This is a genomic window from uncultured Formosa sp., from assembly GCF_947500765.1.
GTDB lineage: Bacteria > Bacteroidota > Bacteroidia > Flavobacteriales > Flavobacteriaceae > Formosa.
In genome coordinates, this window is sequence record NZ_CANMTH010000006.1 from 1 (window position 1) to 57,671 (window position 57,671).

The window sequence follows — 57,671 nt, forward strand, 5'->3', positions numbered from 1 at the left end:
CCTTATGTGGTTCTTCAACAGCATGCTGCATAAAAAAAACTAAATCTTTATTAGGATTTTATCTTGGAATACGTGTAAGGAACGTTGCGGTTTTGTGTGCGAGGATTTTCCGCAGGAAAATCAGAGTTAGCAAAAGAGCAACAACCTTTCGGTTTAACTAAAATAAGTAATGTTTTTTACACGGTGTTGTATGCAGTTTTATTTAGGAATAATATCAACCTTTGTTCCGTCACTGTAAATTATAGCAGAAACACTATAAACACTTCGTGCTCCGATTATTATATCTCCTTCGCTATTCATTTTCTGTCTAGTTTCAAAATCACAAATTATTTTAGTCCCATTTGAAAAACTTAAATTTTTTGAAGCAATCATTTTTTTAAAATTCTTATCTTTTAAAGTAAATGAAATATCTTTATCATTATAAATCGCTTTCCATTTAGATTTATTTTCTGTTAGCACGGGAGAAACGATTTCAATAGTAGTTTGTTCTTGATAATCATCTTCAATTGAGGCTTCGTCAATAATAAAATCTTCAAAATCTTGCCTAGAAACAATTTTTTCAGAAGAAATTGGTTGATATTGATAATTTAATCTTTGAGTGGAAACTTTTTGAATTTTACTTTCTTTTTTTATGTTTTTATAAAAGTTAGATTTAGATATTTTAACCTTATTTTTTTCTGAAATGTAGATTGAAACATCTTTTATTAATTGGCTGTTTTCATCATAAATATAGTTTTCATTGGTTTCAGCTAATTCGTTTTTCAATTTCTCAATTTCTAAAGTAATTTTTTCTTTTTTTAATTGTTCGAATTCTGCATCTGTTTTAATGTTTTCTGATACAACATCCGATATGACTGTTCCAGCAATATTCGCTAAGAAGACACCTATAACTACAGCTTTTTCTCTTGATTTATTTTTAACAAGAAATTTATAAATGGCTTTTATTCCACCTTCTTCAAGAGCTTGAGTTTCCGTTACTATCTGTACACCAAGAGTAGTTGAAATTTCATCAAAAATTTTTAAAATTTCATCTTCTGCTTTGTTTAGTATCAAAGCATTCATAGAATGACTGTTTTCTTCTAAATAATAATGAATTTGTAGTAATTCAGGGTTGCTAACATTCATATTTTTCTTATGGTTTTTTGAATTCTAAAAGTTTGGGTTAATAGTTTATTAAGGATAGATATTCTTTCAGTTATAAAACTAATTTCGATTTTTAGGTAATTGCATACAACTCCTTTTATCATAACTAAATGTTCCTATATCAAGTCTTAATAAAGGATTATCATGAATTACAACTAAATATATCCTTTTTATACCAATTACAAAAACAATAACAATAACAAATAAATCAATTTTTAAACGAAGTAAATTATTATATAACACCTCCCCTATTATATGTGTTATTTTACATTAGGTTATTTTTGATTTTAATCCTTTTTCATCTAAAACATAGATTTACAATAGAAGCTATAGTCTACCATTTAGGCAAATAATCTAACATCGCTAGAACCTGACAGGCGCCTACAAATACACTTGATATTATAAAAAACAGTAAAAGTCCATAACCACCCGGTACTTTATAAATAGATACCGTTTTAGAATGCCGCAATTTTTTGACAATAAAAAAAGGGGCTATAAAAAAACCAAAAATAACAACTAATCCTGCAAATCCTATAGCGGTAATAAATCCATTAGGGAAAAAGAAACTTATAATTCCTGGGGGGATAAACGTAATACAGGCAGATTTAAAACGTCCCTTTGCATGGTCTGTAAAAGAGAATTTATCTGCGATATAATCAAACAGCGCCAACCCTACTCCCATAAAAGAAGTGATAATCGCAAAATTAGAAAATAGATTAAGTACAAAACTAATCATGTAACTGCTTTCGTCTTTTCCAAAAGCATTAATTAAATGGCCAATATTTCCTCCTGCGGCGTTAATGGCTATAAATTCCTGTCGGGATATATTTCCGAAAGTCACAGTGAGAAATAAGACATAAACAAAAAAGGTTATTAATGATCCCCAAAGCAGACTCTTTTTTATTATTGTTGGATTTTTACCATAGAATTTATATAAACTGGGAACTACTGTTGCTAAGCCAAAAGACGTCATGAAATACGGAAGTGCAGCCCATAGATAGGGAAGATACGTAGACTTATTCTCTGTGATATTCAATAACTTAGTCATTTCAATTTGAATAGCAAAACCAGCCATTGAAATACTAAAAGAAAGGATCATTCCAAAAACTAAAATTGTAGAAATACGCCCAACCATAGCTGTACTTAACCAAACTATAAGCGCTAATAGACTCCCAAGGGCTATGCTCATTACACCTTGTAGCCACGGATTGGTTTTAAAAACATCCCACCCTAGACTTTCTATAACTATGTTACCAAAAGCACTAAAATAAGCATATAGCAATATATACATAAGAAATGCAATGGACAAACCAATTAAAATGCTCCAGTTTTTACCTAATATTTTTTTAGAAATAGTATCAAAACTTGCTCCTGGAGCAAAAAGGAAGTTCGCTTCCAATATATATAATGCCGATAAATAATTTAGAAACCATAAAAACAATAGGCACAATAAACTAAGTACAAACCACATACCTGACGAAACCACTGGTAAAGAAAATATTCCAGCACCTATAGTAGTTCCTGCTGTTATCATAATGCCGGTTAAGGCAGATTGGTTTTTCATTAAATTGATTTAATTTATTAGAATTGTAAATGCCTTAATAAGATGTAGTAAACACAGACTAGTTTTTATCATTACTTTTTTTGAATTCACGATCTTTATTTATATTAATTTCAATTTTTAAGTCACAGAAAAAAGAATCCTCAAATGTAATAAAATGTAAGATATTATATGCATTGTTTATGCTACTCAAATTAAGAAAAAGCCTTGATAGCATAATGAAAATTCGTTGATTTCATATCTTATATATGTAAATAAAAAAGTATGCACATGAGAAACTGTAACATTAATTTAGTATTGCGAACGTAAAGCAGAAGGAAATATCTAAGATGGTCTTCACTCAATCAAAGACCTTGGTTTAATACAAATAATGCATTGTTTAAGGTCTTTTACTGGGTATTAATCTTCTATAAATGAAACAGAATTTTGCATTATAAATAGAAAAAAACGCCTATTAAGACGGTTTTATATTGTTTTGTAGTATTTAATAAAGGCTTGTGCAACGATTACGAGTGTAGGCAACGTTTATTTTAAACTTTTTATTACCAAGGGAGTTTTCGTTTTTTAATTTCAGTTTGATATAATTTTTCAAGTTCTTCTATAAGACTGCGTGAAATAGAAATATCTGTACTTTGGACATTGCTTGTTAACTGTTCTATAGTTACACTACCAGGAATAACGGTAGAAACAACATTATAAGCCAAACAGAAAGCTATTGCTTTTTGAGCAAGGTTTTCTTCTGTTCCAAAAATAGACTTAACTTTGTTTACTAGTTTAGCTCTAGTTTCTATATCTTCTTTAGACCACCTACTTCTAATATCATTAAAACGACTTTCGCTATTATATTTACCGGTTAACCACCCAGAATCAAGCGGAATTTTCGCAATAATACCAACGTCTTCATTTTGTGCTTGTTCAAATCCGCGCAAAGTATCCTGATGAAAGATATTAAAAAACACCTCCATTACTTTTGAATGTGTTGTATCCATTAACAACTTCATGTCGTCATAGGTATCTAAAGACGCACCGTATGCTTTTATTTTTCCTTCTTCAATTAATTTATCAAGTATTTCGTAATGATCATTTTTATTTCCATTAAAATATTTAGAAGGTGGGTTGTGAATAATCAATGAGTCAATATACTCTACCTGAAGTCTTTTTAAACTTCCTTCTAAAGACTCTCTAATGTAATTAGCATTAAAGTTTAACGTACCTGTATGTGTGTGACCAAATTTTGTATTAATTACAATTTTACTTCGGTCAATATGTTTAAGCGCTTTGCCTAATCTTTCCTCACCAGATCCATGTCCATAATTAGGGGCTGTATCAAAAAAGTTGATTCCAAAATCCAACGATTTATGAACAAGTTTAATAGCTTCTGTTTCGGTCACACTTCTCCAACCAGAGTTTTGCCCTAATTGCCATGCTCCAAGTCCTATTTCAGAAATATGTATAGAGTTTTCTATGTATTTTTTATATTTCATAGAGTAGAAATTTCTTTTATTAGATTTCCAACATTTATTTTAATGTTACATTTTTTATATGCCTTGTTGCGCTTTCTTACTTTTATTTATCTTTTTTCGTTCCGCTTACTATATTTGAAATAATTCCTTTTTGGTTAGTAAATTCCGCTATTAGTACTCCTGCTATATGGATTCCAATAAATGCAACCAGGTAGTAAATACTTAACACGTGTATTTCTTCCATTGGTTTTTTAAATTCTTTTGGTCCTAGTACAATAATGAGTCCGGTAATAAGTGAGACAATGACACATAAATAAAATATAATATATGTCCATTTTTGAAATTTCTGTTTTGTGGACAGGGTTTTATCGAGAGGATTTTGAAATTTCATATGTCTAAACACGGGAAGTATCAAACGAATACAGAATAATCCCACTAAAACATAGCCAATGTAAATATGCCAAATCCACATGGGTTGTCTTATTTTTTTTGCTAAATCAATGAGTTGTTCCTGAGATAAAACCTGATTAGTTCCACTCAGGTAATCCTGTATAATAGCTGCCATATTATTTTTATTCATCCATGTTAATCGCAGAAAAATTGTAATTAACAATAAAAGAAATGAAACAGCGATTGTCCAATGAATTATTCGATAGACCTTAGAGTATTTTGTGTTATCCATAATATATATTTGTTACATAATAATTTTCTAGTATAAAGCACAACGTGTTTGCTTTAGTTTGTAAGAAATATGCAGAAAAAAAAGACTTTTCTAGAGAAATTATTTAATCTATTTAGACTAAGCAATCGGTTACCATAAACTAGTTTTCATACAGTTATAGACCTTAATTTTCTTTAATATCCTAACCAATATTTCTATGGATCGAGTAGTCAAAAAAACATCGATTCCATCTTTTTTAGTACAAATATCACTTTGCTAAAGGTGTTTTACTGACTATTAACCTGTAGACTTCCCGTTTTTGGGCAAACCTAAGGTATTACGTCATTCTGTTTAAAGAATGTATGTATTTGATTTAAAAATTTACTTTTTGGTTTATTCGAATTCAGAATATTATAAAATGGGTTATTTATTGATTTGTCTATTAGTTTTCCATTCCTAATCTTCATTAAGTGAGGAAATCGGTTATAATTTTTTAATTTGTAAAGAGCCTCCGAGACAAATTCAATATTATAATCCGATTCAACTGTTTTTCCATTCAGATAAACAATTTCAATTCCGTCAGTCAGATTCGGAATTATATTTTCCTCAATGTAATCTTTTGAGTTCTTTTTATTATTGTAACAGAAGAAATTTTTCCCATTATTCTCGGTCAAAAATTTAGCATATTTTTTCTCAAACCTTTTTCGGTTAAGATATTTAATCGGAATAAAAATTATTATTAGTGGAATTGCTAAAATGAATAGAGGCATTCCAATTATAAATATTAGCAATATGTCTCTTAATTTTATCAATATTTAAATATTATATAACGTTGTTGCATAAGCTTAGAAGCATGTTTAAGCATCTAATTTAGCAATTTTTCATACTTTGTTGGCAAACGTTTTTTCTTTTATTTGTCCGTTTATGATTCTCTTTAAGTCACATATTGACTTATCTTTCTGACTATTAAATCCGTAATTAATCAATCCGATTCCAAATGCAATCATTATTAAGGGGAAAACCAATAAAAAGGGATTTACTCCTTGATTTATAACTCCGAAAATTCCCATAATAAATGCAAATCCGACAAAAGTCAACCAGAATATCATAAATACAACTACAGAAGTATGGACTCTTAAATCCGCAACTAATTTAGTTCCGTTCATATTCGGTTGAATTTGCCCCTTTATTTGAGGTATAAAAGAATTCCGTCCAGTTATTATCTTTTGTATTTCAAATCTATTTTGCTCAAACTTTCCTTCAAATAATTCCTTGTTTTGAGAATTGTTAAATCCAATTCTCAACCGTTTTTTTGGTCGGATATTTTCTGCCAATATTTTTCTGACCTCTTGATTTGAAAAGGTAGTTAATATTTCTATTTTATCTGACGGAATTATTTTCATTTCGTATTTCTCAAATGCTGTACAACGGTTTTGTGTATAAGTTAGTTGCGTGGTTTAAAGTTATTGTTTTTCAGTTAAGAACAGGTGTTAGCTATTCCGAGTGGATTCGGACGTAGTCGAATCCGCCGTAATTGCGGTTATACATTGTTGTGCAACGTTTTTTATTCAATTTCGTTCAGTTTCTCGGTTGGACGAGTTTCTTTAGTTTCTAAATTGTAAATAGCGTAATCAAAGTCAGTATCGTCGTCTTTTTTATATAAAGTCAAAATCATTTCTTTACCTTGATTTAGCCATTGAAATTTTTTTACTTTTCGGTCGGTCACCTTTTTTAGATTCTTTCCATTTAAGTCAGATAGATAAACATAATGTTGGTCTGCACTATCAATAATTCCGTCCTCATTAGTGTCTTTAGTTGCAATGTAATATGCTATATTTTTTATTTGTTTTATTTCTTCATGGTTTTCTGTAAATCGGTTTAAAACTGACATTGAAGTTATAGAACCATTTTCAGGAAGCAATTTCCCTATTTCAGATTGTTGTTTGTTTAAAAACAGAACATTGATTGTGTTTTGTCTAACCATATTCGGCGAATTCTTTATGTCAATATCAATTTCTCCGTATTGCCTTTGATACTTTTTCTCAACAGTTACATAGTAAAATTCAGAGTTCGGAATTTGAATTGGTTCAGAATTTTGTATGCTAAATTTAGATGAGTTTTGATTTTCCATTTGTAGGTTGCATAAATCAATCGGCTCGTCTTTTTCTATCTTTTCGTAAACAATACTTCCAAAAATATAAAGAATAAAAATTGGAATTAAAATTCCGTTTATGATGATTAATATTCGAATAAACTTACTATTCATAGGGTTTTGGTCAAATGTTGCACAACGTTTATGTACCAGGAAAGTTGCGTGTTTGTGTGCGAGGATTTTCCGAAGGAAAATCAGAAGCTAGCAAACGAGCAACTCACTTTTGTTTAGCTAAAACTAGCAATTTTTTTTATACGGTGTTGTAGGTAGTTATTTTTCACGTTTTTTGTTTAATAAATTTAAGTAATTATCTCTTTCAAATGCATTATCATCTTGAATTACTATTTCTCCTTTTATTAGATAAAAATAAATAGAATCACAATCTTTTGATTTTGAAACTGAGTCATTGATTGCTATTTTATTATAAAGTTCATTTGAAACATTTACTTTGCGATTATTTTTTAAAATCACATATCTATTTGCTCTAGGATAATCGCCATCTTCTAGTTTTTTTATTACACGACCGTAATATTCTTCACTTCTTATCTTTTCATATTCCTTTTTGACCAATTCTAAATTATTATTTTGATAATAAACATATAGAATCGCAAATACTAATATTGGAAGACCAACAATAAATAGTACTTTTTTAATTTCTTTATTTTGTATCTCTAATTCTGTCATCTAAGTTGTGTCTAGTCCTGAAATATGGCTACAGGTTAAAATTGCTTTTAGGCAGATAATTGATATACCATAATCAGACGTTACAAATACGCAACGCCCTTTGATTAAGCACTAAACCGCAATTATTTTTATACGGTGTTATGCAACGGTTTTTATTTTTAAGCATATCCATTAATTCCTAATTCCGAATATGTTTTGTTTGTCAAATTCACTTTTAAATTGAAATAACAATTGCCGCCATCGTGCACCATCATTATGTCGCTTTTCCAATTATCATTTCCCCAATCACTACAGAAAAAATTTACCCAAACTTCTTTTTCTCCTTTTTCATTAATAACAGGAACATATTGTCGCTTCTTTCCTTTTAGTTTTAATTCAAAGCCCGTTTCATTCCATTTGTTTTTTGGATATTCTTCGTTATGCTTTTTTAAACTTATTTTTTGTTTTTCGTTATTGTCTTTAACTACGTTTTTTAAAATATTTTCAATCTCAATTAATTCCGATTGAGTGAGTTCAGTTGGCTTTACATTTTTAAAAATCCAATGCCAATCTTTATTAAAAGGAAGAATAACAAAATCCGATTCCGCTAATTTAAATTCCGTTTGAGTGTTTTCAGTTGATTCAATTTCAGTCGTGTTTTTTGTTCCGTTACAAGACGAAATTGAAATTAGAATTATTAATATTAGTGTTTTCACGATGTTGTTTTTAACTGTTGCACAACGTGTTTGTGTATGGTTAGTTGCGTGGTTAGGCAACTAAGTTAGCAAACATTTAGGAACCCGTGAAAATTCCGCAGGAATTTTCGCAAGTAGTGAAGAACCTAGCAATTAATTATACACGGTGTTGTAGCCAGTTTTATTTTATTAATTGTTTTAGTTCCTCAATCCATTTTGGTATAATGTGTTCTTCTGAAATTGACTCAATATATTTTTCAGAAAACTCAAATTTAAAATTTCCTTTCTTAAAAATTTTAGATAACGCTTGTTGTTTTCGAGGAGATAAGTCTAATGAATAATATACTGATTCTGTTGTTATATTATCGATGTTTATTGTTGATATAAACTTATCAATATCTTCGTCTCCAGTAAATTTATTTAATGCATCAAAGAATGTTTTTCCACAAAGAACATCTTCTATTTCTGTTTTTGGTGTTTTAGGAGTCTTATTGACGTCAACTAAGATTGTTTCATTTTTTGAATCATCATTTACTATTCTAAAACATTTCAAGTTTTTATGATTACTATTAAGAGTTTCAAATTCTACTAAACTTGCATCAGTATCCATTAATAATATTACTGTACCTTTTACGTCTTTTTTAAAGTCATTGTATGTAACTAATAAATTTTGATAAATTCTTTTAATTTGAGTTGCTCCTCCAACAGGAATTATTCTTAGTTTTTTATTCTCTATTTCGTTTTTAAAATAGTGTTCAAAGTATTTTTTTTCTGAAGAGCCTTCACATAGGAGCCAATTGAAAGGTTCATTACTTAATATACTTGTAATAATAGACTGAATAAAGTCATTGAGGCTTTTAAGTCTTATATCATATGGAAGTGTTCCTTTAGAACTTTCAAACTCTTGTTTTATTTCTTCTCTATAATTTGATACCGAAATTAAATCAAAGCAGTGTTTGTTTTTATTATCTTTTGTAATTACCGTAACATTACCATTAGATATTGTTGGGATAAACCCATACCAATGAGTACTAAATAAAAGTTGAGAACACATTTCACTTATATTAAAAAGTGAATTAAATTGTTCGTAGCACGCAGACATATGTAGTGAAGATTCCGGTTCGTCTATTGCTAGAATTATATTATTTGAATTTTCACGGTATTTGTTTAAAAAATGTTGTGTTAAATCAATTATAGCTTTTTGTTTTTCACCAGAGCTTAGTAAACTTACATCTAACCAATGTTTACCAGATAACTTGTGTAGTTTTCTAGTTCTAAAAAAATCTTCAATAATTAGGTTATATACGTTTGCTTTTCTAATCATTAATTGTCTATCTGAAGATGTTCTAAATGAATATTCTAAAAGAACATCTTCTAGCTCTTTTAAAAATTTATTTAAATTAGTATTAATCTTTGATATTTCAGAACGAGGTACGCATTTAGCTATAACATCAATTAATGTTTTCCCCATTAATGCTTGAATATGTTGATTTTCAAGATTTGTAAAAGTAGCTGGGTCGATATCATTTGGAATGTAAATATATTCGTAATAGGTTAATATATCTTCTAATAACCCTTTAAAAATTTTCTCCAACTGAACTTGTTCTATTTTTTTCCCTGAACCAATTTCTTCTTTTAAAATATCAGCTAAAGGTTTAACGTTAAAAAAGGATAAATCAACTCCTTTATTGTGATTTATTCCAATTGGAAGTACGTAATACTCGTCTTTTAAATTATCTCTTTTTAATATTTCGAACTGTTTGAAAAGTAATGTTAAATGTTCTCGATTTTGAGATATAATATCTTCTTCTTTTATTTCCCAAATAAAGTCACTGTATTGTTGAGCAATTTCAATATTTTCGGCTGTTATGATATCCGCATCTTTTTTAATTAAAAATATTGGAACAATATGTGGGTTCGTTGTTTCCTCACCACTTTTACGAACTGTTGTGTTAAAATTAAAATGACCGTTATTAAATAAACAATCAAGAGCTTCTAATACGGAGCTTTTTCCTATTCCATTATTTCCAACAATGCCATTAAAAGATTGACCATTTGAGAGAGGTATATAATTTGTTGCAGAATAAGTTTTAAAATATTTTATTGAAAGTCCTATTATCATTCTTGTTTTTTTTAAATTGGCTACAACGTATTATATCAAAACAAATATAAACGATAATCACTTATTTTTTCGGAATATCATCACTTTTATATTGTCTTTATAGCCATTGTTACAAGCCTTTGCTTAGGTGTTAACATGTTTATTTTACTAACACTAACAAGAATACACCTATCCCAAAGCCATAAATTTAACCCACCAAAAAACCACCAACCAAGGGAAAAATAGACACTTCAAAACACAAAAAATCTCCGAAACAGATTAGGATGCGATTCGAGTCTGATGCATACCTCCCTCGGAGAACGATCTTGCTTCGAAAAACACACCCGAAGCACTACCGAAGAAGACTCGAACGAGACTCGAACAAAACCCCTATCGAATTTGGACTGTTTTTCATGCATTTTTGACCGTGATTTGCATTAATTATCATGAAATTTATTAAAACAAAAGCTGCCAAGTTCGTATACGTAAACACCTATGGTTAAATTTTACTGTTTTGAAACTAAATTGCTAAGAAGTCAAGTATAATCGAAGGTTTAGAGCCGTAAATTACACTCCAAATGCTAAATGGTATATTTTGAGAGATAGGGTGGCGTTTTCCTTGATATCGGGAAGTATTGACAAGCTTAATTGCTTGTAGCGTGAGCCTTATAAAAAAGAGCATATTACTATTGTACATATAAAACTTTAATCTATAATCCCTTGTTAAAACACAATACTAAAAATAAAGTCTATCCGTTAACAACTAACTTTCATCCTAATATAGCGATAAAATCAAATATTTTAATTGGACTGAATCCCATTCCCATAATAAATAAGGTCTGAATTACTATCGTTTAGGTACAGCACCGGATAATCGGCATCGTGTGGGGTAACTTTCCATGCTTTCACTAAAGAGATGACTTCATAATCGATACCACCGGTAAATTGCTCGTAATACCCGAATTGAATATCGACACAATCTGTAATAATATCGTCTAGTTCTAAAGCGTTGGCAGCATCTTCAGCAACTTCATTTAAAAAGAAGTCTGTAACGTAATTTTCAGTTAACCGTTTTTCGGTATCCAGTTCCGTTTCTGTAATACGGTATCCGCTTAATTGATAAAACGCACCATCGGCATCAAAATGATAAATCAGATCTTGATTTAAAATTTGCAAGCCGTTTAAAAACTGATTGCAATACACATGATCATTAAGATACAAATCTGTACTAACGGCTGTGATTTGTAGGGCATCAGACGCGATAGTGTTGGCTGCGAATAGCGACTCGGCAAAAGCCTCTTCTTCTGCAGACACTACATCGTCTGTTGGAGAATTAACAATCTCGTAGGCACAGGCCTCGTAGTTCGTCAAATCATCATCAGAATTGCAACTTGCAACACTTAGCATAAGACCACAAATAAAAATAGAAAAACGAAATAGCTTGGTTGTCATAAAATATTGGTTTAAGGTTTTATTATAAGATGCAGATTTAAAAAAAGGTTGCGTACCTGCTAAGATAAAAAAACAACACTAAGTATAACCTCTGGAATAATAGACCTCTAAAAAAATCAGGGTTTAAGAGGTATCTGTAACACTTAAAACCCTGATTAAGGTATAATATTCTAATAATGTATAACGTGCTAATCGTTGTAAAAAACAGACATAGCTTAGGCTTCTTTCCGAAGGACTTCTAATGGCGAGCTTTTTAGTACCGTACGGATATTGCTTAAGCCTATAACTAATACCAATAGCGTAATGCCTGGTAGTAAGACTACAAACGGAATGATAGAGGGCACAAAGGGTTCTTTAAAGACTAGCAATGCCAAACATAAACTGCTTGCCAAGGCTAATAATAAACCAACCACACTTCCTAAAAGTCCTAAAAAGAGATATTCTAAAGCTGTAATTTTTAAGATTTGGATATTCTTAGCGCCTAGCGTTCGTAATAATACGTTTTCCTTAATACGCTGATATTTACTGGTGCGTATAGATCCTATTAACACAATAATCCCCGTAAACATGCTAAAAAACGCCATAAAACTAATCACCCAAGAGACCTTTTCTAAGATGCCTTCTACCACCGTAAATATTTGTCGTAAATCGATAATAGAGACATTCGGGAAACGGCTCACCAAATCTTGCTGTAAGGCAGCCGAACTGTTTTCGTCGGGCACCAACGTGGTTAACACATTAAACTGTGGCGCGTCTTCTAACACGCCAGCCGGAAAGACCACGGTAAAGTTTAGTTGCACTTGAGACCAATCGACCTGACGGATACTTCCCACCGTAGTTTCCATAAGCACGCCTTGTACATTAAAAACTACGGGATCGCCTACCTCTAAATTGGCATCGTTGGCGAGGTTATCGGAAATAGAAATCACCACCGGTTCACCAGTATCTAATCTCGGCGTCCACTCCCCTGCTATTAGGGTTTCCGAATCGATTAGGGTATCGCGATAGGTGGTTCTAAATTCGTGACTTAACACCCAACCGCGCACTTGGCGTGTGCTGTCTTGGCGGATGTCGTTTACCAATTGTCCGTTAATCCGTTGCATGCGCATCGTTACTAACGGGATGTCGCTAAGCACAGGTAAATTTTTAGATTGTATGCGTTGCGAAATGGCCGCGCGCTGGGCTGGTTGCACGTCTAAAATGATGATGTTAGCGCTATCGGACTGGGCGCCGACTTCGGTTTTTGCCAATAAAATGTCTTTGGTAAAATATAGGGTACTGATTAAAAATGTTCCCAATCCAATGGCAATCACTAACACGACGGTCTGATTGTTTGGTCGGAATAAATTCAGTACACTTTGTCTGGCTGTAAAACTCCAATGCTTTGGAAAATAGCGCTTGATTAAACGCGTGAATCCGATGGCAACACCTGCTAATAAAGCAAAAGTGATTACCGTGGCTCCTACAAATGAAAGCGCATAAAGAGCATCTTTTATCAGCCAAAACGAGAATAAAAACAGAAATACTAAAATGGCTGTAAATACAGAAAGACGTACCCATAATGGCTCTTGTGCCCCATCTTCACTCACCCGTAACACATCTAAAGGCGATACAAACCAGGTGCGTAATAAAGGTAAGAGTGCAAATAACACCGACATAAACAAGCCGAGTAAGATCCCGATTAAAATGGGTACTACCGAAATGGAAATCTCTAATGTAAAGGGTAAAAAGTCTTGTAATAAATACGGAAATACCAACTGTAGCCCCACACCTATTAACGCCCCTATAGCGCCACCAAGAATCCCGATACCTCCAATTTGAATGAGGAATATCAAAAAACTTTGCAGTCTAGAGGCGCCCATACATTTTAAAACGGCAATGGCTTTAAGCTTCTCTTTAATGTAAATATGTACCGAACTCGCAATCCCAATACAGCCTAGTAACAACGCTATAAAGGCCGCTAGATTTAAGAAATTCCCCACATTCTCGTAACGTTTACCTAAACGTTTAGAGGTTCCGGTATGCGTATCTAAATCGGCATTTTCTAAATCTAATAGTGGTTCTAAACGGTCTTCTAAACGTTTTAAATTAACCGTGTCCGATACTTTGTAGTAATACTGGTATTCTTTCCGACTTCCAAACTGTAACAGCTTGGTAGCGGCTACCAAATGCCGTGGCATAATCACTGGAGGTGCTACAGAACTGGAAATGCCCGAGTTCCCCGGCATAGATTTTAAAGCCCCTACTATAGGTAACGTCAGTTCCCCGATTTTAATAGAATCACCAGCTTTTACATTAAATTGTATCATGAGTGTGGCATCAACCAACACACCACCTGAGGTCTGATACGTGGTTGATGCAGAAGCAGGTTCGGCATCGATTTCACCGTAAAATGGAAAATCACCTGCAATCCCCTGAACTTTTACCAATTTGGTTCCGCCACTTTTAGGGAAGGCAATCATGGACACAAAATTCACTTCGGAAGCCTGCGGTTGTAACGAATCGATAATGGCTTGTGCTCGCGCTGTCGGTTCTTGTTTGGAATCGATTATAAAATCGGCACCCATTAAGGTTTTAGATTGGCTCTTTAAATTATCCTGTAAATTAGAACTGAATAATTGAATGGAAACCACCGCAGCAATTCCCAAAATAATCGAGGCCATAAATAATAGTAAACGGACTTTACTCGCTTTGGCATCCCGCCAAGCCATTTTAAAAAGCCATTGGAGTTGTATGTTTTTTGAGGTGTTAGAATCTATCAAAGTGCTGTAGTGGGTTGGTTCGTAATAATTTTTCCACCTTTAAGTTTTAAGATGTGTTGGGTGCGGTTGGCTAACTCTAAATCGTGGGTAATAATCACTAAAGTAGTGCCGTGTTCTGCATTCAGTTCAAAAAGCAATTGAATGACTTTTTCTCCAGTTTCTTCATCTAAATTCCCCGTAGGTTCATCGGCAAATAATATCGCTGGTTTATTAGCAAACGCACGTGCTAAAGCCACACGTTGCTGTTCGCCACCAGACAACTGCGACGGATAATGATGCACACGACTGCCCAAACCGACTTTCTCTAGCAAATCTAAACTTACCTGAGTGGCGTTTTTATCGCCTTGCAGTTCTAAAGGGACACTCACATTTTCCAAAGCCGTTAACGTAGGTAAAAGCTGAAAATTCTGAAATATAAACCCCACGTTTTTGTTTCGTAATTGTGCGCGTTCATCTTCATTCAACGTGGCTAAATCTTGTCCGCATAATTCCACTGTACCACCGTTAGCCTGATCTAAACCTGCACATAACCCAATAAGGTGGTTTTTCCGCTTCCAGAAGGTCCAACAATAGAAAATATTTGCCCTTGCTCGACATCAAACGAAATGTCGTGTAATACCGTTAATTGTTTGTTACCGCTGGTATAAGTTTTTTCTAACCCAGTTATCTTTAATATCTTTGACATCTAATCTTTAATTTAAATCACTATTTATGTGCGAGGCTCAAAATAAACAATTGCAATCAAATCACCCCGGGTTTAGGGTCTCTAAACTCTTAAAGTTTTGTTATTTTATTTTAGCCCTAGCCCTGTATTCTTGTGGTGATGGCAAAGCGGAAAAAGCCAAAGACCAAAAAACTGAAACTACTACCGTTACATCGACTGAAGCGGAACAACCAAAAGACAAAACCATTTTATGTTTTGGAGATAGTATTACTGCTGGTTACGGATTAGATAATACAGATGATGCCTATCCTGGGATTTTACAAGACACTATAAATGCATTAAACTTGGAGTATACCGTGATTAATTCGGGAGTTAGTGGCGAAACCAGTGCAGGCGGAAAAAGCAGAATTGATTGGGTAATTAAACAAACCCCAGACATATTTTTATTAGAATTAGGGGCGAATGATGGCTTACGCGGCGTACCCGTTACTGAAACACGAGCCAACCTACAACACATTATAGATGTGGTTCGTGCTAAAAGTCCAGATACAAAAATTATACTGGCGGGCATGCAAATGCCTCCAAACATGGGAACCGCATATACTACAGATTTTAAACAACTCTTTATAGATTTAGCTTCGGAAAACAATATTGCCTTTATTCCGTTTATTTTAGAACAAGTTGGAGGTAAACCAGAACTGAATCAAGGCGATGGTATTCATCCTAATATTGAAGGTCATAAGCTAGTTGCATATACCGTTTGGGATGTACTTGGTCCTATGGTGAAATCGTAATACACCTTACAAGCACATGTGTGCACTACAAATTATGTTTTCTATTAGTATCACCTAAGAGTGCACATTCACACTTATACCTGAATAAAATCGAGTAATTACGGTTTTACAGTACTTATCTTAGGTTAAATTGTTTTATTTTTAAGATGTAATTATAATACGTACTCTTAACGGGATAAACCTATGTTTATTTGGTATAAAAGGAGTTGTAATGAATTTTGTCTTACCCAGAAAAAAGGCTACATAATTTTAAACCTTATGTACAAAAATAACAAAGTAATTAGACGTCACAGTGAACCTTTTAAATTGAAAATTTTAGCCGAACTTACAACAGGAAAATAGCACCAATAGCCATACAAACCATACTGCTACAAAGCAAATAAACACGAGTAAAATAGCCATACAACAGTTACCAAAAAACAAGCCTTAAATTAGTATGTAAACAAAAGTGCACTAGTCGTATACATAAATCGTGTTTTACTAGTGCTCTTTTAATTTATTTAAGCTAAAACATTGTGTGTTTTACGGTTATCCATACTCTTCTTTTAGTATTAAGTAATATATTTAGACATAAAATTAACAATATCCAATTGTTTTATCGGGATAACCCTATGTTTATATTGGATAAAAGGAGTTGGCAACAATTCTACTCATTCCGCAAAAAAATTAATAACAAAAACATTACTCAAAGTTTTATGAAAAACATAATCTCAGCATTTTTAATATTAAATTCATTGTTTATTTACGGTCAAGAGTTTAAAATTATCACAGATACAATTAATATTCCTGATAATGGACGTTTGGTTGATGTTGCATTTTTCAAAAATGAATTATATGTGATGTTTGATACAAAACGCAGGAATACTAATGGTAGATTTAAATCTATGAAAGTATTTGACTTGAACGCCGAATTTGTGGAAAATGTGTTTTTACCTGAATATGCAGTATCGATGTTTTACTGTGATTTAAGAGTAAATAATAGCCAACTATATCTAAAACAAGAACATTCGTTTTCAGGAAAAACATTTTTATTAGAAAATTATGTAGCAGATTTCAACGAAATCAATAATACACGTATAAATATATTTGAGGATGAGAATTATATAATTTATCCAAATTGTAATGGCGAATGGGGAGCTTCAACAATATTTAAAAATAAAAAAACGAATTTAGCTTATGAATTTGCTTCAACTTGTAATTATAATATTATTGGAACTGATAGAGGATATTTAATAACAATCGGAAACGAAATAAAAATAATTGAAAACCCTGAAAAACTTTACAAATCAGATTTTAAATTTGATATAAGTTATTCAGAGAAAGAAAATCAAGGAGTAAAAACTTTATTTACATCTGATTTTAAAATTTATACAACTACAGAAGTTAATGGTAATCTTTATGTTTTATATGGCAATGAGACAAATTCCTATTTTGGTAAATTAAAAACCGATAGAATTGAAAAATTAATTGAATTTGATAAACCATACAAATTTTCTGATTGGTTTAAAGATGATAAAGGAAATCAAATCTTGAAAATGTATTCTTATGATAGTATAGATTATGGATTAATGGAAGGCTATAAAAATTTAGGATTTATATTAATAAATGGACAAAACTTAAGAATGTATCACAGAAAATAAACTGTTGCCAACACCGTATATAATTTATTGCTAGTTCTAGCCTGCTTACGAAAACCCTCGCGGATTTTCTATTCGGTTTTTATTTGCTAAATTACGTTCTTAACCACGCAACAAACCATATACAAACACGTTAGCAGCAATTTGAAAAAACAAGAAGAAAATGAGTATCACACCTAGAGGAATGAGTTTACAAGAAGCCTATCGAAATTATTCGGAAGGTAAATTTTTAGTAAACAGAAAGTATCAAAGAAAACTTGTTTGGACAGTTGATGAAAAAGAATATCTAATTGACAGTATTATTAATGACCTACCTATTCCACTAATTTTATTAGCCCAAACAGATGACGGAAAATTAGAAATTATAGATGGACTACAAAGATTAAACGCAATAATTTCATTTATCGAAAATCGATTTCCTATAAACGGAAAATATTTTGACACAAAACAATCTTCAAGGGCAAAACAATCTTCTGAAGAAGGCTTATTTACTGCCATAACAGATGAGAAAGATTTACTTGACCCAAAAATTTGTGCTAATTTCTTAGATTACCAACTAGCTATTACAATATATCCAACTGATAATGAATCGGAAATTACAGACATTTTTGGTAGGATTAATTCAGGTGGTAAACAGCTAAGTCCCCAAGAAAAAAGGCAAGCAGGTATGCTTGATGTATTAGCGGATACTGTAAGAAAAGTATCTTCTGAAATAAGAGGAGATTCTTCAAAAGATATTTTAAATCTAGCAGAAATGCCAGAGATTAGTATTGATTCAAATCGCGAAAAAATTGGTTATGGTCTTATCGCAGAAGAAATTTTTTGGTGTAAAAACGGAGTGATCTGGAAAAAACAATTAAGAGATAGTGAGGATGAAGAAATGATTTTGGATTTAATTGCTACCATTGTTAAAGATGAACCTCTTGCTAAAAGTAGGGATTTATTTAATAAAATCTACACAAGTAAATCGGATGTAAATATTGAATTCAATACATTATTGACAAAGTATGGAGTTGATAGGTTAATGCACGAAATTAAAGTAACATTTTCAATCATTGAAGATGTTTTTGAAGAGCAAGGAACAACCATTATAAATACTGTTAACGCTAAATCACGAAACCCAGTAAAAGAATCATTTTTCTCAATTTTTATGGCATTTTTTCATCTTATTGTTAAGGAAGAAAAATCACCTGCTGACAATGCACAAATTGTTTTAGCATTAAAAGATTTACAGAAGAAAATGACATCAACTGCTAACTATTCTGTTACAGCAGATAGAGAACAAAACATAAATCTTACAACTGGTTTAATTCAAAAACATTTCGTTAAAAAAGACCCACCTGTTTTGAGACACGGTTCAGGTCTTGCGTTAGATTTTGAAAATTCAATTAGACGTGCAAAAATTGAATCAAACCGATATGAATGTAAACAAGGTTTCTTTGATTTATCAGACAAAAGAAAACTAAATGAAAAATTATACGATGAGATAATTGAGACAATCTGTGGTATTGCTAATGTTGGGCCAGATGAAGATGGATTTTTATTTATTGGTGTTGCTGACAAAGAAGCTGATGCAGAGAGAGTGAAAACATTAGATAAAATTGAATTCAAAACAATCAACAAAAGATACATTGTCGGAATTGACAGAGAACTGAAATTATTGAAAGGAAACCTTGACAATTATATTAATAAATTAATGGGAAAAATATCAAAATCAGATTTAACTGAACCATTAAAAAGTCAAGTTTTAAGTCAACTTGATGTTATTGATTATAAAGGTATGACTATAATTAGATTAAGAATTCCAAAACAAAAGGAACTCTCATTTATAGGAAAATCAAGTTTTATCAGAGAGAACTCTAAAACTATAGAATTAGATGGACCTAAGCTAATTTCAATAAGTAAGTTATTTGATTAGAAAAACTGTTGCCAACAATGTATAAAAAACATAGGGCGTTTGTGCTAAATTCAAAGTCTGTGCGTATTTACAAAGTCCGCTAAATATAAAACTTGGCATTTTAAGAAAAAAAGATAAAAGCAAAATATTTATATTTAGCTAAGTAATAAACCGAAACGAAAGTGCCTATCACCTGCCCTACGTTTCTTATACTGAATATTGGTATAATTAATAACATTTTCAATATTATAACATGAGTAATATTACCTTAAAATTATTATTGTGTACTATTTTAATTATCAGTTCTGCATTTAAATCCTATACTCAGGAAGATTTAAACTCTATAAATAAGATTAAGTATACTATCTTAGATTCAGATTCTAAGAGTTTTAGACCATTTTTTGGGACTGACTCACGTGTGATCACGTTTAAACTAATTGAATTAAAAGATCTTAAAACAGATTCAACTATATATGGTGTTGAAGTAGATATAAATACCAATGAAATTATACAAGCTGGCAAATCAATCGCATTTGGAAATGTTAGTGGTTTGTGGGGAGTATCTAAAAGTATTACTTATAGTAACATTGAAAAAAGTGGATATATTTTTCTAGATAAAAATGATATGAGTAATATTTTAAATTTCCTTAATGAGATTATTACGTATTCATATCAACCACAAGAGAAATTCACTATTTACAAAATTTCAGTTAGAGACAAATTTCAAATTGGGATGTTATATGACCCAGAAACTAACAATAGTAATAAATGGGAGTTTGTTTTCGAAGCAAATGACGCTGTATATAAAATGAAATATGAGAAAGGACTTTCCTTGTTATTAAGTTTATCAAACTTTAATAAGTTTTTAAATGAAAATTAAAAACACTTACATTAAAAGTGACAACACCGGCTAAGCTTAATGTGGGTAATGTGCTTTCTCAAAGTTTTGTTTATATTTATTAAAACTGCACATAAATAATGAATTTGGAGTTTTTGATTGCCTAATCCCAAAGCTTTTTCTTTAAATGGAAAGATAGAAGGTTCTAATACTGAATATGTAATTTTAAGTTACCGTGACAGTTCCAACGTTTACGTTTCCGATACATTGCCACCCCATTCCAACATACATTTTAATTGATAAAAAAGGCATTATAGTTGTTCGTTATCGGGCTTCTGATGAGGAGAATAAAAGCTTAGATGATTTAGAAAAAAACTAAATACATTGTTAACTTCGAACTAATTAACAAATCGGAACTAATATCGTTTTCAAACAATCGTAAAAAATTATAACTCATTTGATTGGACAACTTTTATTGAATTGAAAACTTCACTGAATAAAAAATAACTATTAGCACCTCTACGCATATAATTAATTACCTTAAACACTGGTCTCTAAAATCCTTATGGATTTTATATTTGACTTATATTTATCACTTTAAGTCCTCAAAAATATTACTAAAACACTTATATATTGCCATTACCTATAAAAATATATTACTTCTATTACTATTAAATACCAGCACTAATAACAATGAAACTTAATGTGGGTTTTTATTCTTTTCTCAAAGTTTTATATACATTTTCGAGGTCACCAAATACTTTACGACAAAGCTTTTGATATAGAAAAGTAAAAAAACTCTTTTTTTACTCCAGTATGGCTATGAGTCTCTGTATATAACAGGATTTCTAGGTAGAATAGCCAATAGTGTGTTTCGTTTGCCTGGAGTAGCTGTGATAAAGAGCATACGTTCCAAATCATAGTTGCATAATTTTGAACACCTCTTTTTTAAAATAACAAAGTAATTTGTCTTTACAACCAACCTTCTTACATAACATATTTTCCTAGATATAACACTCATAAAATATGTTACTACACTAGCTAGTTTAATATAATCCCTTGTTTTAAGATAGTATTGGCAATGTTAGAGGATTAAAGCCTTATACTATGATAGAACATTAAAAACATCATAATCATGGGGATAATTAAAGATAGAAAGAAATTCAAAACAGTAAAAGAACAGACTAATCCCACAAATCCGACTGGCAATACCAACCAACTAAACAAAAAGGATAAGGTTAATGAACCCACCATTAAAAAACAACAAAGCAACAAATGAAAAACACTATAAAAAGTAATAAAACACAGATTTCTACCAAATTCATAAGTAAAAACATTGAAGAGATTAAAAACCACAGAAAAATAGCAGCGTATTTACAACTTGCTGCAAAAAACCATTTAAAAGCAGCTATACATTTTCAGGAAGGCAATCTTAAAAAAGCAGCACAAAGTACAAAAGTTGCGCATGCTAATTTTAATCTTGCCAACAAGGCACAAAGCAAATTTATGAATTACCATACCATAGCCGACTAATTCAGTAGATTATAAGTTAAAAGCAATTTTATTAAGACCTTAAATTATAAAAAATGGAATCTCAAGATGAACTCAATGAAAACATACGATTAATAACAATAAAGATTCAAAAGGAGAATCCAGAACTAATCAAGTACATTAATGAAATACCAAGAGGCATCCCCCTTAAAAAGGAAGAAAAATTAAATAAAGAAGCTTTAAAAGATTATCTAGATTCCCTAAATAATATATTAAAAACGTATGCTAAAGAGCATTAAAAAACTTTAAATATGACAATCCAAATAATTATTAACAAAACGATTAATCGCGTAAAAAACAGTTCTGATGTGTTTAATTATCAAACATTTAAAATCTTACAACGTTTAGAGACTTATATTACTAGAATAAAAAATGAACGTATACCTATAGGTGCAAAAAAAGATAATTTTTATGATGCCTCGGATATGAAAGCATGTAGAATTGAAGGCATGACACCTATTGCTATCCCTATTCGAGCAAATAAAACGCTATAAATACGCTGCAATAAGTGCTTTTAACACAATAAAAACCTTTGAAGCAAGTAGGCTTCGGAACCTTAAAAAGAATTAAAACTCAACAATATGAAAACAAATAACAATCTTGGTATCTGGATGGATCATTCAACAGCTAATTTGATTGATACAAATTCAAATAACGAATGTCGCAATATTGATTCAAAATTTACTTCAGAAACCAAGGAAGAAGCCTTATATAGGAGTGAAAGTCTTATGCACAACAAAAGACAACAAATGCATGAAAATTTTTATAACAAAATAGGCACTCAGATTTTAAAACATAAACATGTACTATTATTTGGTCCTACAAATGCCAAGGTAGAATTACATAATTCTTTAAACAAAGATTTACATTTTAAAGATATTAGAATTGATATTGAGTCTGCAGACAAAATGACTCAAAATGAAAAGGAGGCCTTTGTTCGAAATCATTTTGAGAAAAACAGAAAAGGATCTAATTAACATTAAAAGTTTATTTATAGCTAAAAGTTTCTGATTTACTAGTATTATAAGTTAATCTTAAACATAGCTTTAAACAGCATTTTCACAAAAACAATACAGAAAACAAAGTGTTTAAAAATTGCAGTGAATGACTAGACACAAAGTACGGTCGTTTTCTGCGCTCTTTGTTTTAAAATCATGAATAGTACATCTACAGTAAATTTAGAGTATTTCCTTTCAGTTATGACCGATTTTTAACTGAATTACAAAGTGATAATCATCATGTTTCCAATATCTTTTTTTACACCGCTCTATAAAACAAAAAAAAGATGCCAGATGGCACCCTTTTTTATGTTGTACAACTATATTTTTAAGACTTAAATACAGTACATATATAATTTAGATTTTATGTGTTATTTGAATTTATTTTTATCTGATAAAAATGATAAAAAAAATCCGGAGCATGGTAATTTTACACCTCTTGAAACGCTTAAACTTTAAGCTTCGGTTTCAGGAAATGATGATGCTTACTTTTCTCTTTGTATAAGGTCATAGTAGCCATTACACTCCAAATTAAATTGGCAACAAAAGACGGTAATGCATTGTAATAATAACAGTTAATGGCTATTATAATGGCTCCAAAAAGATTTAAGTACTTAGAGTAGTTTACGTACTTATTGTTTTCTATAAGGGTTAGTCCATATGCTAGAACTAGAAAGCCAGAACCTGACCACCCTAATACATCTATTAACAATTTCATTTCACTAAATTTGATTCTATTTTTGTTGTTATATTAAAGTGCAAATGTCTTGTAAGAGACCTTATTTTAAATGATACAAAAGCATCTAAAAATGGTAATTTTACGCCATTTTTAAAAAAACTATTTAAACCTATTTCTAAATTCTAAAGGTGTTACCTGTTGATGCTTTTTAAAATACTTCACAAAATTTGTAGGTTCCTCAAAACCAAGTGTGTATGCTATTTCCTTAACACTATCTGTAGTATGCGCTAACAAACGTTTTGCTTCTAAAATAATTCTTGAATCTATCATTTGTTTTGGCGTGATAGCCATTATTTTTAATGTTGCTGCATTTAAACGTTTTTCTGAGACGCTTAACTGCATACAATATTTACTAACCGATTTTAAAACGTGAAACTGTCGGTCTAATAAATCACGAAACCGAATAACAATCTCTAGGTCCGGTCCTTTATTTATTTTGGTAATTTGTTTGTGTTGTCGTGCGCGTTCAGAAATCAATAAAATATTCTGAAGATACCCTCTAAGAATATCTGATTGAAAGCTATCGGCATTCGTTTTTAATTCTGTTTTTATTAGCTGAAAGAAGCTATTAAAGACCTTTGTTAACCCAGTATTTAACTCAATATTAGAAAGCGCATGTAAATCGTTAAAAAGCATACAACTTCTTAAAAACTTAGTATCGGCCTCTGTTTTACAAAAGAAGTTATCGCTAAACAAAAGGATTTCGCCATCTATAGGTGTATCACTATCGTAGCACTGCACACTATTTTTATCGACAAACAAAATTGAATTTGGTTTAATCTCTATCGGATTAAAATCGACCATATGCTTAGGACTTCCTTTTTTAAACCATATAATTTGGTAAAATTCGGTTCTATGAGGTACTGTTAACTCATTAAAAGATTTGGCATATAAATTCCCTAGGTTTTCAACTTCAAATTCATGAAGGATTCCTGTTTTAAACCAATACTTTTTAATATCTGAGACCACGTATATCGGGATTATTTTGAAACCGCAAACATAGGTTTTTTTCGATTTTAAATGTTAGTTTATTTTCTAAAAACATTCAAAAAAATGAACGTGCTTTTTTAAAGCATACTCAACCTATTAAAAGCATCAATATTTAAATGATTTCAGTTAATACCCCGCAGATGTAATATGTAATTTTGAGTCTAACATAAAAAACAAAGACCATGTCGTTACTCACCATTATACTTAGTATCCTTTTACCACCTGTAGCTGTATTTTTAAAACACGGTATTGGTACCACATTACTAGTAAGCATTTTACTAACCCTTTTAGGATGGTTACCTGGTGTAATACATGCCTTTTATGTAAACAGTAAATAATATATATTATGAAAACAAACGATAAGAAAATGCCTTACAATCCAGAAATCACTGAAGCAGATAAACAAATATTAGGCGATAAATCAGGACATTTAAGACAAGATAACGGAGACGATGAGCTTTTAAAGAAGCGTGAGAACGCACCTGATTTTGCTGCCGAGAATTTAGATATTCCAGGCGCGAGTCCTGCAAGACCATTAACAAATGGAAAACCTCCTAAAGATGAAGAGAATAAACATTATAGTTTAGGTAGTGCAGATAATGAAAACCTAGAGTTAGATATAGATAATACTAAGGATGATTAATAATTTTTAAGACCTCTTTGAGTATTATTTTAAATCCCTTAAGCATAAACATATGTTTAAGGGATTTATTGTATTTAAATTTATTTTATCATGGGTTTTAAGAAATCTAATTCGTTAGTTTTTATAACAAATCCTATACGCACCATACTGGTAAACTTCTCGTAAGCAATAAGGCTTTCGGCATATCCGGCAAACCACTCTAACATGATGTATTGGTTTTTAGTTTTAAACGGATTATAATACAAACGCGATCTTACGGCACCTTTCCAATCTAAATTCAAGCCTTTTTTAACGGCTATTTCAAAATTAAGCTTGTCTGGTGTAATCTCGTGGGAATATGTAACCTGCCCCAAACCAACATACTCTAACAGGTCTGAATTATCGTCCTGATAGCCAAAAGGCGCCCACACCTCTACGCTTAATATACTTTTATGACTTAAATTTGTAGCATATTTCATGCTTAATCGGTTCCAACTTCTAGAATAAATGCTGTCTCGACCATTAGATTCGTGATTCAGCTTTATAGAAGCCACCCCCTTTACATGGTCTGTTTCATCGTAAATTACTTTTCTTAAGCCAATAGTAGGATTAAAATTTATTTCCTGAAACGGACTAGAAAACTCGTAAATGTTCCAAAAGGCTTTTTGGGTATAGGTTAAAAACATATACGAATCCCAGATTATAGGATCTCTAGAGATAAGTTGCTTAAAACTAATTTGGTATTTAATATCTGCTGTGCTAGACTTTATTGCCGTGTTAGTTGGCACCCCTGTAATAAGATAATTGTCTTCATGAATTGTAAAGGACGGATTTTCCTTAATACTAGTATTAACCTCCTCCCTAGTATAGGTTTGAGCATAAGTATTAAAGAGTATTAAAAAAAAACCGAAGACGAGATAGTATGTTTTCATAAATAAAAAGGACTAGATATTTAAGCGAATTAAATGCCCTTGCTTAAAATAAAAATAGACAGTACATATGTATAAACAGTCTGATTTATATAACACGGGTAATGTTTTGCAAAGGTGTGAAATATTATAAGGTTACCTTAATCTGTTTGGTTAAAGTTTTAATCGAATTGAAATCTGTCTATACACACAAAAGCAGCACCTAAATAACTCTAGGTACTGCTAATTTGTATTAAACTTAAAAAAAGGACTATTTTTTAAGCGATTTCATATCGATAACAAAGCGATACTTCACATCGTTTTTAGTCACACGTTCGTAAGCGTCATTAATATTTTGCATATCAATAAGCTCTATATCACTAGTAATATTATGTTCTCCACAGAAATCTAACATCTCTTGTGTTTCTTTGATACCACCAATTAGAGATCCTGCAACACGTTTACGTCCGCCAATAAGACTTCCGCCATGGAATGGTTTTAAGGGCTCTACAGCACCTACTAATACCATAGTGGCATCTATTTTAAGTAATGCTAAGTACGGATCCATTTCATGACCTACAGGAATGGTATTTAATATAAAGTCGAAACTTCCTTGATGCTTTTTCATATCGTCTGCATCTTTAGACACCAATACTTCATGCGCACCTAAGCGTTTAGCATCGTGTCCTTTTTCTGGAGACGTAGTAATCATAACTACATGCGCTCCTAATGCTGCTGCAAATTTAACACCCATATGCCCTAAACCACCAAGGCCAATAACACCAACTTTATCTCCTTTTTTCACGTTCCAGTGACTTAAAGGCGACCAAGTGGTAATACCAGCACATAATAATGGTGCAGTAGCTGCTTCGTCTAAATTTTCTGGTACACGAAGTACAAATTTTTCGTCGACTACAACAGCTGTTGAATACCCTCCATAGGTTTGTAAACCTTCAAGATGTTTATCAGGACTGTTATAGGTATATGTGGTTCCGTTTTCACAAAATTGTTCTAAATCTTGTGCGCAAGAGGCACAAGTATGGCAAGAATCTACCATACATCCAACACCAACTAAATCGCCTACTTTATAACGACTTACGCCAGAACCTATTTCTGTAACACGACCAATAATTTCGTGTCCAGGTACTACGGGATATGTCGATCCTTTCCAGTCGTTTCTTACGGTATGTATATCACTATGGCATACACCACAATACGTAATATCAATCTTTACATCGTCTGTTCCTACAGCTCTACGCTGTATATCTAATGGTTTTAAATCTGCTGTAGATGCTGTTGCACCATATGCTTTTACTGTTGTTGTAGACAAAATTTATATGTTTTTTAAGGTTACTTTTAATTCAATTTCTGTGTTCAATAGTTTTGAAATAGGACACACGGCTTTCGCTTCATGTGCTATTTGCTGAAACTCTTCTGCATCTATATTAGGTACATCGCCTACTAAATTTAAGATGATTTTAGTAATGGTACCATCTTCAAAATTAACAGATGCATCTACATCTAAAGTTGTTGCTGTGTAATCGGCTTCGTTTAACAAAAAACTTAATTGCATCGCAAAACATCCTGCATGAGCTGCACCAATTAGTTCTTCTGGATTGGTTCCTTTTTCACCATCTTCAAAACGGGTTTTAAAAGAATATTGCGTGTGATCTAGAACTTTACTTCCTGTGGTAAGCTGTCCTTGTCCATCTTTTCCACTTCCTTTCCATCCTGCATGTGCTTGTCTTGTAAATTTCATAGGTTTTATTTTAATTATTTATGTTTATTTTGACGCTTTAGGATAATCTGTAAATCCTTTTTCGCCTTGCGTATAGAAGGTCTCTTGATCCCATTCGGCTAACTCCAAATCGTTTTCAAATCGCGCTACTAAATCTGGATTCGAGATAAACAACTTACCATAAGCTACTAAATCGGCATCGCCATCTTCTAGTACTTTATTCCCTTTCTCTTGGTCGAAGGCGTTGTTTATCATTAACGTTCCTTTATATAATGGTCGGAAATGTTTAGCAATATTTATTACTGCAAACGGCACATCAGACACATCTGTAAACGGTTCTGATAAATGCACATAAGCTAAGTTGTAATCGTTTAATTTTTCAATGATATATTCGAATGTTGGAATGGTCTCTTCATCTATTGTAATACCAAACATGCCGTGTAAAGACGGATTAAAACGCACACCAACTTGCTCTTGAGGCATTACGGTTTTAATAGCATCTAATACCTCAAAGAAGAAACGGGTTCTGTTTTCTATACTTCCACCATATTCATCTGTTCTGGTGTTAGAACATGCGTTAAAAAATTGCTGAAATAAATACCCATTAGAGGAATGAATTTCGACACCATCAAATCCCGCTTTTACGGCATTTGCTGCGGCGTTTTTAAAATCGCTAACCGTTTGCTTAATATCTGCTATCGACATCGCTTTAGGCGTTACCGTATCTTTAAACCCTTCTGGAGTGAATGATTTTGCATGCGGATTTATAGCTGAAGCTGAAACAGGTAAGTCTCCATTATGAAAATCAGGATGTGAAATACGTCCCACATGCCATAACTGAATAAAAATAGTACCGCCTTGATCGTGTACACGTTTGGTTACTTTTTTCCATCCTTCAACTTGTGCTTCAGAGTAAATACCAGGCGTATGAATATATCCTACGGCTTGTTCAGAGACCTGAGACCCTTCGGTAATAATTAAACCAGCAGACGCACGTTGTTCGTAATACAAACCTTGTAATGCGTCTGTTGGGACTTTAGCTTCGTTATCGGCACGACTACGCGTCATAGGTGCCATAACGATTCTGTTTTTAAGATTTATATTTTTATGATATGGAGTTAAGAGCTGTTGTTTAGACATGTCTGTAATATTTTTAATTGTTAATACTAACAAAATTACAGGACAGCTTAACCAATCTCATTGATCTATATCAATTGTGATAAAATTAACTACTTTAAAGAGGTTCTTACCCGGCTTAAATTCTCTGGGGTTACGCCTAAATAATTGGCTATATCATAATTCGCGACTCTATGCTCTATACTTGGGTAGGATTTACAAAAATCGAGATAGCGCTCTTTGGTGTTTTTTTCTTGTGTAGATAAGATGCGTTTCTGCTGAGATATGAATGCTTTAGTGATTAATATTCTAAAATAACGCTCGAAAATGGGAGCATCTTCATAAAGCATTTGAAGCGCATCGTGATTAATAGATAACAATTGCGCATCTTCTACAGCTTCTATATATAAATTTGAAGTGCTTTGATTATAAAAGGCTTCAAAATCTCCAATCCACCAGTTTTCTACCGCAAATTGTAAAATGTGTTTACTACCTTTCGCATCCATATAATAGGCTTTTAAACAGCCCTTCACTACAAAATATTCGTGCTTTACATAGGTTGCTGGTTTTAATAAATACGCCCCTTTAGATACTGAGACTTCATTTAAAATAGAAAGAAATTTCTGTATATCAATCTCGGTTGGATTAACTAAGTGTTGTATGTGTTTTGTTATTGCTGTATGCATGATACAAAGATGCTAAATGATTTGGATTAAAGCAATAATTAAGTGTGTATAGGCTGTTAATTTTAATTGTGATTTTGAATAAAAACACATCATTAAAATTAACAACTATAACTTGAATTTCATTCCTATTTTAAACAACATAACCTCTTCAAGTATCCACACCTAACTACATGATAATAAGGAGATTTATAATATTATTTAATGCTTAATAACTTTTACAGATTGCTCTGCCCATTCTGGAAACACACTTGGATCGATATCGAATATAATGGTTCCCCAAAAGATAGTCATTAACACAATAATTATGGTTGCAAAAATATCTATAATAATTCCTGTTTTTATCATTTGTATCATTTTCAGTTTTCCTGTTCCAAATACAATCGCGTTGGGTGGCGTAGCTATAGGTAACATAAAGGCCATAGACGCTGCTAAGGTTACTGGAATCATAATTAATAATGGATTCACTTTTATTTCTGAAGCTAAACCAGACACTATAGGTAAAAGCATTTCGGTAGTTGCTGTATTCGAGGTAAATTCTGTAAGTGTAGACATTAGTAAGGTTAAAGTTCCGACTAGATTAATAGCAGACATGCCTTTGGTTGCGCCTAAAAGTCCGCCCACATAATTAGATAATCCAGAATCGATAAACCCTTTAGCTAAGGCAAAACCACCACCAAACAAAAACACGATGTGCCAAGGCAGTTTAACCATGATTTTCCAACTCACTAGAGCTTCTTTCTTTTTACTAGAAGGCACAATAAATAACAACATGGCGACAAAAATAGCAACTGTACCATCGTTTAAGAACTTAGGATTTTTAAAAACAGTACTCCATCCTGGAACGGTTACAAAGCCTAAATTAAGATTAGATCGGAATACCCACAACAGCGCTAAAGACAAAAACAACACAAATACCCGTTTTTGCTCGACACTTATAACACCTAATGCATCATATTTGTCTTTAAAAAACGATTTGTCTAATTTCTCTACAGTCCCTTTTGGGCGGTATGTAAAATATAGTAAAAACAGTGAGAATAAAAAGATCATGACTGTTATTGGAAACGCAAAGGTAATCCATTGTCCGAAAGAGATTTCTGGAGCACCAGGATAAATAATTTCAAAAATTCTTAAAAAAGATAAATTAGGAGGTGTTCCAACCAGCGTTGCAATTCCGCCTATAGAACACGCATGTGCAATTGATAGCAATAAACCTGCTGCAAACGAGCTTATTTTTCCTTCACCATACACTTCTTCTAAAGCTGAGGTTACCGAAAACGCAATGGGAAGCATCATCATAGCTGTTGCGGTGTTAGACATCCACATCGATAAAAATGATGAGGCCAACATAAACCCTAGCATAATTCTAAACGGACTCCCTCCTACTATAGAGAGTATTTTTAAAGCGATACGTTTATGAAGATCCCATTTTTCCATAGCCAAGGCCATAACAAAACCACCTATAAATAGAAAAATAACATAATTAATGTAGGCGTCTGAAATGTCTTTTCCATCTAAAACACCAAGAGTTGGGAATAAAATAATGGGGAGAAATGAGGTGATTCCGATAGGTAAAGCCTCTGTAACCCACCAAAATGCCATTAAAAATGCAATAGCGGCGGTATAGGTTACTTCTGGTTTCCCGGGTTGTAAATCGACAAAGAAAATAATGGTAAAAAAGACGATTAGTCCAGAGATAATTAATTTCATATTAATCTCTGTGTTCGTTTCAATGGCTGACATAAAGTCGTGGTTTTAGTTAATTCGTAGAAAAGATAAACTTTCCGTACCACACCCGCAATAATTAATGTTTTTTATTATTATTTTCTTAGACTTTCGGCTTAATAAATGCTTTTTTATAATTGAAAAAAGGTATTACTTTTGAATCTTATTTCGTTTTATTGTTTTGCGTTAGGGATTGAAATGGCATCCTTTTTAATTTCTTTTCGAAATAAAAAGATATAATGTAAAGCCCGACCTTTAGGTAACGCCCACATACTTTTTAAAAATTTAGTTGTACAATACATTTATTTTAATTTACTTTGTATTTCAAAGTTCTTTACAAATGAGCACAGAGAAGTATTTAAACGACATTTCGGAAATTAAAAATTTAATGAGTAAATCATCACGATTTATTTCTTTAAGTGGTATATCGGGTATTTTAGCAGGAATTTATGCTTTAATTGGCGCAGGCTATGCCTATTGGTTAGTCAACTCTTTTTCTTATGGTACATTGATGTTAGATGGAAAAGTATTTAGATTGGTTTTATTAGACTTACTAATTGTACTCGTTTTAAGTGTAGGCACTTCAGTTTTTTTAACCACCAAAAGAGCTAATAAAAATAAAGAATCTTACTGGAATGCAACGACTAAAAATTTATTAGCCAGTTTTTTAATCCCGCTTGTTGCAGGAGGTTTATACATCTTAATTATTTTAAGTCAAGGAAAGTACGGACGTACTGGTGCTTTAATGCTTATTTTTTATGGTGTAGCCTTATACAATGCGTCTAAACATACCTTGGGGTATATAAAATATTTAGGCTTAATAGAAATTTGCTTGGGCTTAATTAGCGCGCTCTTTCCTGGTTTAGGGTTTTGGTTTTGGGTGATTGGTTTTGGATTTATGCATATTATTTACGGTGTTTTTATGTATTTTAAATATGAAAAAAATTAATTACCATTTTATAAAGTAATCTACTTATTTTGAAAAACATTATTTTAAACATTAACAAAGCTTTTGATCATAGAATTCGGCTAGGAATTATGTCGGTTTTAATGGTGAATGAGTATGCCGATTTTAAAATGCTTAAAGAATTGTTAGGATGTACAGACGGTAACTTGGCTAGCCATTTAAAGGCTCTAGAAAAAGTAGAATTTATTACCGTGGAAAAACAATTTATTGGAAGAAAACCAAACACGAGATATCTTGCTACTCCCCTAGGAAAAGAAGAGTTTAAGAAACATATTAATGCCTTAGAAAAGTTAATTAAAAACACTTAGCTTTTTTTATTTACCTATTAACTTTGAATTTCAAAGTTCTTTTAAACGTATAAATACTAAAAAATAAAACTATAAAAATGGAAAAACAAAATCAGCAACCAGGTAGAATTGGAAAATGGGTAAAGACTTCTATTACCGCAAGAATGTTAATGGTGGGACTATTAACATCAATACTACTCATTCCGCTTTCGTTTATAAAAAGTCTAATCCATGAGAGAATGGATAGACAAGAAGAGGTTGTTAATGAAATTAATCAGAAATGGGGAAACGAAGTTTTATTATATGGCCCCATTTTAAAAGTGCCTTATAGAATACATCATATTAAAGAAATTTATGATGAAACCACTAAAAAGAGTAAAAAGGAAAGCTACACCTCTACGAATTATGCTTACTTTTTTCCGAATAAACTTGATATTACATCAACCATAAATCCGGAAGAAAAACAACGTGGTATTTATAAAACTGCTGTATATAAAAGTAACATTGATCTTGCGGGTAGTTTTACTAAGCCTGATTTTAGTGAACAGGATATTAAAGACGAAGACATTTTATGGGATAAGGCGAAATTGATTGTCGAAACCTCTAATTTAAAAGGTGTGAACAGTTTGGTTGAAATTACATTTAATGAAAGTAAATACCCGTTAGAATCTAAATATCAGGAAGAAAACACGGGTTATTTAGACGAGATAAGATTACATAAGTTAGAAAGTAAATCGCTAAAAGAAACCGATTTACCCATTAAAAATGATGTGCGTTTTAATCTTAATATAAATATAAACGGAAGTAAGCAAATACGTTTTATTCCTGTTGGGAAAGAAACCAATGTAAATATTCAGTCTGATTGGAAAACAGCTAATTTTTTAGGGGAATATTTACCTCAGAATTCTGATAAAATAACTACTGATGGTTTTAATGCCAAATGGAAAGTATTAGATATAAACCGTCCGTTTTCTCAGGAATCTTTTAATGGACTTCCAGATTTGAAACAGTATGCTTTTGGTGTCAATTTTATGATTCCAGTAGATGAGTACCAGAAAAGTGAACGCTCTGCGAAATATGGCTTTTTAGTGATTGGATTAACCTTTTTAATCTTCTTTTTAATACAAACTATGAGTAAAATTAATATTCATCCCTTTCAGTATTTAATGATTGGTATTGCATTAACCATGTTTTATACCTTACTGATTTCTATTTCGGAACATAGTAGTTATTTAAAAGCGTATGTAATTGCTGGTGCATCTGTTATTGTTCTGATTACACTGTATTCTAAATCGATTTTAAAGAATGTAAAATTCCCACTCTTTATTGGGCTTTCACTAACCATATTATACACTTTTATATTTGTAATTATACAGTTAGAGAGCTACGCTTTATTAGTTGGAAGTATTGGTTTATTTGCAATTTTAGCTGCTGTAATGTATGCTTCCAGAAAAATAGATTGGCAAAACGGAGAATAATAGTCACAAAAAAAGTATCAAGTTTTATAAGGCTTGATACTTTTTTTAAATCATTAAATAAACATCTTTAAGAACTAAAAAGGCACTAATGACATTCAACCTTAAATATTTTATCGCATTTGTTTTACTACTTTGTACAGAACTATTAATCGCCACAACTTCCGGATTTATTCGCCATACATTTGGAGATTTTTTAGCTGTAATAGGCGTTTACGTTTTAGTTAAATCTGTATTCCATATTGAACCTATAACACTAGGCATTGGAGTTTTAGTATTTTCTTTTATGATTGAAACCCTACAACTCACTCCTTTTTTAGAACTCACAGGTTTATACAAAAGCAGAATAGCTCGTATTGTTTTTGGAAGCACCTTTAGTTTTGGTGATTTATTAGCCTACACCTTGGGTGTATTTACTATAATTATAATAGATACCACTCTTGGAAAAAAATATAAATTACCAGTAATTAAACGTGATAAAATAATTATTTAGTATGCTGTTTTATCTTCTTTTTTAGTCCACTCCTGAAAAGGCTCTAAAGCAATATCTCTAGCAAGTTGTGTAAACGGAATACTGCGTTTCTCGTATGGCAACGGAATTTCTTTATAAATAAAGGCATCATCAAACCCTATATTTGCAGCATCTTCTTGATTACTTCCGTAATACACTTTATCTGGACGGGCCCAATAAATGGCACCTAAACACATCGGGCAAGGTTCGCAAGAGGTATAAATCTCGCACCCTTCTAATTGAAATGTATTTAGGTTTTTACAAGCATCTCTAATCGCTGTAACTTCTGCATGTGCCGTTGGATCGTTAGTTGATGTGACCTTATTGTTACCACGTCCAACAATTTTTCCGTCTTTAACAACAACGCAACCAAAGGGTCCGCCTTCGTTATTATGCATTCCCCGTAACGCTGCATTAACAGCTTCTTTCATAAATTTTTCTTTGCACATGGTCTTTGTAATTTTATATAGAATACGACGTAGTAGGTTGTATTCTGAATTCAAAAATGACTATTTTATTTTAAAATAAGTCAAAAAAACAGCTATTTTCAATCAAAAAATTAGAAATCATATCACATTCAGTGTTTTAGAGACACCAAAAACGGAAACTCTTAACAATCGTAATATTCCTTCTCGAAAGTCACTTTTTTACCGGTTAATTGTTCAATATTTTCTACATAATTATCGAAAGCTTTGCATACTCCTCTTAAAACGCTGTGATATGTTTTATCAGTTGTTATTATATATAATTCTGAACCTCCTCTACCTCTAGCGGGCAAGATATTACGAATACTAAACGAATCTATTTCTGCGATATCAAATGTTTGTGCATATCCCTTAGCAGAGCATCCAATTTTATTATTCGCCGTATCTGTCCAAATAATAGTTGTCGCTTGAAACGCTGCCGTTATAGCATTTGGTCTGTATGTAATACGCGCGTTTCTCATGTAATCTTTAGGGCAATTAAAATCGCCTTGTAAAGTTAAAACGTTAGAAATTACAATGTCTTTCTCATACGCTTCATCCATTAATAACTTAGGATATTCTCTGTTATTCTTAATAGTTATAGAGGTGTTACCTGCATCAAATTGCCACTTCGAATCGTATGTATAACAAATAGACAAACTGATGTTATTTAAATTGAATATTAGATTTTTCTGATCGTCTCTTTCATATCCATTAAACGTTTGATCTTTAAACACATCTTGTAGAAGTACCCTTTTTAAATCGTAATAACTATCGTCTGTACCTAATGCGCTATAGCAATGGCTATAAAAGTGCAATACAGGAACATCGGTTCGTGGATTATCAAAATACGCGTGCAGGGTGTTTAGTATAATATTCCCAATACGAACAGGATATTTAAATTTTAGTAGTTTTTGATTGTAAGGAGATGTTTCAAAATAAACGTGCGGATTTTGTTGTATATCGGCATAAGTCGTTTCCCATGAAAGAAATACTTTTGGTTCTGATTGAATCTCATAACCAGCATTATAATCTGTATAATTTTCAGTTAAAACCGTATAATTTTTAGGATATTTACGTATCCAGATTCTCTTTTTATAACGCTCTGACTTATGAACATTATGAAAAAACACATCATTATTAAAATGAAATCTCTGCGACAATTGAGTGTATACTTCCTTAAAACCTTTAAACGTTACAGGAATATCGTTTTGATGGTGATCGAAAAGAAACAAGTAATTATCCCCATCCCCCTTTAAATTAATGTAAGCATATTGTAAATCGTCCAGATTAACCAAGCTGTTATATATACTCCTTTCGCTATAATCTTGGCAAATTAATATATTATTTTCTATGCTTACTTCGCCATTAGCTGTTGGCTTAGGAAACAGATTATTATGCGCTTGATTGTTCCCAAAAAATGTATTTATAATACTCATAGCAGGTTATAAATTGTAGATTACTATAGTCACGCCCTCCATATAAAAGAACTAAACATCTAGCAAAAATACTAATGATAACAAATGATTAGGTAATAAATGTTATTTATTATTTTTCTGTTTCTTTTTCCAAATCACATAAAAGATTACCATGAGTATGGGTAGAATTACAAAGACAATAACATCGAACGGATCTGTAAAATCTATAGGCGTATTATCATCTGGGTTCGGAGTTCCTAAAGGCAATTGTGCTAATAATTTATATGCTGTATTTATCATAATTTTTTCTGGTTTATATGAAGTAAAATATATTTAAGCTCTATTAAAAGCTATTGATTATAGATACTGTAATGTTAAGATACTGTAATATTTTTAAAGATAACAGATACTTTGCATTTGCGTTAACATCTATTAGAATAGAGCAAAGATAGGATGAGTTCCAATCCTACCTTTACACTATGTTAAGGCATAATAAAGTGCCAAGTGAACACAAAAAGCAAAGAACATGGAGACTGAAACAAAAAAAAACACATTTAAAACAATTAATCCTACAAATGGCACACCGTTATCGACATATACCTATATGACAGATAACACTGTGAACGAAAAAATAGAAGCCTCGCATAAAGCATTTTTAGATTGGAGACACCAACCATTTGAAGCACGTGCCAAAATTATACAAGCTATTGGTGAAGAATTACAACATTATAAAACGGAGTTAGCAGAACTTATGACCGACGAAATGGGTAAACTCCTTACCCAAAGTCAGCAAGAAATAGATATTTGTACTGCCGTTTGTAAATATGCTGCAAATGAAGCTGAAATCATACTTAAGCCTGAAGAACGTGAATTATCTAATGGCTTTAAAGGACGTATTACCTACTCGCCTATAGGTATTATATATGGTATACAACCTTGGAACTATCCCTCTTACCAAGTTATTCGTTATGCCATTACTAATTTAATGGCAGGAAATAGTATATTATTAAAACATGCGTCGAATGTAACAGGAACTGCAAAACTTTTAGAATCTATTTTTAAAGCTGCAGGCTTACCAGATGGTTTATTCACTGTATTGGTTATTAATCACGACCAATCTGATGCGATTATTAAAAACAAATTAGTACGTGGTGTAACCTTAACAGGTAGCCCTGAAGCAGGTAAAATTATCGGAGAAAAGGCAGGAGCACAATTAAAAAAATCTGTTATGGAATTAGGAAGTAACGATGCCTATTTAATTTTTGAAGATGCAGATATTGAGCTTGCTGTAGCCGAATCTGTTAAAGGTCGTATATACAATAACGGAGAAACGTGCATTGCTGCTAAACGGTTTATAGCTACAGATGCGATATATGATAAATTTAAAGAAGCGTTTGTAAAAGCTATGTCTGAGTTAAAACTCGGAGATCCTAAAGCAAAAGACACCGACTTAGGACCAATGGCAAGGGCCGATTTAAGAGACAAATTACACGAACAACTAACAGAAAGTGTAAATAAAGGCGCCAAAATATTATGTGGTGGTGCTCCAAAACAAGGTAACGGATACTATTATCCAGCAACTGTTTTAGGAGATGTTGCTCCAGGACAACCCGCCTACGACGATGAGCTTTTTGGACCAGTAGCCGCTTTAATTAGAGCCAAAGACGATGAAGATGCCATGCGCATAGCCAACGATAGTCGTTTTGGACTTGGAGGAGGAATCTTTTCTAAAGATGTTAAACGCGCTGTACATTTAGCAGATAAATATTTCGATACCGGAATGGTCTTTATCAATACTTTTGGTTTAGCCGATCCGCAAATGCCTTTTGGTGGCGTTAAAGATTCTGGTTACGGAAGAGAACATGGAGGATTTGGTTTGAAAGAATTTGTAAATATTAAAGCCATTACCATAGGTAAAACAAAATAATAGACCATCTATCTCAATTATTATAAAACGCTCTAATCAATATGATTAGAGCGTTTTTTTTAGCACAAATGCTGCACTTAAAACCTTTATTTCTAATTATTTTACAATTATCTACTTGTAAAACACTATATAACAACACCTTAAACAGGATTAACATTAATTTAATAGTATAACACTTTTGTATTAATAGTAATACTATTAAATTTGCGAGAAATAGTATTAATTATGATAGATTTACTCTCAACCTTCAAAATACAGATTCCTACAGGAGTGTATTTAAAAGATCCAGAATCTTCGGCTTTAGGAAAGCGCATTATAGAAAGTAGTATTGTGCTAATTAAAGAACATGGCTTCGAAGATTTCAATTTCAAGAAATTAGGCGAAGTTATCCAATCTAACGAAAGTTCTATTTACCGTTATTTTGAAAGTAAACACAAGTTGTTAGTGTACCTTACATCGTGGTATTGGAGCTGGATTGAACGTCAGCTTATAATCGAAACTTACAGTAATAACAATCCGGAAGACAAGCTAAAAAAAGCAATACTGGTTGTGAGCAGAACAGCAGAGCAAGATCAACAATATAGCCATATTGATGAAGTGCTTTTAAATAAAATAATTATTCACGAAAACTCGAAATCTTATTTAACTAAAAATGTAGATTCAGATAATAAAGAAGGTGCTTTTATGCCTTATAAACGTGTTATTCATCGTTTATCAAAAATTATAACAGAGTACAATGCTAAGTATGCTTATCCTTTAAGTCTAGCAAGCACCATTGTAGAAGGCGCTTTACATCAGCATTTCATAAAAGACCATTTCATATCTATTACAAATTGTGATAATACCCATTCACCCTCAGATTTCTACATCGATTTAACACTAAAAACATTAGTTAATGAAAATTAAAGAGTTAACGCCATGGAGGCGTTTTTTAGGACTTCTAAAATTAGAACGTAAAGACATTTATCAAATAGGATATTACGCAGTTTTTGAAGGTATAGTTGGGCTGTCTTTACCTTTGGGAATTCAGGCCATTATTAACTTATTACAAGGCGCACAAACGTCTGCATCTTTATATGTCCTGATTATTTTAGTGACTTCTGGAGTTGCATTTTCTGGAGCATTACGATTGATGCAAATGCGTATTATTGAAACCATTCAGCAACGCATATTTACTCGTGCATCTTTTGATTTAAGTTATCGATTTCCGAAAATTAAAATGAGTGAATTACGTAATTATTATTTACCAGAATTAGCGAATCGTTTTTTCGATACATTAACCATACAGAAAGGATTATCTAAAATTTTAATTGATGTGCCATCTGCCCTATTACAAATAATATTGGCGCTGGTATTACTTTCTTTTTATCATGCCTTTTTTATGGTTTTCGGACTGTTATTATTAGTTCTTATTTATGTGGTTTTTAAGTATACTGCGCAACGCGGATTGGATACCAGTTTAGTAGAATCTAAATACAAGTATAGTGTAGCACACTGGTTGCAAGAGATTTCTCGTACTGTAATTAGTTTTAAAATTTCTGGCCGCACTAATTTAGCAATGCAAAAAAGTGACACTTTAGTGAATAATTATTTAGAGTCTCGAGAAAATCATTTCAAGATTTTAATGCTGCAGTTTATGCAAATGATAAGCTTTAAAGTTTTAGTAACTGCTGGTTTATTAGTTATTGGAGGACTTTTAGTATTAGACCAACGTATGAATATTGGACAATTTGTAGCTGCTGAAATTGTAATTCTATTGATTATAAATTCTGTTGAAAAATTACTTCTAGGCTTAGAATCTTTTTATGATGTATTAACATCTATAGAAAAATTAGGTCAGGTTGTAGACAAACCTTTAGAATCACAAAAAGGAGAATCGATTAAACAAAATGCCGAATTAACAATAGAATTAGCAAATGTCTCTTACAAATTACCAGAGCAAAACAAGCCTATATTAGACAAATTATCGTTTATTATAAACCAAAAAGACCGCATATGGATTAAAGGAGAAAGTGGTTCTGGTAAATCGAGTTTAATTCAACTTATAGCAGGTATTTTAGAACCCACTAATGGTCATATTTACGTTAATAATTTATCTATAGAAAGTTTATTCTTAAATGAATATCGTGCTCATTTAGGATTGTCTTTATCTGATGAATCTCCATTTGAAGGCACAATAAAAGAAAATGTGTCTTTCGGAAACCCTGACATTGATAACGAAACCATTTATAAGGTTTTTGATGAGTTACGCTTAACCGATTTCTTAAAACAACAACCTCAAGGCTTAAGTACCATTTTAAAACCCGAAGGAAAACAAGTGCCTTACACTGTGATAAGAAAAATACTTATTGCAAGGGCCTTAGTTAAGCAACCTAAAATATTAATATTTGAAGACCCATTAGATCATTTCCCAAAAGATGAAGCCGAACGTATTATTAAACTTCTAACAAGTCCAGAGAAGCCTTGGAGTCTTATAATAGTTAGTAATAGCGAACATTGGAAGGATACGTGTAACAAACAAATTACACTTAAAAATGGAAATATAATCAACGAATTCTAAGACTCATATGTTAAACATATCCCATAATCACACATCAGAACAGATCGATATAAAGAAATTTAAGTCTGGTCAGCATATATTTGACATTCAATACCATAAAATATTCAAAAAGCTCCTTTTAGTCTTTTTTATTATCATTGGAATTATCATGTTATTACCATGGACACAAAGTATATCTAGCTCAGGTAGTGTAACTACAATTAAACCAGGACAACGTCCGCAAACTTTACAATCTCAAATTCCAGGGCGTATTGAAGAATGGTTTGTACAAGAAGGTGATTTTGTAAAACAAGGCGATACCATACTTCGTATTTCAGAAATAAAAAGTGAGTATTTTGACACACAACTTACAGCACGAACAGGAAACCAGATTACTGCTAAAACCTCGTCTGTAGAAGCGTATAAAAACAAAGTAAATGCCTTAAGAAATCAAATTTCTGCTTTACAACAAGAACGTCGTTTAAAATTAGAGCAAGCCGAAAATAAACTGATACAATCCCGATTAAAAGTTACCACAGATAGTATGGATTTAGAAGCGGCTAAAATTAATGCAACTATTGCCGAAACACAATATCAACGTGCTGTAACTCTTGAAAAAGAAGGCTTAAAAGCGGTTAAAGATGTCGAAGAAAAATACGCTAAACTTCAAGATACTCAAGCGAAACTCATGTCTTTACAGAACAAGTTTTTAAGTACAAAAAATGAAGTTATTAATAGTCAGTTAGCGATTTCAACCATTAGTGCAACATATAACGATAAATTTGCAAAGTCTGAAAGCGATTTATATACAGCACAATCTATTGGATATAATGCAGAGGTTGAAGTTTCTAAATTAGAAAGTAGTTTAGCAAATTACACTAAGCGTAGTAGCTTACTTTATATTACAGCACCACTAGATGGCTACATTAATCAAACCATAAAGTCTGGAGTTGGAGAAACGCTAAAAGAAGGCGAACAATTGGTGAATATTATGCCTGCAAATTACGAATTGGCAGTAGAAATGTACGTGCGTCCTATAGATTTACCATTACTACACAAAGGTGAAAAAGTACGTGTGCAGTTTGACGGTTGGCCTGCAATTGTATTTAGCGGATGGCCAAATGTATCTTATGGAACCTATGGTGCTAAAATTATAGCGGTAGAAAATTTTATCAGTTCTAACGGTATGTATCGTGTGTTATTAAGCCCAGATGAAACCGATGTAGAGTGGCCAGAAGCAATTCGTGTAGGTTCTGGAGCACAAACCATTGCGTTATTAGACAATGTGCCTATTTGGTATGAATTATGGAGACAAATTAACAGCTTCCCTCCTAACTTTTACCAACCAGCAGGAGCTTCAAAATCGAAAACAGATAAAAACAGTTATTAATGCAAAAACTATTTACATATATATGCTTGATTTTTGTGACTGTGAATTATGCACAGCCTAACGACAGTGTTCTATCTTTAGAAGAATACTTGGGATATGTAAAAAACTATCATCCCGTTGTAAAACAAGCGCATTTATTAACTACTGAAGGAGAGGCCAAGCTATTAAAATCTAGAGGAGCTTTTGATCCTAAACTTTCGGTAGATTATAATCGGAAAAAATTCAAGGGTACAGAATACTACGATAAGCTAAATACGACCTTTAAAATTCCAACGTGGTATGGCGTAGAATTAAGTGCGAAGTATGAAAATACCGATGGAAAATATTTAAACCCGGAATACAACACACCTGAAGATGGTTTATATAGCGCTGGTATTTCTTTAAATCTTGCTCAAGGTTTACTAACCAATAAACGTATGGCAACGTTAAAACAAGCAAAATTGTATACCAAGCAAGTTGAAGCTAAACGCCAGTTAATGGTGAATGAATTTCTTTACGAAGCCATAACGACTTATTTTAATTGGTTAAAAAACTATCAAGCAAAACAAGTCTATTCAAATTATGTTGTAAATGCTAAAAATAGATTAAACAATGTTAAAAAAAGCTATTTTGCTGGCGAATACCCAGCAGTAGATACGCTAGAAGCGAGTATTAATTACAAATCTCGTTTACTAGATTATGAAAAATCAAGAATTGGATATGTAAAATCTACTTTAGAGGTCTCTAATTATTTATGGTTAGAAAATAATTTACCATTAGAATTAAAAGATTCTATTGTTCCCGACATACAAACTATTGATGTGATTGATGTTGTGCTTAATAGTTCTATTTTAAATAGTACCGACGAACTTATAGAAAACCATCCGAAACTTCAAGAGTTAAAACTTAAAGAAGATATCCTGACGGTAGACCGGAACTTAAAAAAAAACAACTTATTACCCATTGTGAACTTAGAATACAATTTCTTATCGTCTGATTATGAACACTTAGATACGTTTAATACTGCAGATTACAAAAGCGGACTTAAAGTTGTCTTTCCTTTATTCTTAAGAAAAGAACGGGGAGATTTAGCTATGGCTAAAATGAAATTACAAGATATCTCTTATGATATTTCGTTAACTAAAGTTACTTTAAAAAATAAAATTGAAGGGACTATTCAAGATATTGCCTCTTATGAGATTCAATATGATTTATTACTGGATTTAGTTCTCGATTATAAAAATATTGTAAAAAGTGAAGAACGTAAATTTAGCCTAGGAGAAGGCTCTCTTTTTCTAGTAAATTATAGAGAAGCAAAATTAATAGAAACGCAACTGAAGCAAATCGATTCTGAATATCAGTTATTCAATAAAAAATCAGAATTATTAAGAGTTTTAAACACCTTGTAATATTTTTCAATAAACTTTTAATAATTATAAACATATAGAATAAAAACCGTCCCTAAACATATGTTTAGGGACGGTTTTTTTTTATAAAATTTCCTTTTAAAATTATACTATTAAGCCTCTCCTCTAGCTGGATAATCTTTATTAATAACAAAATCTATAGACTTTAAAATAGCTATAATCTCTGGTCTTGCAAATGGCATTGTTTGTACAGACGACGCGTATAATGTGCGATCAGGACGGATTAAAAAGATAGCCGGTTCAACGAATGTTTCTGGCTCATCCTTTATACCTTTAGAAATATATAACCCCCAAGTTCTCGCTTCTTCAATTGGTAAATTATATCCTAATGGCACATCTGCAATATCCCAATCATTATAAGTTGCTTTAGCTATTGCTTCTGTATCAGCACTTATTGCAACAACGTTTACGCCTTTATCTGTAAAATCTTGAATATGCTTTTGTATAGTTTCGAGATACGTTTTACACACTGGGCAATGTTTCCCTCTATAAACCACCATAAGAGTGAAATTTTCGGGGTTTTGTTCGCTAAGTGTCCATGTACTACCATTTACTAAGTTTATTGATATATCTGGTGTTTCTGTTCTTGGTTTAATCATAATATGTGTTTTAAAAATTAAAAATAAAGTAATTAGATATTGAAATAAATCTAACTAATTAATAGTTTTAAAAGCACTTTCTATAGGAGTATTTCCTTGAAGAATTTCGAAAGTTGATGTATCTGTAGACTCATCACGTAAAGCTTGAATAAGTGTTTGAGCCACATCATCACGTGTAATTTCACCACGTTTAGATAATTTTTCAGCTAATTCTATTGTGCCTTGCCCAGCGTTATTATTAAGCGTTCCAGGTCTTACAATAGTATAATTAAGTGTAGATTTTTTTAAAAACTCATCGGCATTATGCTTCGCTTTTAAATACTCTTTAAGTTGATCGCTTTGTTCAGGATAATCTGCACCCATAGAACTTAACATTACAAATTTATTAATTTTAGCATCTTCAGAGGCTTTAATCATTTTTATGGCACCATCTTGATCGACTGATTCTACTTTTTTACCCCCAGATCCGGCTGCAAAAATTACTTTATCAATACCTTGAACGGTTTTAGAAACATCTTCTTCAAGGTCGCCGTGAACTGTTCTTATATTTTGTGTACTAAATGCTTTCTCTTGTTCTGCATTTCTTACCATTGCTATAGGTTCAAAATCTTGAGATCCTTTTAAATAATTTACTATAATATGTCCTGTGGTACCTGTGGCACCAACTACTAATACATTTTCCATTGTGTTATATTTTTACTGCAATTTACTCAGAATTTAGAGTAACTCTTGACTTAAAAACGTATAAAACTAACGCAAAACCTATTCGTACCCATTTATTTAAGTCTAAATACAAGACTATAATTAATTATTAAAGTGACGTTTATAGCACTATTAGATTAATATCTATTAATTAAATAATTAAAAAAAATATAAATAATTTTACCATTCTATAGGGCGGTAATCTTTAAGAAATTTACCACACCAATGTTTTCCTGTATTAATACCGTCTAATAACGGGTCCATAACACGAGCGGCACCATCTACAATATCTAAAGGCGGTTGAAAATCGTATTCCTCTTGTTTCTTTTTGGCTAATTCGGCAGGATCTTCGTCTGTAACCCAACCTGTATCTACAGCATTCATAAAAATACCACTTTTAGCTAATTCTCCAGAAGCTGTATGTGTTAACATATTTAAAGCTGCTTTAGCCATATTAGTATGCGGATGGCGAGATTCTTTAAACACACGATGAAATTTACCTTCCATAGCCGTAACATTTATAATGTGTTTTTGCCCGGTATTTTCTTTTTTCATTAATTCAGACAAGCGATTACACAATACAAAAGGTGCGACGGAATTTACCAATTGTACTTCTATCATTTCTGTGGTTTCTATCGCGCCTAGTTTTAATCGCCAACTGTTGGTCTTTCTAAGATCTACTTGTTGTAAATCGGCATCTAATTCTCCTTCAGGAAACACCTCTTCTACGACTAATGAATTATCAAAACTATACGGAATTTGAGACAGTTTAGCAGAAGCTCTTAGTCCAATTCCAGGTTCAGGACCATGCCAAGTGACAGGCATATTTTTATTAGATGATGCACCAGAAGTCAACGATTTTAATTCGTCTAAACAATTTGTATGATCAGCTAACATATCCTGAACCGCCTTTGGTAACGTATCTATAGCTTGTTCTTCCTTAGCCATTAAATGTGCATAAAAACCAGCAGGACGTCTTACGGTTTGTGCAGCATTATTAATTAAAATATCTAAGCGATCGTATTTCTGTTCAATATAATTACAAAAAATCTCGACACTTGGTATGTGTCTTAAATCCAAACCGTGAATATGTAAACGGTCTTTCCATAAATTAAAATCATCTTCTTTAGCAAAACGAATTGCAGAATCTACAGGAAATCTAGTTGTTGCCACAACCGTTGCGCCACCACGTAATAACATTAAAGTAATGTGATATCCAATTTTTAGACGAGATCCCGTAATTACAGCGACTTGTCCGTTAACATCAGCAGTTTGAAAACGTTTAGCATAATTAAAATCGCCACAATCGGTACACATCGTATCGTAAAAATGATGCATTTTAGTAAAAGATTCTTTACAAACATAACAATTTCGAGGCGTCTCTAACTCCGGTGTTTCTATAGTATCTAATTCTGCTGCAGCTAACAATTTAGGAGCCAAAAAGATAGGTGTTTCTCTGGCATTTCTAATTCCTGTTACTTTACGCGCTACACGATCCTGAACTTCTTTTTTACGTTTTGCATTTTTTTTAGCATCTTTTTTACGGCGAGCAAACTCCTCTCGACTCGGTCTAGAAAACAGCCCTGTAGCTTGTATTAAGGCAATTCTTTTGTCCTTTGGAATATCGAAAATTAGATTCGTGTCTGTATTCAATTGTTGTAATACATATAAGCAATTATCTATTTGTTTTTCACTTAACTCGACTTCACCTTCATGCTTTACTTTCATATATTACTATTTAATACGCGAAGATAGGCTATATTCTTCGATATATACAACAAGTAAATTGATCGCTTTATCATTTCACTTTAGACGTTACATTGTCTAAAGTGAAAAGTAAACAGTGATATTATTTCTTCTATATTTAAGGTTAAAATCGATATAATTCAAAGTCATGTCTTCTAAAAACACTTCAAAACACGCACTTTATCTATTAGTAATTATGTGTTTATTCAGTATAAAAATGATTTCAAACCCTTTAATTCGGTTAGATTCTACACGATTAGCAAGTGCTAAAAATAGAATTACTAACGGCACAGCATCTGAAAAAACACTTGAAGCTTATAAAAACCTATTACAACATGCTAACCGTGCATTAAAACTAGATAATCCCACAGTATTAAATAAAAGCATATTACCACCTTCGGGAGATAAGCATGATTATTTGAGTATTAGTCGGTATTGGTGGCCAGATCCAAGCACAGAAAGTGGATTACCTTGGATTCGTTTAGATGGAAAAACAAACCCTGATACCCAAACTGAAGCTGTAGACAGAAAACGTTTAGCTGTTATGGGAAGAACTGTTTGTGTATTAAGTTTAGCCTATTATTTTACAGAAAATGAAACCTACGCAACAAAAGCCATAAGCATGCTTGACACCTGGTTTATAAATCCAGAAACACTTATGAATCCGCATTTAAAATTTGGACAAAGTATTCCAGGTAAACCTAACACTAGACCTTTTGGTATTTTAGATGGACGATCTATCGTTCAGTTTATTCCAGATGCGATACATTTAATCTCAACATCTAAACAATGGACAGATACAAATCAGTTAAAAATGACGGCATGGTTTACAGCGTATTTAGAGTGGTTAACTCAGAGTCCGTTAGGAATTAAAGGAAGTCTGCTTAACAATAATCACGGATCATGGTATAAGTTTCAAGTTGCTGCTTTAGCTATGTATTTAGGAAATAAAAACCTAACAAAAAACACAATTGTAGCCACGGAAAATAGTTTAGAACAGATGATAAATACTGAAGGCGGACAAGTTCATGAACTAGAAAGAACACGCTCTTTTTTTTATAGTTGCTTTAACCTTGAAGCTTTAATAAGTATTGCCAAAATTGGTGATTATGTGAATTTAAATATGTGGACTTATGAAACTGAAAGTAAAAAGAGTTTAACTCTAGCATTACACTATTTAACAGCTGTGATTGATGGAGCACAATGGAATCATGATACTTTAAAAACAGTGGAAGTATCTAATCTTTTGCCAATAGTTTCAGCATTTTATGACACCTATAAAACTGAAGAATATCGCAGCCTTCTAAAGGCTATTTTAACGCAAGTAGAAGACCATACAAAAGACACTAACCTACAAGAATTTTGGTTATTTCATCCCGATTTTAATTAGAATTAGTTACAGTAATTACAGCAAAGATACAGATAAAAAAAGCCCATCTTATTTTAAGATGGGCTAATATATTATATAAAAAAAACAGAATTTAATTCACCGATTTTAATTCAATGTCGAATATTAACACCGCACCACCTGGAATAGTATTATTTCCATAACGTCCGTAGCCTAAATCTGATGGAATTAATAAGGTACCACTTCCACCTTCATTAAAGTACTGAAGACCTTCTTCCCAGCCTTGAATAACTTGGTCTAAATAAAAAGAAGCATCTGATGAGCCTTCATCAAAAACTTCACCATCTGTATAATATCCTTTATAATTTACAGTTACATACGATGTTCCTGTTGGTTGTACGCCTGTACCTTGCTCGTCTATAACATAATACAATCCTGAATCTGTAACTTGGGCATCTAAGCTATTGGCATTTATATAATTTAAAATTTCTTGTTCATTTTCGGCGGTATAATCAATAATATCAATATCGAATACTAAAACAGAACCACCAGGAATACCGTTATAGTCTGAACTACCGTATGCTAAATGTGCAGGAATAATAAGTTTACCACTACCACCTTCGTTAAAATACTGAAGACCTTCTTGCCAACCATATATTACACTTTGTAAATTAAAAGAAATAGCATCCGAAGAAGCATCAAATTCTGAACCATTAGTATACGTTCCAACATAAGTTACAGTAACATCTGAAGTTGAAGTAATTTCTGCACCTTCTCCTTGTTCATCCATAACATAATACAAACCAGATCCGGTAGATATAGCATCTAAATTGTTAGCTGTTATATATGCTAAAATTTCTTGTTCATTCTCTGCTGCATAATTTATTGTTGTAGATGAATCGTCTGAACTACAAGACACAAAAAGCACTACAAAAAGTGCCATAAATACTGATTTCATATTTTATTAAATTTATTAAAAACAAAAATATACAAATGATATGGCTAGACACTGTAAAAACTGTTAAAAAATTTAACATCTGAATAAAGTAATTGCTTTTAAATACGATTTACTTACAAAAGGGAAGAAAATACAACATGGAATATTTTAATGTTATAAAAAAATGAATTTAAAGGTCTAAAAAACTTAAAAAACTATATTTGCGCTCATGTGGATGTATTTAGGTCTGTTATCGGCCGTATTTTTAGGATTACATAATTTATGTAAAAAACACGCCGTTCAAGGAAACGAAGTTTTTCCCGTGTTATTAGGAACCATTTCTTCAGGTTTATTAGTATTGCTTCCCTTTTATTTGGGATCTCAATTTGCGCCGGATTACACTAAATCTTTAGGGTTTTACATTGAATCTATTTCATGGCAAAAACACATTTTTATTTTTATAAAATCAGTTATCATGGCAGGCTCTTGGATTTTAGCTTACCAAGCACTAAAGCATTTACCAATTACAATTGTAACTCCAATACGATCTGCAGGACCATTTTTCACCTTTATTGGTGCTATTTTTATTTATCAAGAACGTCCAAACCCGTTACAATGGATTGGTTTTTTTTTAATAATAGGCTCTGTAATTCTCTATTCTAAAATAGGAAAAAAAGAAGGTATCGTTTTTACACGTAATAAATGGATTTTTGCCATTATTGCTGCTACATTTTTAGGTGCTTCTAGCGGATTGTATGATAAGTTTTTAATACAACGTTTAATGTTAACCCCGCAAACCCTTCAATTTTGGTTTTGTTTTTATACTGTTACTATATTATTAGTCATTTTAGGCTTTACTTGGTTTCCTTATGCAGAAAAAAGACAAGCTTTTAAATTTAGATGGTCTATCCCAGCTGTGGGTGTCTTGTTACAGACTGCTGATTATTTTTACTTTAAAGCGTTACAAGATCCAGATGCTTTAATTATGTTACTATCTGCTATAAAAAGAAGTCAGATTATTATTGCAGTAGTTATTGGAGGTTTAATATTTAGAGAACAAAACAAACGCAAAAAACTAGTGCCTTTAGGAGGTATTATGTTAGGCGTGTTTTTAATATTATATTCTTAATAAGAAAGCATTTGAGAATAGGGTATAAAAAAACCAGCTGTAATTTCTTACAACTGGCTTTAAATTAAGAACCAACTTAAAAGGATTAAAAAAACTATTTATTTAAATACGAACTTGCAATTGAGGCACGTTGTGAAACATGACTGTTCAATTGGCTTACAGCTGTTTGAAAATCTGAACTAGAATTTAAGAATGTGTAACCATCCATTTCTGTAGTAGCATACGGCTCGATTAATGACGAGTACGTTGCATATTTAGACTGCATTTTACTCACACTAAAGTAATTATCTATTGTTTCTTGCACATATTCATCATACTGTGCTTTATACGTTTCATCTGCGTACAAATACCCAATTAATGGCCAACTTGAACTACTTACATCAGAAAAATCTATAGATACAGCGCCTTGACCATTACCATCTTGTAGCGCCTCATTATTATCCCATGGAATCCAAGATAAACGTTCGGTGTCTGGATTATTATATAAGTAATAATTATGTGTCATTCTACCATACGTATCCCAGTTTTGAATTACAGTATTTACAGCTAAATATTTTAAAAATGTATCTGTATCTAATATAGACTCTAATTCTGCTCTCCAAGTTTCTGGATCTGTAGTTCTATTGTCTGCGTTTAAAGCGGTATACAATTCTTCTACATCTGTAAAATTGGCATCATCTTCATTGGTTTTCTTAACCAAATCATCTTCAGAATACGATCCCTCTGCAAAACTAGCACCATCGCCATCCGGTTTATATAGATTTCCATCATTATCAGAAAATTGTGTGTCAATTACGGTATCATCTACCTCTTCTACTAATGTATACACACCAAAATATTCTGGACCATCTCCATGATCTACATATACGGTATAAAATGCAGTATGCGATACAGCTAAACCGGCATCTCTAAAAACATCGGCTGCTACTTTTTCTCGTAACATTGAGTTATCATTATAATTATTTTTTAAACTCAACTTTTTAAACCCGTAAAATCTTTGGTTGTCGATCTGCGGATAATCATCTTCAAATTCATCAAAATCTAATTTAAAAGATAATTTTAAAATACCAGAAGACCAACTGGACTGTAAGCTTGAATTCCCTTTAAAACGAATACCTACACGGTACCATTCTATACCATTATAAAAAACTTCTCCTGGAATAAAAATAGGATCTTCATCTACATCGCTTAAAGAACTATTAGAATGAGAACCAAAAGTTCCGTACAATGTATTCATATCTGCTAACATCGCATCCCAGCGTTCTTCTGTAATTACAAGATCTATGCGTTTAATTGTTTCATCTTCAAAAACCTCATCAAAATCAGGATCTGCACTTTTACTGTGCGTTTCGTCTGTCCAATCTGTAGTTTCAAAATCGGTATCATCAATAACAATTTCTACACTGTCGTCTGTCTCTACATCATCTGATGATGTACTATCATCTCCACATGAATACAAGAAAACCATTTGCATAACAAAGAGACATGCAATTGTTGTTTTTTTCATTTTCAATACATTAAAAGTTTTGTCATTGCCCAAATTTCGATAATTAAATAGGACTATAATTTAATATTAAGTAAAGCGAACCACCTTTTCAGTGAATCCCGACTAGCACTCTGTAAATGAGAAAATATCTAAAAAATTACAACTCAAACATATTAAAAAAATATGAGCTTAATTTCCTTGTATACGTAACCATAAATCACTTATTAAGTGTTCTGCATCGTCACGGTTTTTAGGAGTCTCTATAAAATGAATTTGATTATTTTTATCTGTTTTAATTTCATATTGGAAGACGAAATTATCGGCATAAGGTTTCATGCTTAAAGTTCCGAAACGTAAATCATTAAAATATAAATTCTGATTGTTTTTAGAAATGGTATACCATCCTTTAGAAATGGCAATCATACGCTGTAACTTCGTATTTGTTTTAAACTCATCTACATACTCATGATGTTTTGGATAGCTATAAAAAGTAATGGGTTTAGTATCGAAAAAAGAATAATGCCCAACCAAATATGCTTCTTTTGTATCTACGTTTGCTGTCCATAAAATGGTATTTAAAGGAGAAGGTCTGGTATCTAAATCTGTATAATATATATCCTGATCTTGTAAAGCAGATTGAAATTTAGTAAAGGCTATTCCTTTTAAAATAACGGTAATCACTAAATAAATGGAGCTTAAAACAAGTCCCCAATTATTATAGACGTTTCGTTTTTTAGCTTCTTTTTTTTGGCGCATGGCTAAAATTAAACACACTAAAAACGGCACGGTATATAAGGGATCGATAACAAATATGGTTTTGTATGCCACACGTAAATCTAGAGGCCAAAAGAGTTGTGTTCCCCAAGTTGTATGTGCATCTAATAATGGATGCGTAATAAACGCAAAAAAGAACAACCAAGACCAACCTTTTATGTTTTTATAACGTTCGAAGCGGGAGACAATCCATCCGAAAACAGGAGCAAAAATGATAGAAAATAATATGGAATGTGTAAAACCTCTATGGATTTCTAAAGCAGATACTGTATCTGTAACATGAGAGGCCAACACATCTAAATCAGGTATTGTGCCCGCAATGGCACCATATAACATGGCTTTATTTCCAACTTTCCTGCCTAAAACAGCTTCGCCAACTGCGGCTCCTAAAACAATTTGTGTAAGTGAATCCATAAGTAATTACAAACATACTTGAAGTTATGCATACCACCTCAATGTTTTAAAAATAAAAGAGACCTGTAATCAAACTTTTGAAACCCCAATTTTTAAATAATGTTAAAAATTGAGGCCTCTGGATTTAACTATTTATTAAACTTAAACAATACGTATTTAAAATGGTTTTCATCGTGCTTTACAAATGGGCATCGAACCAAAAATCAATTTCTATAGGTTCATTACGCTTTCCGTCTTCTGGAAGTTGTTGGTTTTTAGATTGACCACCACGACCTCCTCCTCCGGGAGGTCTTCCACCGCTTCCACCAAGTTCACGTTGTTCATTTCCAAAATCTTCAGATCTATTTTCTCTATTCGATTTATCTTTTTTAGTCGTTACGACACCTATTTTCAATTTAGAAAAGTCTTGTTTACTCTTCTCCTTAATCTTATGTTTTGGAAGTGTTAATTGATAATTTAAAACGCCATCTGCTTCATTATATGTATACACAGCTGTAATACCTAAACTATTTAAAAGCACATTAAAAATGTCTGTATCATTATATAAAACAAATACAGCTTCTTCAGAAAAATCTACTGTAACTAATGCTTTAATGGTTTGTCTCATTTGCATAACCTCAGCATCTGTTTGAAAATTGTTTGTACGTTCTTCTACAGGTTTCTTTGAAATTTTAAGCGGTTCTTTGGGATATGTTATTGAGACTTTTTTATTTTCCTTCCCTTTTAAATCAAAATACACTGTTAGTCCATGATGTAAAATAGACATGATGGTTTTCGGGTCTTGCGTACTTATATTTAAAGTGATGTTAGTCTGATTATCGGTAACGAGATACTCTATATTACTATTAGAAATAGAAATGGTATCTAAAAGCATAAGCGATTTCTCTGTACATGCATATACAGACCCCATAGCGCCAAACGCCATTAGGACAATCATAATTTCTTTCATAATACAGTTTTTTATATTATGATATAAAACTAAGTGGCTTTGGTTAACTTATAAAACAATATATACTAATAGCCTGATTAAATCTATGAATAAGACTATTATAAAGATGTGAATTTTGAATATATTGCTAGTTTAGTGTACTAACTACTAACTGTTTAATGAATTCTGATTTATAAACTCTAAAAACTTAGGTTTATATTGTTCTGAAACAGTAATGCGTTGTTTGTTAATTATTATTTGACTTCGTTCTATGACTTCTATGTTTTTAAGCGATACTATGAATGAACGATGAACACGCATAAAATCTGATGCAGGAAGTTCTTCTTCTAACGATTTTAAGCTCATTAGAGTTAAAATAGGTTTTGGATTATCTTTTAACCAAATCTTGATATAATCCTTTAATCCTTCAAAATATTGTACATCTGCAAGTTTAATACGTAATTGTTTGTATTCTGATTTTACAAATAAGAATTCTTTTTTATCTGTAGACGCTGTGGTTTTAACCTGATCTTGAGAAGAACCTTTAAGTAAATTAAACCAAGTTCTTGCTTTATTTGCTGCGGTTAAAAACTCGGCATAATCGAATGGTTTTAATAAATAATCTAAGGCTTCAACTCTAAATCCTTCTAAAGCATATTGGTCGAAAGCCGTTGTAAAAATAATTCGGGTGTCTTTAGAAATCATTTTAGATAATTCCAAACCTGTTAAATCTGGCATTTGAATATCTAAAAACAATAAATCTACGGTTTCCGTTTGTAAATATTCCATGGCATCTATAGCACTACTACACTTCTTTTTAAGAGCTAAAAAAGGAGTTTTCTCTACATAACTTTCAACCAAATTAAGTGCCATTGGTTCATCATCTACAATTACACAACTCAGTATTAAAGTTTCCATAGGCTTAAGTTTCTATTTGTAAATCTACAAAAAACCGTCCGTTTACAACCTCTGTTTTAAACACATGTTTGTTAGGATATAACAATTCTAAACGTTTTTTTAAATTTTGTAAACCAATTCCAGAACCACTCTTATCGCTTATTTGCTTTGGATAGTTATTATTTACAATTTTAAAAATCACAACATGCTCTTTAACAGACATATCTATATATATTTCACTTTCTTTATTTGCAGACACACCGTGTTTAAAAGCATTTTCTATTAATGAAATAAATAAAAGAGGTGTAATTTTAATGCTATTTCCTTCTGAAGGAAAGGTTGAAATGACTTGTGTTTTATCAGAAATGCGCAATTTCATGAGTTCTAAATATTTTTTCATAAAATCGATTTCCTTTGAAAGCGGAACCTTTTCAATATTTGTTTCATACAATAAATAGCGCATTAATTTACTTAAACTATGTATTGTAGATTTAGCTTGTTCGGGAGAAACATCGACTAAAGAGTAAATATTATTTAATGAGTTAAAAAAGAAATGGGGTTGTAATTGATATCGTAAATGTTGTATTTCTGATTGTAACTTAATATTAGTCGCTTCCTTACGTTCTGCTTCTGTAGTCACTAAACGTTTTGTTGTTTTAAGTGCTATTGAAAATAACAGCGGAGCAAAATATGATAACATTTGCATGTAAATAAACATTTCGAATGGCGGTTTTCCATTTTCCCTTCTAAGATCGTTATCTACTAATTCTTTAAAGAGATTCGCTTCAATAAGTTCTTTTAATGCTAAAAAAATAGCTATAAAAAATACGTTTATAATAATAAACTGCACCATTTTTTTAGTGAATAAAAATTTATCTACGAAATAGAAAAAATTCAGATAAAAAATCATGGCATAAAACACCAATGGGATCCAGAAATGAGCGATAATTCTATTAATATCTCGCTCTTGCTGATACGACAAAAAATAAGGCATACTAAAGAGTACAAGCCAAACTAGAGCGTGAGAAAAAATGACTATATATTTATTCTTTTGCATTAGATTTTTAATTTAAAAGCTCACTTTTATTAGTGTATTTATAATATTCTAAAAAATAATTAATCCCATGTCTTAGTTGTAGACATCGCAAATTTTCCTGGTCCTGTAAAAAAGATTACTAAAGCCCCTAAAGCATACAACAATAATAATTCTACTTGTAATCCTCCAGTCTCTGAAACCGCAAGTATATGTTCTGAATGCGCTAAAAGCATTGCTGTAATCATGCCTAAGAAAAATACTATAGAAGCTAACCGTGTTCTAAAACCAATTATAATTAATATAGGAGCCATTAATTCTGTAATAAAAACACCATAAGCTAATACAGATGGTATACCAACCTCTGTTAGCATATGTTTAATACCTTCTAAATTACTTAATTTGGCAATACCATGGAATAGCATCAGTCCTGCAATGGCAACTCTTAACACTAATAATCCTAAATCGATATTCTTCTTCATATTTATTTTAAATTAATTATTTATTCTACATTTCTTACCAAACGCACATAGTTATAATAACGTTCTCCTCCTTCACTTGCTGGTCCGTTTTCATGTTTTGTATCAAATCGTACTGCACCTGCCCCATGAAAGTCTAAACCTTCATTGTTTACTGCACGTCCAAAAGCCACATACCATGCATAATAAAAAGGTTTACCCTTTTGAAATCTTGCAGAAGTACTAGACCAAAAATAAGGATAATCTAGATCATTATTCTCGTTTGTGATTTCTGAAATATTAAATATTGGATCTATAGCGGGACCTTCTTTTGAAACATCTTGAGCTCCAGGTGCATAATTATAATCTACTATACCTTGTAATTCTTTAATATTAGGTAAACGCCAATCTGAATATCCTGCCAATTCGGAACCTTCTGCATACAGTAAGGCATGTTTCCAATCTAGACCTTTTCCGCTATCATCTTTAGCCCACATTAGTCCCGTTGCATTATCTGTAATGGTTTCATTTCCGTTATCTACAAAATTGTTAATTCCATAGGTATTACCACGAACCGCACGCACATGTTTTAACATCGGGTTACCAGTTGGTCGTTCTCCATTTCCTGGAGGTGGAGGTCTATTTTCATCGCGTTTTTCTCCTTCTTGACCTTGAGGTTTTTGATTTCCTGGAGGTGGTCCTTTACGGTCTCCTTTATCTTTGGGTTCTTCTCCCGGATAGGCTTTAATATGTCCTGTGGCATGGTTTACACCAAATGCTGCAGCATATTGCCCTTCTTCTGTATGACCAACATATGGATTATCTGCCCAATATTGCTCACTTTTATCGACATATTTATTATTAACTAGTGAAAAATATGTGGTATCTATATACGGCCAACCTTCACTAAAATCGCTAATAGAATATAATTCTTTAGCTGTTGGCATTCTCCAATCGTTATAACCGCCAAGTTCTAAATTTTCGGCATAATCTTTTGCTCCTTGCCAATTAAAACCATCTGATGTTGGAATTTCTTCCCACATTAATCCTGTGTTTTTGTCGGTAATTGTTCCATTCCCATTTTTGGTATAAGCCATTGTTTTACCTTTTAAATAATTGGCATCTTGACCATAAAGGGAATCTCCTGGTTTTAATCCTTCCAAGATCTCACCATCTTCACCATACGCTACCACCTGCCCTGTTGCTATTTGTACATAGTTGTTGCTACCAGTATCGCTTTTAACAGTTTTATTTGTTGCATTGTTATCCTTACAAGATTGTGC

Annotated in this window: 55 protein-coding genes and 1 pseudogene (1 of these 56 running past the window's edge); 21 read left to right on the top strand and 35 right to left on the bottom strand. The window is 32.1% G+C overall.

Annotated features, from left to right (window positions below; genetic code table 11):
• Positions 1-198: 198 nt before the first annotated feature.
• The 13 genes and pseudogenes from Q1B05_RS11575 to Q1B05_RS11635 form a co-directional block, all read right to left on the bottom strand.
• Complete coding sequence (locus tag Q1B05_RS11575; RefSeq protein ID WP_299780840.1) at positions 199-1,125, bottom strand: hypothetical protein; 927 nt, start codon at positions 1,123-1,125, stop codon at positions 199-201.
• Between the two features lie 352 nt (positions 1,126-1,477).
• Entirely contained in the window at positions 1,478-2,707 is a 1,230-nt protein-coding gene (locus Q1B05_RS11580) for an aromatic amino acid transporter (RefSeq protein WP_299780842.1), read from the bottom strand.
• A gap of 539 nt (positions 2,708-3,246) precedes the next feature.
• Positions 3,247-4,188, bottom strand: a complete 942-nt coding sequence (locus Q1B05_RS11585; protein WP_299780844.1) for an aldo/keto reductase — start codon at positions 4,186-4,188, stop codon at positions 3,247-3,249.
• 82 nt (positions 4,189-4,270) lie between these two features.
• A complete protein-coding gene (locus Q1B05_RS11590) occupies positions 4,271-4,849 on the bottom strand; it encodes a cytochrome b/b6 domain-containing protein (protein WP_299780846.1) in 579 nt (192 codons plus the stop codon).
• Positions 4,850-5,157: 308 nt separating this feature from the next.
• A complete protein-coding gene (locus tag Q1B05_RS11595) occupies positions 5,158-5,640 on the bottom strand; it encodes a hypothetical protein (RefSeq protein WP_299780848.1) in 483 nt (160 codons plus the stop codon).
• Positions 5,641-5,709: 69 nt separating this feature from the next.
• The gene (locus Q1B05_RS11600) at positions 5,710-6,231 is read right to left on the bottom strand and encodes a hypothetical protein (RefSeq protein ID WP_299780850.1); all 522 of its coding nucleotides are present in this window, start codon (positions 6,229-6,231) and stop codon (positions 5,710-5,712) included.
• Positions 6,232-6,392: 161 nt separating this feature from the next.
• The gene (locus Q1B05_RS11605; protein WP_299780852.1) at positions 6,393-7,094 is read right to left on the bottom strand and encodes a hypothetical protein; all 702 of its coding nucleotides are present in this window, start codon (positions 7,092-7,094) and stop codon (positions 6,393-6,395) included.
• A 156-nt stretch (positions 7,095-7,250) separates the two neighbouring features.
• Complete coding sequence (locus Q1B05_RS11610) at positions 7,251-7,664, bottom strand: hypothetical protein (protein ID WP_299780853.1); 414 nt, start codon at positions 7,662-7,664, stop codon at positions 7,251-7,253.
• 158 nt (positions 7,665-7,822) lie between these two features.
• Positions 7,823-8,359, bottom strand: coding sequence for a hypothetical protein (locus Q1B05_RS11615; RefSeq protein ID WP_299780854.1), 537 nt, complete (start codon positions 8,357-8,359; stop codon positions 7,823-7,825).
• A 160-nt stretch (positions 8,360-8,519) separates the two neighbouring features.
• Positions 8,520-10,460, bottom strand: coding sequence for an AAA family ATPase (locus Q1B05_RS11620; RefSeq protein WP_299780855.1), 1,941 nt, complete (start codon positions 10,458-10,460; stop codon positions 8,520-8,522).
• A 780-nt stretch (positions 10,461-11,240) separates the two neighbouring features.
• Positions 11,241-11,891, bottom strand: coding sequence for a hypothetical protein (locus Q1B05_RS11625; RefSeq protein ID WP_299780856.1), 651 nt, complete (start codon positions 11,889-11,891; stop codon positions 11,241-11,243).
• Positions 11,892-12,106: 215 nt separating this feature from the next.
• Complete coding sequence (locus Q1B05_RS11630) at positions 12,107-14,602, bottom strand: FtsX-like permease family protein (RefSeq protein ID WP_299781306.1); 2,496 nt, start codon at positions 14,600-14,602, stop codon at positions 12,107-12,109.
• A 47-nt stretch (positions 14,603-14,649) separates the two neighbouring features.
• Positions 14,650-15,338, bottom strand: a pseudogene (locus Q1B05_RS11635) (ABC transporter ATP-binding protein).
• A 26-nt stretch (positions 15,339-15,364) separates the two neighbouring features.
• Between Q1B05_RS11635 and Q1B05_RS11640 the strand changes: the two are divergent.
• The 8 genes from Q1B05_RS11640 (at position 15,365) to Q1B05_RS11675 (ending at position 23,011) form a co-directional block, all read left to right on the top strand.
• On the top strand, positions 15,365-16,111 hold the full coding sequence (locus tag Q1B05_RS11640) for an arylesterase (RefSeq protein ID WP_159023329.1): 747 nt from the start codon (positions 15,365-15,367) through the stop codon (positions 16,109-16,111).
• Between the two features lie 695 nt (positions 16,112-16,806).
• Positions 16,807-17,751, top strand: a complete 945-nt coding sequence (locus Q1B05_RS11645; RefSeq protein WP_299780857.1) for a hypothetical protein — start codon at positions 16,807-16,809, stop codon at positions 17,749-17,751.
• A 160-nt stretch (positions 17,752-17,911) separates the two neighbouring features.
• Complete coding sequence (locus Q1B05_RS11650) at positions 17,912-19,666, top strand: DUF262 domain-containing protein (RefSeq protein ID WP_299780858.1); 1,755 nt, start codon at positions 17,912-17,914, stop codon at positions 19,664-19,666.
• Positions 19,667-19,898: 232 nt separating this feature from the next.
• Positions 19,899-20,525 carry a hypothetical protein gene (locus tag Q1B05_RS11655; protein WP_299780859.1) on the top strand — a complete coding sequence of 209 codons (627 nt, stop codon included), beginning with the start codon at positions 19,899-19,901 and terminating at the stop codon, positions 20,523-20,525.
• Between the two features lie 1,233 nt (positions 20,526-21,758).
• Complete coding sequence (locus Q1B05_RS11660; protein ID WP_299780860.1) at positions 21,759-22,016, top strand: hypothetical protein; 258 nt, start codon at positions 21,759-21,761, stop codon at positions 22,014-22,016.
• A 53-nt stretch (positions 22,017-22,069) separates the two neighbouring features.
• Positions 22,070-22,273 carry a hypothetical protein gene (locus Q1B05_RS11665; RefSeq protein WP_299780861.1) on the top strand — a complete coding sequence of 68 codons (204 nt, stop codon included), beginning with the start codon at positions 22,070-22,072 and terminating at the stop codon, positions 22,271-22,273.
• Between the two features lie 12 nt (positions 22,274-22,285).
• Entirely contained in the window at positions 22,286-22,528 is a 243-nt protein-coding gene (locus tag Q1B05_RS11670) for a hypothetical protein (protein WP_299780862.1), read from the top strand.
• A gap of 87 nt (positions 22,529-22,615) precedes the next feature.
• Positions 22,616-23,011 carry a hypothetical protein gene (locus tag Q1B05_RS11675; RefSeq protein ID WP_299780863.1) on the top strand — a complete coding sequence of 132 codons (396 nt, stop codon included), beginning with the start codon at positions 22,616-22,618 and terminating at the stop codon, positions 23,009-23,011.
• Between the two features lie 469 nt (positions 23,012-23,480).
• On the opposite strand, the gene Q1B05_RS11680 is transcribed toward Q1B05_RS11675, so the two are convergent.
• Both Q1B05_RS11680 and Q1B05_RS11685 read right to left on the bottom strand, forming a co-directional pair.
• A complete protein-coding gene (locus Q1B05_RS11680; protein WP_299780864.1) occupies positions 23,481-23,750 on the bottom strand; it encodes a hypothetical protein in 270 nt (89 codons plus the stop codon).
• A gap of 120 nt (positions 23,751-23,870) precedes the next feature.
• Positions 23,871-24,740 (bottom strand): helix-turn-helix transcriptional regulator, encoded by an 870-nt coding sequence (locus tag Q1B05_RS11685; RefSeq protein ID WP_299780865.1) that lies wholly within the window; start codon positions 24,738-24,740, stop codon positions 23,871-23,873.
• Positions 24,741-24,943: 203 nt separating this feature from the next.
• Here Q1B05_RS11685 and Q1B05_RS11690 point away from each other — a divergent pair, with 203 nt between their 5' ends.
• Positions 24,944-25,099, top strand: a complete 156-nt coding sequence (locus Q1B05_RS11690) for a YqaE/Pmp3 family membrane protein (RefSeq protein WP_038529340.1) — start codon at positions 24,944-24,946, stop codon at positions 25,097-25,099.
• Between the two features lie 8 nt (positions 25,100-25,107).
• The gene (locus tag Q1B05_RS11695; RefSeq protein ID WP_159023319.1) at positions 25,108-25,404 is read left to right on the top strand and encodes a hypothetical protein; all 297 of its coding nucleotides are present in this window, start codon (positions 25,108-25,110) and stop codon (positions 25,402-25,404) included.
• An 80-nt stretch (positions 25,405-25,484) separates the two neighbouring features.
• On the opposite strand, the gene Q1B05_RS11700 is transcribed toward Q1B05_RS11695, so the two are convergent.
• From Q1B05_RS11700 to Q1B05_RS11725, 6 genes are all read right to left on the bottom strand, one after another.
• Entirely contained in the window at positions 25,485-26,315 is an 831-nt protein-coding gene (locus tag Q1B05_RS11700; RefSeq protein WP_299780866.1) for a phospholipase A, read from the bottom strand.
• A 247-nt stretch (positions 26,316-26,562) separates the two neighbouring features.
• A complete protein-coding gene (locus Q1B05_RS11705; RefSeq protein ID WP_159023317.1) occupies positions 26,563-27,621 on the bottom strand; it encodes an NAD(P)-dependent alcohol dehydrogenase in 1,059 nt (352 codons plus the stop codon).
• Between the two features lie 3 nt (positions 27,622-27,624).
• A complete protein-coding gene (locus tag Q1B05_RS11710; RefSeq protein ID WP_299780867.1) occupies positions 27,625-28,050 on the bottom strand; it encodes an OsmC family protein in 426 nt (141 codons plus the stop codon).
• Between the two features lie 24 nt (positions 28,051-28,074).
• Positions 28,075-29,169 carry an alkene reductase gene (locus tag Q1B05_RS11715; protein ID WP_299780868.1) on the bottom strand — a complete coding sequence of 365 codons (1,095 nt, stop codon included), beginning with the start codon at positions 29,167-29,169 and terminating at the stop codon, positions 28,075-28,077.
• A gap of 89 nt (positions 29,170-29,258) precedes the next feature.
• Positions 29,259-29,831 carry a Crp/Fnr family transcriptional regulator gene (locus Q1B05_RS11720; protein ID WP_299780869.1) on the bottom strand — a complete coding sequence of 191 codons (573 nt, stop codon included), beginning with the start codon at positions 29,829-29,831 and terminating at the stop codon, positions 29,259-29,261.
• Positions 29,832-30,029: 198 nt separating this feature from the next.
• Positions 30,030-31,571, bottom strand: a complete 1,542-nt coding sequence (locus tag Q1B05_RS11725) for an SLC13 family permease (protein WP_299780870.1) — start codon at positions 31,569-31,571, stop codon at positions 30,030-30,032.
• A 322-nt stretch (positions 31,572-31,893) separates the two neighbouring features.
• Between Q1B05_RS11725 and Q1B05_RS11730 the strand changes: the two genes are divergently transcribed.
• The 4 genes from Q1B05_RS11730 to Q1B05_RS11745 all read left to right on the top strand — a co-directional run bounded on the left by Q1B05_RS11730 (position 31,894) and on the right by Q1B05_RS11745 (position 34,775).
• Positions 31,894-32,502: a hypothetical protein gene (locus Q1B05_RS11730; protein WP_299780872.1), complete on the top strand. Its 609-nt coding sequence runs from the start codon at positions 31,894-31,896 to the stop codon at positions 32,500-32,502.
• Positions 32,503-32,531: 29 nt separating this feature from the next.
• Positions 32,532-32,828 (top strand): transcriptional regulator, encoded by a 297-nt coding sequence (locus Q1B05_RS11735; protein ID WP_299780874.1) that lies wholly within the window; start codon positions 32,532-32,534, stop codon positions 32,826-32,828.
• Positions 32,829-32,905: 77 nt separating this feature from the next.
• The gene (gene creD, locus Q1B05_RS11740) at positions 32,906-34,285 is read left to right on the top strand and encodes a cell envelope integrity protein CreD (RefSeq protein ID WP_299780876.1); all 1,380 of its coding nucleotides are present in this window, start codon (positions 32,906-32,908) and stop codon (positions 34,283-34,285) included.
• An 88-nt stretch (positions 34,286-34,373) separates the two neighbouring features.
• Positions 34,374-34,775 carry a DUF2809 domain-containing protein gene (locus tag Q1B05_RS11745; RefSeq protein ID WP_299780877.1) on the top strand — a complete coding sequence of 134 codons (402 nt, stop codon included), beginning with the start codon at positions 34,374-34,376 and terminating at the stop codon, positions 34,773-34,775.
• Here the strand turns inward: Q1B05_RS11745 and Q1B05_RS11750 are convergent.
• The 3 genes from Q1B05_RS11750 to Q1B05_RS11760 all read right to left on the bottom strand — a co-directional run bounded on the left by Q1B05_RS11750 (position 34,772) and on the right by Q1B05_RS11760 (position 36,975).
• Positions 34,772-35,242 carry a nucleoside deaminase gene (locus tag Q1B05_RS11750; protein WP_299780880.1) on the bottom strand — a complete coding sequence of 157 codons (471 nt, stop codon included), beginning with the start codon at positions 35,240-35,242 and terminating at the stop codon, positions 34,772-34,774. The genes Q1B05_RS11745 and Q1B05_RS11750 overlap by 4 nt on opposite strands.
• Before the next feature lie 161 nt (positions 35,243-35,403).
• The gene (locus tag Q1B05_RS11755) at positions 35,404-36,696 is read right to left on the bottom strand and encodes a hypothetical protein (protein WP_299780882.1); all 1,293 of its coding nucleotides are present in this window, start codon (positions 36,694-36,696) and stop codon (positions 35,404-35,406) included.
• A 102-nt stretch (positions 36,697-36,798) separates the two neighbouring features.
• Entirely contained in the window at positions 36,799-36,975 is a 177-nt protein-coding gene (locus tag Q1B05_RS11760; RefSeq protein ID WP_299780884.1) for an adenylosuccinate synthetase, read from the bottom strand.
• Between the two features lie 226 nt (positions 36,976-37,201).
• Between Q1B05_RS11760 and Q1B05_RS11765 the strand changes: the two genes are divergently transcribed.
• From Q1B05_RS11765 to Q1B05_RS11785, 5 genes are all read left to right on the top strand, one after another.
• A complete protein-coding gene (locus Q1B05_RS11765) occupies positions 37,202-38,602 on the top strand; it encodes an NAD-dependent succinate-semialdehyde dehydrogenase (protein WP_299780886.1) in 1,401 nt (466 codons plus the stop codon).
• A 225-nt stretch (positions 38,603-38,827) separates the two neighbouring features.
• Positions 38,828-39,508, top strand: a complete 681-nt coding sequence (locus Q1B05_RS11770; protein ID WP_299780888.1) for a TetR/AcrR family transcriptional regulator — start codon at positions 38,828-38,830, stop codon at positions 39,506-39,508.
• Positions 39,498-41,162 carry a peptidase domain-containing ABC transporter gene (locus Q1B05_RS11775; RefSeq protein ID WP_299780890.1) on the top strand — a complete coding sequence of 555 codons (1,665 nt, stop codon included), beginning with the start codon at positions 39,498-39,500 and terminating at the stop codon, positions 41,160-41,162. The genes Q1B05_RS11770 and Q1B05_RS11775 overlap by 11 nt, the downstream gene beginning before the upstream one ends.
• A 7-nt stretch (positions 41,163-41,169) precedes the next feature.
• The gene (locus Q1B05_RS11780) at positions 41,170-42,531 is read left to right on the top strand and encodes an HlyD family efflux transporter periplasmic adaptor subunit (protein WP_299780892.1); all 1,362 of its coding nucleotides are present in this window, start codon (positions 41,170-41,172) and stop codon (positions 42,529-42,531) included.
• Positions 42,531-43,919 (top strand): TolC family protein, encoded by a 1,389-nt coding sequence (locus Q1B05_RS11785; RefSeq protein ID WP_299780894.1) that lies wholly within the window; start codon positions 42,531-42,533, stop codon positions 43,917-43,919. The genes Q1B05_RS11780 and Q1B05_RS11785 overlap by 1 nt, the downstream gene beginning before the upstream one ends.
• Positions 43,920-44,029: 110 nt before the next feature.
• Here Q1B05_RS11785 and Q1B05_RS11790 read toward each other — a convergent pair whose 3' ends face one another.
• The 3 genes from Q1B05_RS11790 to Q1B05_RS11800 all read right to left on the bottom strand — a co-directional run bounded on the left by Q1B05_RS11790 (position 44,030) and on the right by Q1B05_RS11800 (position 46,966).
• Entirely contained in the window at positions 44,030-44,536 is a 507-nt protein-coding gene (locus tag Q1B05_RS11790) for a redoxin domain-containing protein (protein ID WP_299780896.1), read from the bottom strand.
• Positions 44,537-44,590: 54 nt separating this feature from the next.
• Positions 44,591-45,220 carry an SDR family oxidoreductase gene (locus Q1B05_RS11795; protein WP_299780898.1) on the bottom strand — a complete coding sequence of 210 codons (630 nt, stop codon included), beginning with the start codon at positions 45,218-45,220 and terminating at the stop codon, positions 44,591-44,593.
• A 198-nt stretch (positions 45,221-45,418) separates the two neighbouring features.
• On the bottom strand, positions 45,419-46,966 hold the full coding sequence (locus Q1B05_RS11800; RefSeq protein WP_299780900.1) for an SDR family oxidoreductase: 1,548 nt from the start codon (positions 46,964-46,966) through the stop codon (positions 45,419-45,421).
• Positions 46,967-47,132: 166 nt separating this feature from the next.
• Here Q1B05_RS11800 and Q1B05_RS11805 point away from each other — a divergent pair, with 166 nt between their 5' ends.
• Entirely contained in the window at positions 47,133-48,374 is a 1,242-nt protein-coding gene (locus Q1B05_RS11805; RefSeq protein WP_299780902.1) for an alginate lyase family protein, read from the top strand.
• A 91-nt stretch (positions 48,375-48,465) separates the two neighbouring features.
• Here the strand turns inward: Q1B05_RS11805 and Q1B05_RS18735 are convergent, their stop codons facing one another.
• Positions 48,466-49,290, bottom strand: coding sequence for an FKBP-type peptidyl-prolyl cis-trans isomerase (locus Q1B05_RS18735; protein ID WP_366944375.1), 825 nt, complete (start codon positions 49,288-49,290; stop codon positions 48,466-48,468).
• A 208-nt stretch (positions 49,291-49,498) separates the two neighbouring features.
• Here Q1B05_RS18735 and Q1B05_RS11820 point away from each other — a divergent pair, with 208 nt between their 5' ends.
• The gene (locus Q1B05_RS11820) at positions 49,499-50,398 is read left to right on the top strand and encodes a DMT family transporter (protein ID WP_299780904.1); all 900 of its coding nucleotides are present in this window, start codon (positions 49,499-49,501) and stop codon (positions 50,396-50,398) included.
• A gap of 94 nt (positions 50,399-50,492) precedes the next feature.
• On the opposite strand, the gene Q1B05_RS11825 is transcribed toward Q1B05_RS11820, so the two are convergent.
• The 7 genes from Q1B05_RS11825 to Q1B05_RS11855 all read right to left on the bottom strand — a co-directional run.
• Positions 50,493-51,905, bottom strand: a complete 1,413-nt coding sequence (locus Q1B05_RS11825) for a CotH kinase family protein (protein WP_299780906.1) — start codon at positions 51,903-51,905, stop codon at positions 50,493-50,495.
• A 168-nt stretch (positions 51,906-52,073) separates the two neighbouring features.
• Entirely contained in the window at positions 52,074-53,072 is a 999-nt protein-coding gene (locus tag Q1B05_RS11830) for a metal-dependent hydrolase (RefSeq protein ID WP_299780908.1), read from the bottom strand.
• Positions 53,073-53,250: 178 nt separating this feature from the next.
• Positions 53,251-54,021, bottom strand: a complete 771-nt coding sequence (locus Q1B05_RS11835) for a hypothetical protein (RefSeq protein WP_299780910.1) — start codon at positions 54,019-54,021, stop codon at positions 53,251-53,253.
• A gap of 147 nt (positions 54,022-54,168) precedes the next feature.
• Positions 54,169-54,918: a LytTR family DNA-binding domain-containing protein gene (locus tag Q1B05_RS11840; protein WP_299780912.1), complete on the bottom strand. Its 750-nt coding sequence runs from the start codon at positions 54,916-54,918 to the stop codon at positions 54,169-54,171.
• Positions 54,919-54,922: 4 nt separating this feature from the next.
• Positions 54,923-55,954: a histidine kinase gene (locus Q1B05_RS11845; RefSeq protein ID WP_299780914.1), complete on the bottom strand. Its 1,032-nt coding sequence runs from the start codon at positions 55,952-55,954 to the stop codon at positions 54,923-54,925.
• A gap of 59 nt (positions 55,955-56,013) precedes the next feature.
• Positions 56,014-56,412, bottom strand: a complete 399-nt coding sequence (locus Q1B05_RS11850) for a DoxX family protein (RefSeq protein WP_299780916.1) — start codon at positions 56,410-56,412, stop codon at positions 56,014-56,016.
• A 20-nt stretch (positions 56,413-56,432) separates the two neighbouring features.
• Positions 56,433-57,671, bottom strand: partial view of a DUF1566 domain-containing protein gene (locus Q1B05_RS11855; RefSeq protein ID WP_299780918.1) — the 3' portion only. It continues 66 nt past the right edge of the window; only the last 1,239 of its 1,305 coding nucleotides appear in the window; its start codon lies beyond the right edge, outside the window; its stop codon occupies positions 56,433-56,435.

Bases quoted from the DNA above. Each gene is read 5' to 3' on its own strand.
- Q1B05_RS11780 (WP_299780892.1), top strand. From the start codon at position 41,170: ATGTTAAACATATCCCATAATCACACATCAGAACAGATCGATATAAAG.
- Q1B05_RS11830 (WP_299780908.1), bottom strand. From the start codon at position 53,072: ATGGATTCACTTACACAAATTGTTTTAGGAGCCGCAGTTGGCGAAGCT.
- Q1B05_RS11650 (WP_299780858.1), top strand. From the start codon at position 17,912: ATGAGTATCACACCTAGAGGAATGAGTTTACAAGAAGCCTATCGAAAT.
- Q1B05_RS11745 (WP_299780877.1), top strand. From the start codon at position 34,374: ATGACATTCAACCTTAAATATTTTATCGCATTTGTTTTACTACTTTGT.
- Q1B05_RS11620 (WP_299780855.1), bottom strand. From the start codon at position 10,460: ATGATAATAGGACTTTCAATAAAATATTTTAAAACTTATTCTGCAACA.
- Q1B05_RS11725 (WP_299780870.1), bottom strand. From the start codon at position 31,571: ATGTCAGCCATTGAAACGAACACAGAGATTAATATGAAATTAATTATC.
- Q1B05_RS11835 (WP_299780910.1), bottom strand. From the start codon at position 54,021: ATGAAAGAAATTATGATTGTCCTAATGGCGTTTGGCGCTATGGGGTCT.
- Q1B05_RS11820 (WP_299780904.1), top strand. From the start codon at position 49,499: ATGTGGATGTATTTAGGTCTGTTATCGGCCGTATTTTTAGGATTACAT.
- Q1B05_RS11660 (WP_299780860.1), top strand. From the start codon at position 21,759: ATGAAAAACACTATAAAAAGTAATAAAACACAGATTTCTACCAAATTC.
- Q1B05_RS11730 (WP_299780872.1), top strand. From the start codon at position 31,894: ATGAGCACAGAGAAGTATTTAAACGACATTTCGGAAATTAAAAATTTA.
- Q1B05_RS11800 (WP_299780900.1), bottom strand. From the start codon at position 46,966: ATGAAAGTAAAGCATGAAGGTGAAGTCGAGTTAAGTGAAAAACAAATA.
- Q1B05_RS11710 (WP_299780867.1), bottom strand. From the start codon at position 28,050: ATGAAATTTACAAGACAAGCACATGCAGGATGGAAAGGAAGTGGAAAA.
- Q1B05_RS11680 (WP_299780864.1), bottom strand. From the start codon at position 23,750: ATGAAATTGTTAATAGATGTATTAGGGTGGTCAGGTTCTGGCTTTCTA.
- Q1B05_RS11785 (WP_299780894.1), top strand. From the start codon at position 42,531: ATGCAAAAACTATTTACATATATATGCTTGATTTTTGTGACTGTGAAT.
- Q1B05_RS11755 (WP_299780882.1), bottom strand. From the start codon at position 36,696: ATGAGTATTATAAATACATTTTTTGGGAACAATCAAGCGCATAATAAT.
- Q1B05_RS11630 (WP_299781306.1), bottom strand. From the start codon at position 14,602: ATGGCTTGGCGGGATGCCAAAGCGAGTAAAGTCCGTTTACTATTATTT.
- Q1B05_RS11825 (WP_299780906.1), bottom strand. From the start codon at position 51,905: ATGAAAAAAACAACAATTGCATGTCTCTTTGTTATGCAAATGGTTTTC.
- Q1B05_RS11850 (WP_299780916.1), bottom strand. From the start codon at position 56,412: ATGAAGAAGAATATCGATTTAGGATTATTAGTGTTAAGAGTTGCCATT.
- Q1B05_RS11605 (WP_299780852.1), bottom strand. From the start codon at position 7,094: ATGAATAGTAAGTTTATTCGAATATTAATCATCATAAACGGAATTTTA.
- Q1B05_RS11715 (WP_299780868.1), bottom strand. From the start codon at position 29,169: ATGTCTAAACAACAGCTCTTAACTCCATATCATAAAAATATAAATCTT.
- Q1B05_RS11750 (WP_299780880.1), bottom strand. From the start codon at position 35,242: ATGTGCAAAGAAAAATTTATGAAAGAAGCTGTTAATGCAGCGTTACGG.
- Q1B05_RS18735 (WP_366944375.1), bottom strand. From the start codon at position 49,290: ATGAAATCAGTATTTATGGCACTTTTTGTAGTGCTTTTTGTGTCTTGT.
- Q1B05_RS11770 (WP_299780888.1), top strand. From the start codon at position 38,828: ATGATAGATTTACTCTCAACCTTCAAAATACAGATTCCTACAGGAGTG.
- Q1B05_RS11585 (WP_299780844.1), bottom strand. From the start codon at position 4,188: ATGAAATATAAAAAATACATAGAAAACTCTATACATATTTCTGAAATA.
- Q1B05_RS11610 (WP_299780853.1), bottom strand. From the start codon at position 7,664: ATGACAGAATTAGAGATACAAAATAAAGAAATTAAAAAAGTACTATTT.
- Q1B05_RS11790 (WP_299780896.1), bottom strand. From the start codon at position 44,536: ATGATTAAACCAAGAACAGAAACACCAGATATATCAATAAACTTAGTA.
- Q1B05_RS11700 (WP_299780866.1), bottom strand. From the start codon at position 26,315: ATGAAAACATACTATCTCGTCTTCGGTTTTTTTTTAATACTCTTTAAT.
- Q1B05_RS11655 (WP_299780859.1), top strand. From the start codon at position 19,899: ATGAGTAATATTACCTTAAAATTATTATTGTGTACTATTTTAATTATC.
- Q1B05_RS11760 (WP_299780884.1), bottom strand. From the start codon at position 36,975: ATGATAAATACAGCATATAAATTATTAGCACAATTGCCTTTAGGAACT.
- Q1B05_RS11695 (WP_159023319.1), top strand. From the start codon at position 25,108: ATGAAAACAAACGATAAGAAAATGCCTTACAATCCAGAAATCACTGAA.
- creD (WP_299780876.1), top strand. From the start codon at position 32,906: ATGGAAAAACAAAATCAGCAACCAGGTAGAATTGGAAAATGGGTAAAG.
- Q1B05_RS11805 (WP_299780902.1), top strand. From the start codon at position 47,133: ATGTCTTCTAAAAACACTTCAAAACACGCACTTTATCTATTAGTAATT.
- Q1B05_RS11580 (WP_299780842.1), bottom strand. From the start codon at position 2,707: ATGAAAAACCAATCTGCCTTAACCGGCATTATGATAACAGCAGGAACT.
- Q1B05_RS11575 (WP_299780840.1), bottom strand. From the start codon at position 1,125: ATGAATGTTAGCAACCCTGAATTACTACAAATTCATTATTATTTAGAA.
- Q1B05_RS11675 (WP_299780863.1), top strand. From the start codon at position 22,616: ATGAAAACAAATAACAATCTTGGTATCTGGATGGATCATTCAACAGCT.
- Q1B05_RS11795 (WP_299780898.1), bottom strand. From the start codon at position 45,220: ATGGAAAATGTATTAGTAGTTGGTGCCACAGGTACCACAGGACATATT.
- Q1B05_RS11600 (WP_299780850.1), bottom strand. From the start codon at position 6,231: ATGAAAATAATTCCGTCAGATAAAATAGAAATATTAACTACCTTTTCA.
- Q1B05_RS11625 (WP_299780856.1), bottom strand. From the start codon at position 11,891: ATGACAACCAAGCTATTTCGTTTTTCTATTTTTATTTGTGGTCTTATG.
- Q1B05_RS11845 (WP_299780914.1), bottom strand. From the start codon at position 55,954: ATGCAAAAGAATAAATATATAGTCATTTTTTCTCACGCTCTAGTTTGG.
- Q1B05_RS11840 (WP_299780912.1), bottom strand. From the start codon at position 54,918: ATGGAAACTTTAATACTGAGTTGTGTAATTGTAGATGATGAACCAATG.
- Q1B05_RS11690 (WP_038529340.1), top strand. From the start codon at position 24,944: ATGTCGTTACTCACCATTATACTTAGTATCCTTTTACCACCTGTAGCT.
- Q1B05_RS11720 (WP_299780869.1), bottom strand. From the start codon at position 29,831: ATGCATACAGCAATAACAAAACACATACAACACTTAGTTAATCCAACC.
- Q1B05_RS11645 (WP_299780857.1), top strand. From the start codon at position 16,807: ATGAAAAACATAATCTCAGCATTTTTAATATTAAATTCATTGTTTATT.
- Q1B05_RS11765 (WP_299780886.1), top strand. From the start codon at position 37,202: ATGGAGACTGAAACAAAAAAAAACACATTTAAAACAATTAATCCTACA.
- Q1B05_RS11670 (WP_299780862.1), top strand. From the start codon at position 22,286: ATGACAATCCAAATAATTATTAACAAAACGATTAATCGCGTAAAAAAC.
- Q1B05_RS11640 (WP_159023329.1), top strand. From the start codon at position 15,365: ATGTGCGAGGCTCAAAATAAACAATTGCAATCAAATCACCCCGGGTTT.
- Q1B05_RS11590 (WP_299780846.1), bottom strand. From the start codon at position 4,849: ATGGATAACACAAAATACTCTAAGGTCTATCGAATAATTCATTGGACA.
- Q1B05_RS11665 (WP_299780861.1), top strand. From the start codon at position 22,070: ATGGAATCTCAAGATGAACTCAATGAAAACATACGATTAATAACAATA.
- Q1B05_RS11775 (WP_299780890.1), top strand. From the start codon at position 39,498: ATGAAAATTAAAGAGTTAACGCCATGGAGGCGTTTTTTAGGACTTCTA.